At 60.0% G+C, this 56665-nt stretch carries 55 protein-coding genes and 3 tRNA genes (2 of these 58 cut by a window edge); 34 read left to right on the top strand and 24 right to left on the bottom strand.

Going from position 1 to position 56665, the window contains the following annotated elements; translation table 11 throughout:
• Positions 1-601: the 5' portion of an RlmE family RNA methyltransferase gene (locus SJY33_RS09580; RefSeq protein WP_379922533.1), read on the bottom strand. The gene continues 59 nt to the left of window position 1, outside the view; only the first 601 of its 660 coding nucleotides appear in the window; its start codon is at positions 599-601; its stop codon lies off the left edge, out of view.
• Complete coding sequence (locus SJY33_RS09575; protein ID WP_379922532.1) at positions 598-1878, bottom strand: Ppx/GppA phosphatase family protein; 1281 nt, start codon at positions 1876-1878, stop codon at positions 598-600. The genes SJY33_RS09580 and SJY33_RS09575 overlap by 4 nt, the downstream gene beginning before the upstream one ends.
• A 182-nt stretch (positions 1879-2060) precedes the next feature.
• On the opposite strand from SJY33_RS09575, the gene SJY33_RS09570 reads away from it, so the two are divergent.
• Positions 2061-2134: transfer RNA gene (locus tag SJY33_RS09570), tRNA-Gln, on the top strand.
• Between the two features lie 47 nt (positions 2135-2181).
• Here the strand turns inward: SJY33_RS09570 and SJY33_RS09565 are convergent.
• Positions 2182-3507, bottom strand: coding sequence for a DUF2254 family protein (locus tag SJY33_RS09565; protein ID WP_379922531.1), 1326 nt, complete (start codon positions 3505-3507; stop codon positions 2182-2184).
• Between the two features lie 122 nt (positions 3508-3629).
• Between SJY33_RS09565 and SJY33_RS09560 the strand changes: the two genes are divergently transcribed.
• The 4 genes from SJY33_RS09560 (at position 3630) to SJY33_RS09545 (ending at position 6325) form a co-directional block, all read left to right on the top strand.
• Positions 3630-3929 carry a hypothetical protein gene (locus SJY33_RS09560; protein WP_379922530.1) on the top strand — a complete coding sequence of 100 codons (300 nt, stop codon included), beginning with the start codon at positions 3630-3632 and terminating at the stop codon, positions 3927-3929.
• 27 nt (positions 3930-3956) lie between these two features.
• On the top strand, positions 3957-4553 hold the full coding sequence (locus SJY33_RS09555; protein ID WP_379923563.1) for a bacteriorhodopsin: 597 nt from the start codon (positions 3957-3959) through the stop codon (positions 4551-4553).
• Positions 4554-4567: 14 nt separating this feature from the next.
• Complete coding sequence (locus SJY33_RS09550; RefSeq protein WP_379922529.1) at positions 4568-5377, top strand: Brp/Blh family beta-carotene 15,15'-dioxygenase; 810 nt, start codon at positions 4568-4570, stop codon at positions 5375-5377.
• Between the two features lie 72 nt (positions 5378-5449).
• Complete coding sequence (locus SJY33_RS09545; protein WP_379922528.1) at positions 5450-6325, top strand: LOG family protein; 876 nt, start codon at positions 5450-5452, stop codon at positions 6323-6325.
• Here SJY33_RS09545 and thiD read toward each other — a convergent pair.
• The 4 genes from thiD to glmM all read right to left on the bottom strand — a co-directional run bounded on the left by thiD (position 6304) and on the right by glmM (position 10503).
• The gene (gene thiD / locus SJY33_RS09540) at positions 6304-7128 is read right to left on the bottom strand and encodes a bifunctional hydroxymethylpyrimidine kinase/phosphomethylpyrimidine kinase (RefSeq protein WP_379922527.1); all 825 of its coding nucleotides are present in this window, start codon (positions 7126-7128) and stop codon (positions 6304-6306) included. The genes SJY33_RS09545 and thiD overlap by 22 nt on opposite strands.
• Before the next feature lie 64 nt (positions 7129-7192).
• Positions 7193-8800, bottom strand: a complete 1608-nt coding sequence (locus tag SJY33_RS09535) for an FAD-NAD(P)-binding protein (RefSeq protein WP_379922526.1) — start codon at positions 8798-8800, stop codon at positions 7193-7195.
• Between the two features lie 129 nt (positions 8801-8929).
• A complete protein-coding gene (locus SJY33_RS09530) occupies positions 8930-9154 on the bottom strand; it encodes a DUF1272 domain-containing protein (protein WP_379922525.1) in 225 nt (74 codons plus the stop codon).
• Positions 9155-9165: 11 nt separating this feature from the next.
• On the bottom strand, positions 9166-10503 hold the full coding sequence (gene glmM / locus SJY33_RS09525; RefSeq protein ID WP_379922524.1) for a phosphoglucosamine mutase: 1338 nt from the start codon (positions 10501-10503) through the stop codon (positions 9166-9168).
• Between the two features lie 97 nt (positions 10504-10600).
• On the opposite strand from glmM, the gene SJY33_RS09520 reads away from it, so the two are divergent.
• Both SJY33_RS09520 and SJY33_RS09515 read left to right on the top strand, forming a co-directional pair.
• Positions 10601-11899, top strand: a complete 1299-nt coding sequence (locus SJY33_RS09520) for a dicarboxylate/amino acid:cation symporter (RefSeq protein ID WP_379922523.1) — start codon at positions 10601-10603, stop codon at positions 11897-11899.
• A 72-nt stretch (positions 11900-11971) separates the two neighbouring features.
• On the top strand, positions 11972-12580 hold the full coding sequence (locus SJY33_RS09515) for a superoxide dismutase (protein ID WP_379922522.1): 609 nt from the start codon (positions 11972-11974) through the stop codon (positions 12578-12580).
• Between the two features lie 69 nt (positions 12581-12649).
• Here SJY33_RS09515 and SJY33_RS09510 read toward each other — a convergent pair whose 3' ends face one another.
• Together SJY33_RS09510 and SJY33_RS09505 are read right to left on the bottom strand one after the other, a co-directional pair.
• Entirely contained in the window at positions 12650-13276 is a 627-nt protein-coding gene (locus tag SJY33_RS09510) for a sigma-70 family RNA polymerase sigma factor (RefSeq protein WP_379922521.1), read from the bottom strand.
• Positions 13273-13512, bottom strand: a complete 240-nt coding sequence (locus SJY33_RS09505) for a NepR family anti-sigma factor (protein WP_379922520.1) — start codon at positions 13510-13512, stop codon at positions 13273-13275. The genes SJY33_RS09510 and SJY33_RS09505 overlap by 4 nt, the downstream gene beginning before the upstream one ends.
• 128 nt (positions 13513-13640) lie before the next feature.
• Here SJY33_RS09505 and SJY33_RS09500 point away from each other — a divergent pair, with 128 nt between their 5' ends.
• Positions 13641-15422, top strand: a complete 1782-nt coding sequence (locus SJY33_RS09500; protein ID WP_379922519.1) for a CHASE domain-containing protein — start codon at positions 13641-13643, stop codon at positions 15420-15422.
• Positions 15423-15434: 12 nt separating this feature from the next.
• On the opposite strand, the gene SJY33_RS09495 is transcribed toward SJY33_RS09500, so the two are convergent.
• Positions 15435-16235 carry a response regulator gene (locus SJY33_RS09495; RefSeq protein WP_379922518.1) on the bottom strand — a complete coding sequence of 267 codons (801 nt, stop codon included), beginning with the start codon at positions 16233-16235 and terminating at the stop codon, positions 15435-15437.
• 325 nt (positions 16236-16560) lie between these two features.
• On the bottom strand, positions 16561-17766 hold the full coding sequence (locus tag SJY33_RS09490) for an N-acetyltransferase (RefSeq protein ID WP_379922517.1): 1206 nt from the start codon (positions 17764-17766) through the stop codon (positions 16561-16563).
• 115 nt (positions 17767-17881) lie between these two features.
• Here SJY33_RS09490 and SJY33_RS09485 point away from each other — a divergent pair, with 115 nt between their 5' ends.
• Complete coding sequence (locus tag SJY33_RS09485; protein ID WP_379922516.1) at positions 17882-18961, top strand: fatty acid desaturase family protein; 1080 nt, start codon at positions 17882-17884, stop codon at positions 18959-18961.
• Between the two features lie 12 nt (positions 18962-18973).
• Here the strand turns inward: SJY33_RS09485 and SJY33_RS09480 are convergent, their stop codons facing one another.
• The 6 genes from SJY33_RS09480 to SJY33_RS09455 form a co-directional block, all read right to left on the bottom strand.
• Complete coding sequence (locus SJY33_RS09480; RefSeq protein ID WP_379922515.1) at positions 18974-19489, bottom strand: GNAT family N-acetyltransferase; 516 nt, start codon at positions 19487-19489, stop codon at positions 18974-18976.
• A complete protein-coding gene (lptG, locus tag SJY33_RS09475) occupies positions 19486-20589 on the bottom strand; it encodes an LPS export ABC transporter permease LptG (RefSeq protein WP_379922514.1) in 1104 nt (367 codons plus the stop codon). The genes SJY33_RS09480 and lptG overlap by 4 nt, the downstream gene beginning before the upstream one ends.
• A 7-nt stretch (positions 20590-20596) precedes the next feature.
• Positions 20597-21841 (bottom strand): LptF/LptG family permease, encoded by a 1245-nt coding sequence (locus SJY33_RS09470; RefSeq protein ID WP_379923562.1) that lies wholly within the window; start codon positions 21839-21841, stop codon positions 20597-20599.
• 93 nt (positions 21842-21934) lie between these two features.
• Complete coding sequence (locus SJY33_RS09465) at positions 21935-22441, bottom strand: DUF427 domain-containing protein (RefSeq protein WP_379922513.1); 507 nt, start codon at positions 22439-22441, stop codon at positions 21935-21937.
• Positions 22442-22460: 19 nt separating this feature from the next.
• Complete coding sequence (gene clpS, locus SJY33_RS09460; protein WP_379922512.1) at positions 22461-22865, bottom strand: ATP-dependent Clp protease adapter ClpS; 405 nt, start codon at positions 22863-22865, stop codon at positions 22461-22463.
• A 190-nt stretch (positions 22866-23055) separates the two neighbouring features.
• Complete coding sequence (locus tag SJY33_RS09455; protein ID WP_379922511.1) at positions 23056-23496, bottom strand: phasin family protein; 441 nt, start codon at positions 23494-23496, stop codon at positions 23056-23058.
• Between SJY33_RS09455 and SJY33_RS09450 the strand changes: the two genes are divergently transcribed.
• Positions 23495-23956 carry a hypothetical protein gene (locus SJY33_RS09450; RefSeq protein WP_379922510.1) on the top strand — a complete coding sequence of 154 codons (462 nt, stop codon included), beginning with the start codon at positions 23495-23497 and terminating at the stop codon, positions 23954-23956. The genes SJY33_RS09455 and SJY33_RS09450 overlap by 2 nt on opposite strands.
• Before the next feature lie 58 nt (positions 23957-24014).
• On the opposite strand, the gene SJY33_RS09445 is transcribed toward SJY33_RS09450, so the two are convergent.
• Positions 24015-25919, bottom strand: a complete 1905-nt coding sequence (locus SJY33_RS09445) for a PHA/PHB synthase family protein (RefSeq protein WP_379922509.1) — start codon at positions 25917-25919, stop codon at positions 24015-24017.
• A 162-nt stretch (positions 25920-26081) separates the two neighbouring features.
• Here SJY33_RS09445 and SJY33_RS09440 point away from each other — a divergent pair, with 162 nt between their 5' ends.
• From SJY33_RS09440 to SJY33_RS09410, 7 genes are all read left to right on the top strand, one after another.
• On the top strand, positions 26082-27281 hold the full coding sequence (locus SJY33_RS09440; protein WP_379922508.1) for an LL-diaminopimelate aminotransferase: 1200 nt from the start codon (positions 26082-26084) through the stop codon (positions 27279-27281).
• 120 nt (positions 27282-27401) lie between these two features.
• A complete protein-coding gene (locus SJY33_RS09435; RefSeq protein ID WP_379922507.1) occupies positions 27402-28004 on the top strand; it encodes a hypothetical protein in 603 nt (200 codons plus the stop codon).
• 25 nt (positions 28005-28029) lie between these two features.
• The gene (locus tag SJY33_RS09430) at positions 28030-28380 is read left to right on the top strand and encodes a hypothetical protein (protein WP_379922506.1); all 351 of its coding nucleotides are present in this window, start codon (positions 28030-28032) and stop codon (positions 28378-28380) included.
• A gap of 4 nt (positions 28381-28384) precedes the next feature.
• Positions 28385-28891, top strand: coding sequence for a hypothetical protein (locus SJY33_RS09425; RefSeq protein ID WP_379922505.1), 507 nt, complete (start codon positions 28385-28387; stop codon positions 28889-28891).
• A gap of 60 nt (positions 28892-28951) precedes the next feature.
• Positions 28952-29380, top strand: coding sequence for a JAB domain-containing protein (locus tag SJY33_RS09420; protein WP_379922504.1), 429 nt, complete (start codon positions 28952-28954; stop codon positions 29378-29380).
• 5 nt (positions 29381-29385) lie between these two features.
• Complete coding sequence (locus tag SJY33_RS09415; RefSeq protein ID WP_379923561.1) at positions 29386-29748, top strand: helix-turn-helix domain-containing protein; 363 nt, start codon at positions 29386-29388, stop codon at positions 29746-29748.
• 97 nt (positions 29749-29845) lie between these two features.
• Positions 29846-30664, top strand: a complete 819-nt coding sequence (locus SJY33_RS09410; RefSeq protein WP_379922503.1) for a crotonase/enoyl-CoA hydratase family protein — start codon at positions 29846-29848, stop codon at positions 30662-30664.
• A 51-nt stretch (positions 30665-30715) separates the two neighbouring features.
• Here the strand turns inward: SJY33_RS09410 and SJY33_RS09405 are convergent, their stop codons facing one another.
• Positions 30716-31495: an acyl-CoA thioesterase gene (locus tag SJY33_RS09405; protein WP_379922502.1), complete on the bottom strand. Its 780-nt coding sequence runs from the start codon at positions 31493-31495 to the stop codon at positions 30716-30718.
• A 191-nt stretch (positions 31496-31686) separates the two neighbouring features.
• Here SJY33_RS09405 and SJY33_RS09400 point away from each other — a divergent pair.
• Positions 31687-31760, top strand: a tRNA-Cys gene (locus SJY33_RS09400).
• A gap of 50 nt (positions 31761-31810) precedes the next feature.
• Positions 31811-31886: transfer RNA gene (locus tag SJY33_RS09395), tRNA-Thr, on the top strand.
• Between the two features lie 146 nt (positions 31887-32032).
• On the opposite strand, the gene SJY33_RS09390 is transcribed toward SJY33_RS09395, so the two are convergent.
• The 4 genes from SJY33_RS09390 to SJY33_RS09375 form a co-directional block, all read right to left on the bottom strand.
• On the bottom strand, positions 32033-32977 hold the full coding sequence (locus SJY33_RS09390) for a hypothetical protein (protein ID WP_379922501.1): 945 nt from the start codon (positions 32975-32977) through the stop codon (positions 32033-32035).
• A complete protein-coding gene (locus SJY33_RS09385; protein ID WP_379922500.1) occupies positions 32974-35610 on the bottom strand; it encodes a hypothetical protein in 2637 nt (878 codons plus the stop codon). The genes SJY33_RS09390 and SJY33_RS09385 overlap by 4 nt, the downstream gene beginning before the upstream one ends.
• 48 nt (positions 35611-35658) lie before the next feature.
• Positions 35659-36375 (bottom strand): molecular chaperone, encoded by a 717-nt coding sequence (locus SJY33_RS09380; RefSeq protein ID WP_379922499.1) that lies wholly within the window; start codon positions 36373-36375, stop codon positions 35659-35661.
• A 135-nt stretch (positions 36376-36510) separates the two neighbouring features.
• Positions 36511-37026 (bottom strand): hypothetical protein, encoded by a 516-nt coding sequence (locus SJY33_RS09375; RefSeq protein WP_379922498.1) that lies wholly within the window; start codon positions 37024-37026, stop codon positions 36511-36513.
• A 729-nt stretch (positions 37027-37755) separates the two neighbouring features.
• Between SJY33_RS09375 and SJY33_RS09370 the strand changes: the two genes are divergently transcribed.
• Positions 37756-38466: a response regulator transcription factor gene (locus SJY33_RS09370; RefSeq protein ID WP_379922497.1), complete on the top strand. Its 711-nt coding sequence runs from the start codon at positions 37756-37758 to the stop codon at positions 38464-38466.
• 43 nt (positions 38467-38509) lie between these two features.
• On the opposite strand, the gene SJY33_RS09365 is transcribed toward SJY33_RS09370, so the two are convergent.
• Positions 38510-39340 carry a 23S rRNA (adenine(2030)-N(6))-methyltransferase RlmJ gene (locus tag SJY33_RS09365; protein ID WP_379922496.1) on the bottom strand — a complete coding sequence of 277 codons (831 nt, stop codon included), beginning with the start codon at positions 39338-39340 and terminating at the stop codon, positions 38510-38512.
• Positions 39341-39517: 177 nt separating this feature from the next.
• On the opposite strand from SJY33_RS09365, the gene SJY33_RS09360 reads away from it, so the two are divergent.
• The 14 genes from SJY33_RS09360 to SJY33_RS09295 form a co-directional block, all read left to right on the top strand.
• Positions 39518-40351: a Ku protein gene (locus SJY33_RS09360; protein WP_379922495.1), complete on the top strand. Its 834-nt coding sequence runs from the start codon at positions 39518-39520 to the stop codon at positions 40349-40351.
• A 3-nt stretch (positions 40352-40354) separates the two neighbouring features.
• Positions 40355-42871 carry a DNA ligase D gene (gene ligD / locus SJY33_RS09355; protein WP_379922494.1) on the top strand — a complete coding sequence of 839 codons (2517 nt, stop codon included), beginning with the start codon at positions 40355-40357 and terminating at the stop codon, positions 42869-42871.
• Between the two features lie 190 nt (positions 42872-43061).
• Positions 43062-44696 carry a TldD/PmbA family protein gene (locus SJY33_RS09350; RefSeq protein WP_379922493.1) on the top strand — a complete coding sequence of 545 codons (1635 nt, stop codon included), beginning with the start codon at positions 43062-43064 and terminating at the stop codon, positions 44694-44696.
• 22 nt (positions 44697-44718) lie between these two features.
• The gene (locus SJY33_RS09345; RefSeq protein WP_379922492.1) at positions 44719-46041 is read left to right on the top strand and encodes a TldD/PmbA family protein; all 1323 of its coding nucleotides are present in this window, start codon (positions 44719-44721) and stop codon (positions 46039-46041) included.
• 42 nt (positions 46042-46083) lie between these two features.
• Positions 46084-46806, top strand: a complete 723-nt coding sequence (locus SJY33_RS09340; protein ID WP_379922491.1) for a DUF4159 domain-containing protein — start codon at positions 46084-46086, stop codon at positions 46804-46806.
• A 27-nt stretch (positions 46807-46833) separates the two neighbouring features.
• The gene (locus SJY33_RS09335; protein ID WP_379922490.1) at positions 46834-47841 is read left to right on the top strand and encodes an AAA family ATPase; all 1008 of its coding nucleotides are present in this window, start codon (positions 46834-46836) and stop codon (positions 47839-47841) included.
• A gap of 4 nt (positions 47842-47845) precedes the next feature.
• Positions 47846-48742 (top strand): DUF58 domain-containing protein, encoded by an 897-nt coding sequence (locus tag SJY33_RS09330; RefSeq protein ID WP_379922489.1) that lies wholly within the window; start codon positions 47846-47848, stop codon positions 48740-48742.
• Entirely contained in the window at positions 48739-49884 is a 1146-nt protein-coding gene (locus SJY33_RS09325; RefSeq protein WP_379922488.1) for a BatA domain-containing protein, read from the top strand. The genes SJY33_RS09330 and SJY33_RS09325 overlap by 4 nt, the downstream gene beginning before the upstream one ends.
• Positions 49881-52004 carry a DUF4175 family protein gene (locus SJY33_RS09320; RefSeq protein WP_379922487.1) on the top strand — a complete coding sequence of 708 codons (2124 nt, stop codon included), beginning with the start codon at positions 49881-49883 and terminating at the stop codon, positions 52002-52004. Before SJY33_RS09325 ends, SJY33_RS09320 begins: the two co-directional genes overlap by 4 nt.
• Positions 52005-53813 carry a carboxypeptidase regulatory-like domain-containing protein gene (locus tag SJY33_RS09315; RefSeq protein WP_379922486.1) on the top strand — a complete coding sequence of 603 codons (1809 nt, stop codon included), beginning with the start codon at positions 52005-52007 and terminating at the stop codon, positions 53811-53813.
• A 219-nt stretch (positions 53814-54032) separates the two neighbouring features.
• A complete protein-coding gene (locus tag SJY33_RS09310; protein ID WP_379922485.1) occupies positions 54033-55025 on the top strand; it encodes a glycosyltransferase family 2 protein in 993 nt (330 codons plus the stop codon).
• Positions 55012-55701: a class I SAM-dependent methyltransferase gene (locus SJY33_RS09305; protein WP_379922484.1), complete on the top strand. Its 690-nt coding sequence runs from the start codon at positions 55012-55014 to the stop codon at positions 55699-55701. Before SJY33_RS09310 ends, SJY33_RS09305 begins: the two co-directional genes overlap by 14 nt.
• Entirely contained in the window at positions 55688-56089 is a 402-nt protein-coding gene (locus SJY33_RS09300) for a GtrA family protein (protein ID WP_379922483.1), read from the top strand. The genes SJY33_RS09305 and SJY33_RS09300 overlap by 14 nt, the downstream gene beginning before the upstream one ends.
• A protein-coding gene (locus SJY33_RS09295) for a hypothetical protein (RefSeq protein WP_379922482.1) crosses the window boundary here: on the top strand, positions 56086-56665 show its 5' end (the start). 971 nt of this gene lie beyond the right edge of the window; 580 of the gene's 1551 nt are visible here — the first part of the coding sequence; it begins with the start codon at positions 56086-56088; its stop codon lies beyond the right edge, outside the window. The genes SJY33_RS09300 and SJY33_RS09295 overlap by 4 nt, the downstream gene beginning before the upstream one ends.

Below are 56665 nucleotides of genomic sequence, written 5' to 3'. Positions count from 1 at the left end.
GAGGTTTGGCGTGCTTGACGGCGGTGAAATGCTTCTTGAGGAACGCCAGCAATTCGCTGTCGGTGCCGCCTGCCAGCACCTTGGCAACAAAGCCGCCGCCCGGCGCCAGATTTTCGGCCGCAAACCACGCCGCAGCCTCCACCAGTCCCATCGTGCGCAGGTGATCGGTCTGCTTGTGGCCCACCGTGTTGGCGGCCATGTCCGACAGGATCAGATCGGGCGCGCCGCCCAGTGCCTCGGACAGCTTTTGCGGCGCGTCATCGGCCATGAAGTCCATCTGGAAAATGGTGACGCCTTCCAGCGGTTCGACTTCGAGAAGGTCGATGCCCACCACTTCGGCCTTGGGTGATTTGGCGCGCACCACCTGGCTCCAGCCACCCGGCGCGATCCCGAGATCCACAACCCGCTGCGCGCCTTTCAGAAGGCCGAATTTTTCATCGAGTTCGATCAGCTTGTAAGCGGCGCGGCTGCGATAGCCGTCGGCCTTGGCGGCGCGCACATAAGGATCGTTGAGCTGACGCTCCAGCCAGCGCACCTGACTGGCGGTACGGCCTTTGGCGGTCTTGACGCGCTTGCTGGGAGCCTTGGTGCCGCGGGTCATTGTACAGGTCTTCCTGACGTCTGGCTGAAACGTTGCTTGTGCAGGGCCTTGAGCGATCGTTCCGATTCCCGCTCGGCTGCCATGATACTGCGCAGGATACCTTCGCGAATCCCGCGGTCTGCCACACCCAGCCTTCGTGCGGGCCACAGGTCGAGTATCGCCTCTAGAATGGCGCATCCTGCCACCACCAGTTCGGCGCGGTCCTGTCCGATGCAGGGCAGGGTGGAGCGTTCATAAGGGGTCATGACGGAAAGCCGCGCGCTGATGCCGCGCATTTCGCCGGAGGGCACGATCAGCCCATCCACCGCCTTGCGGTCATAACTGGGCAATTCCAGATACAGGCTGGCCAGCGTGGTCACCGTGCCGCTGGTTCCCAGCAGGCGAATATCGGTGTGCTGCGCTGCTGCGGCTACCCGGCTGGCAAACGGCGCGAAACTTTCGGCCACCATCGCCTTCATCCGGGCAAATCGTGCGACGCGGGCGGTTTCGCTGTCTTCGGCGCGCCCGACCGTATCGGTCAGCGAGACAACCCCCCACGGCACGCTTTGCCAATCAAGGATGCGCGGCACACGGCTGCCTTCGTCGCCCGCTTCGACCAGCACCAGTTCAGTCGATCCGCCGCCGATATCGAAAATCACCGCTGGGCCAGTGCCATCTTCCAACAGGATGTGGCACCCCAATACGGCAAGCCGCGCTTCTTCTTCGGCGCTGATGATGTCGAGCGCGATACCCGTTTCGCGGCGCACGCGTTCGATGAAGGCAAAACCGTTTTCGGCGCGGCGGCAGGCTTCGGTCGCGACCGATCGCGCCAGTCGGACATTGCGGCGCTGCAGCTTGTCGGCACAGATGTTGAGCGCGCCCAGCGTGCGGTCCATCGCCGCATCGGACAGGCGGCCACTGGTGGCAAGCCCTTCGCCAAGTTTCACCACCCGGCTAAAGGCATCGATCACCGTGAAATCGCGGCCCGAGGGGCGGGCGATCAACAGCCGGCAATTGTTGGTGCCCAGATCCAGCGCGGCGTAGGCTTCGCCGTGTCCCGCCGCGGCCTTGATGGCGCCAATGTCAGCAAGATCGGGGCTGGGCCGCCCACCATTATGCCCAGCGCGCACAGCGCGCCGCACGTCTCCATTGATATCCTTTGCGCGGGCCTCACGGCCACCGCTTCGGGCATCGGGCTGAGGGGGGCGCTTGTAGCGAAAATCGGCTACCTTGCCGGACTTGCCGCCCCGGTTCTTCCCAGCTCTTTTATTCTTGTCCGGCGGAAGTGTTGCCGCCATGATCACTGTACTTTCATATCACCATGCACGCCGCACCGGGCACATGGCACTTGGCGCCAAGCTAACCCAAGCATTCACCAAGAGCAAGCGATCCACGTGCAACAGACGCTTGACCTTGGCCCTGCACGAAACTAGGGAGCGCGCTCGTCAAGACCGCCGGACTGTGTCCGGCAGACGACTGATGCCCCGTCCTCTAATGGTAAGAGAGCGGACTCTGACTCCGTCAATCAAGGTTCGAATCCTTGCGGGGCATCCAATCACCCCCCTGACATGACCCGGCGTTTGACCAAGGCGACCTTGTGCTTAAGCTTTACGTTCGGGCGCAATTGTCATGCTGCGCTCCAGCGATGCCAGGCTTTCAGCGATGCTGTGGCGGTCGGCGTCATGTTGTGCGCGTGATATTGCATGGTCTGCCAGCAAGCGTGCTTGCGCTGCCAGCCAGGCGTTCCTGTGCGGTGATGCTTCCGTTGTCTGATCTTCCATCCCGATCAACCGCGCCAGATTGTCGATCATCCGGATCGATACCGACGGATAATCGCATGCCGCCTGCCGGAACGCGGCCAGCGGATCGCCGAAAAGGCTGGCAAAATCCTGACCGGGAAGCTCAAGGCGCGAATCCGGCGCCCAGCACGCGGTTCGATTGTCGTTGATCCACGTGCTGCGATGATCGCGCATGACCAGCATCAGGGCATCACTGCAGGTGAGCGCGGTGTAGAAATCGTTGATAGCCGGTGACAGCGCACGCGCGGCAATTTCCACAAGCAGCCGAATACGGAACACCGTGCCTTGTCCATCGCTGCGGAAATCGTCGACAGGCACTGCGCGCTCAAGTTTGCGAACTTCGATCCGGGCTGCGCGATCGTTTCCAGCAATGGCGATCAAGGGTTCGCCGCGCGCCACGTGCTGTCCGGGCGCAGCGCACACTCGGATGACGGCGGCAGCAGGCGCAGCTTGTGCGATTGCGCGGCAATCCACCCCTTCAACATAGCCATCGCGTTTGGCGACGATCACGACGGTCCATTCGCGCTGCGGGCTATCAAGCTGGGCGATCAGGTTGGCCGGGGGAACGGAAGCATCGCGGCGCAGCGCGGCGATGGCCCTGTCGACAAACATCGACCGTCCCAGATCATGCAGCGACACTGCAAGCATGGCGACGTTGACCAGCTGAAGCAAAAGCACCATGCCGGTGAGTGCAAGCGGGGTCTGCGGCAGGGGCGCTTCGGGATCGATCGCCAGCATCGCGCAAAGCGTGACCACGAGGCTGAACGACAGGCCTGCAATCGACACCCGAACCAAACGCTTGTCCAGCCACCGATCAATCAGGCGGACACCCAGATTGCTGGCTGCCAGCGACAGGACAATGAGCGTGATCGAAAAATACAGACTGATGAAGGCGGCGTTGACGCCGGCGGCGACGCCGGCGAAATCGCGTGCGGTGTCGGATGTCGCAACAGGCGCCAGATCGGCGTCGATCAGCCATGCCGTCAGGCCGGCCCTGTCAGCCGCCAGAATGCCGAGCGCAACCGGGACGCCAAGCACGACAGCCAGCACAGCAAGCGCCCAGTAATTGCCCAGCAATCGGCGCAGCTGCCAGCCCTTCTGGCCTTTTACCGGCAGTAGATGATCCATCCGAAGTTTTACCTTTGATTTGCTGGCAGCGACTGTGACTGGGGAACATAAGTCATTGAACGCGACTTTGTGCCGTGACCCTTCCAAGATCGCGAAGGTTTCTACTCAACAGGGAGTGAAAAATGGGCGTTGCACCTGCAGTGGGGGCGCTTGCCGCAGATCCCCGCGCTGAGCTCGGACTGGATCCGGGCGCTTTGGCGGACACGGTCGGCAATATCGAAAATCTTGTGGCGCTGACTTCGGGGCAATACACCATGGGGTCGCTGATTCTGATGGTCAGCTTCGGGGCGCATTTTGCCTTCTTGCTCTACTTCCTCATGACCAGCACGCAACTCGCGCCGCGCTATCGGTTGGTGCCGGTGATGTCGTCGATCGTAATGCTGAGCGCAGGGCTCAGCCTGATGCAGGAATTCAACCTGTGACGGGCCAGCTACGAATTTGTCGGTGGGATCTATCGCCCACTGGCCGATGGTGAGACGTTCACCAATGCCTATCGCTATGGCAACTGGACGATCACCGTTCCCATCCTTCTGACCCAGCTTGCCATCGCGTTTGCCTTGCCGCGTCCCGAACTGCACAAGCGGTCGCTGCGCATGATCGTGCCTGCATTGCTGATGATCTGGACCGGTCTTTACGGTCAGTTCGGGGAAACCGGCGATTTCATGCGGTTGAACATCTGGGGCGTCATTTCGACCCTGTTCTTCGTGTGGCTGATCATCGAAGTGCGCGGTGTCATCACTCGTGCGATTGCGCTGAGCCCGCGTGAACTGGTCGCATGGCCCAAGAACATCTGGTGGTATTTCCTCGCGACCTGGGGCTTGTACCCGATCGCCTATGCGTTGCCGCAGCTTGGCTTCAACGGCGATGTGGTTGTGGTGCGGCAGTTGCTGTACTCGATCGCCGACATTTCCTCGAAGCTGATCTACGGCGTGATCCTGAGCCGCTATGTGCTGCGTCGCAGCGCGCTGGAAGGTTATGCACCTTCGGCAGAGGCTCTGGAAATTTCGCCGCTGGGCGCATCGGTCGCCTCTTCGCGCGGCGATTGATGTTCGGCGGCGCAATGCCCGCTGTACTCCGATGGCCCCGGCACGTTGCCGGGGCCATCATCGTGCCGGCTGCCGCGCTTGCCGCAGCCGCGCAACTGACCAGTCACTCGGCAGCCGTGGCGCTGGGCGCAGCGTTCTTTCTGGCAGGACTGGCCCACGGGGCTGGGCAGGAAGATCAGCGCAGTCTCAAACGCTATGGGCTGGCAGAGGCTGCGGCCTATGTCGCACTTGCCGCGGCCTTTGCGGGACTTTTTCTGGCTGCCCCACTTGCTGGACTGGCGGCCTTTCTTGCACTTTCGGCCTGGCACTTTGCCCAGAACGCACCGGCACGCGGACGCGATGGCTGGGCGGATATCGCCTTGGCACTTGTCACGGTCGGGGCAGGCGCGCTGCTGTGGCCTCAGACCACCGGAGCCATTTTTGCAGAACTCATCGGTGCGCCGCTACCCGATTGGTTCATGATCGCGCTAGCCGTAGTTGGCGCGGCCGGTATTGCGCTTACCGCTGTGGCTGCGGCGACACGGATGCGCGGCTTCGCAGCGGCGGGCGCAGCGGTGCTTGCCGCTGCTGTGCTGCATCCGGTGCTTGCGGTAGGTTTCACCTTCTTTGCGTTTCACGCGTTGCCGGAAACCATGCGGCAGATCGATCGGTTCGGCCCCGGCGCCACGATCGCTGCCATCGCGCCGACAATGGCGCTTGCGCTGGTTGGCGCAAGCTTGATGGCCGCTCTTGTGGTTGCCGGACTGATTGCGCTGCCGATTGCGGCTGCGGCCGCGCTGGGGTTGACGGTGCCGCACATGCTGGCCGGCGATCTGCGCGAATGATGCATCATCCAGGAGGCGCTGGCCTGGCCCAAGCCTATTGCGGGGGCAATCGGGGTCTGGCAGGGGCGATGCATGACTGAAAAAGACCTGACCGACCGCAAGTTCTACCGCGCGGGCGAAGAAACCCAGTTCGCCGAAGAGGGCCCCGAACGCACGCCCCAGACGGCGCATCCTGCGTACAAGCTTGCGTTTCGCGATACCGATTTCCTGCTGCGCGACGAATTGCGCCCCGTGCGGTTTCAGCTGGAACTGCTGAAGCCCGAAATGCTGCTGGATGAAGCGCGGGTCGGATCGACGCTGGTGATGTATGGATCAGCCCGCATTCCGTCCCCGGCGCAGGCCGAAGCGCGGCTGGAGGCGGCGAAGGATGGTGAAGAATACGACCAGAAGGTCGCGCAGCGTCTGGCGGAAAAGGCAAAGTATTACGACGAAGCCTACAAGCTGGCGCGTTTGGTCAGCGAAAAGGGCATTATCGAAAACGGTTTGCGCCAGTTCGTTGTGACGACCGGTGGCGGTCCTTCGATCATGGAAGCGGGCAATCGCGGCGCGTCGGATGCGGGTAGCGAATCGATCGGGCTGAATATCGTGTTGCCGCACGAACAGGCGCCCAACCCCTATGTGACGCCCTATCTCAGCTTCCAGTTTCATTACTTTGCGCTGCGCAAGATGCACTTTTTGCTGCGTGCCCGCGCCGTGGCGGTGTTCCCCGGCGGGTTCGGGACGTTCGATGAATTCTTCGAACTGATAACCCTGATCCAGACCGGCAAGATGAAACCCATTCCGATCATTCTGTTCGGCAAGGATTTCTGGACCCGGGTCATCGATTTCGAAGCGCTGGCGGAAGAAGGCACGATTTCCAAGGCGGATCTCGACCTGTTCCAGTGGTGCGAAACGGCTGAAGAAGCGTGGGCCTGTATCAGCGACTTCTACGAGCTGCCCGCCACCTGATCGCGCCGCGCGGCAAAGTGATGGCCCAGGGGCCCGTGCCCGGCGCCAAAGCCGGGCGCGTTTTCAATCGCGCGCACGACAAATTGTCGCCCCAGCCTGACCGCATGTTCAAGCGGCTGCCCATGGCCGAGCAACGTGGCGATGGCGGCTGACAGGGTGCAGCCGGTGCCATGCGTGTGGCGGGTGTCGATCCGCGCATGGTCGAAAGCAACGGCCCGGGCGCCGGAGGCAAGGAGGACATCGACAATCCGGTCGCCTTCGCCATGTCCGCCCTTTGCAAGTACGGCGGCACCGCTGGCCAGGGCCAGTTCCTCCGCCGCTTCGGCCATGTCCTGTGCGCCTGACAGCGTTCGACCCGACAAGGCGCTCAGTTCGGGCAGGTTGGGGGTCAGCAGGGTCGCACGCGGGAACAGCATCTCACGCATTGCGGCGACCGCATCGGGTGCAATCAGCGCCGCGCCCGAGGATGCGATCATCACCGGATCAAGCACGATGGGCGCTGTCACGTCTTCCAGTGCAGCAGCGACTGCCGCGATCACGGCGGCATCGTGAAGCATCCCGATCTTGATGGCATCGATCCCGATATCGCTGAGGCAGGATGCAATCTGCTGCGAGACCATTGCGGGCGAAAGCGCTGCGATGCCCTGCACGCCAACGGTGTTTTGCGCGGTAACGGCAGTAATGGCGGTCATGGCATAACCGCCCAGCATGATGATCGTCTTGATATCCGCCTGAATCCCCGCGCCCCCAGAAGAATCGGAACCGGCGATGCTGAGGATACGGGGGGGCGTGCTGTTTGTCATGACCCCGTCATAGCAAGCGCGGGTGCGAGCGGGGATGCTTTTTGCGTTAATCAGGGGCGATCGATCAGAACACTGGCGCCAGCATTCTGCGACGCCGGGAGGGTGACGTGCTTGTCATGTCCGCCATCCGCGTGCCGATCTCCGCCCCTGCGGTAATGCCCTGAACAAATGGCTGGTCGTGCAGCAGGTAAGGCAAGGCGCCCAGTGCAATCCGCCCGCGGGCATTGGCCGGGGCATAAAGGCTGTAATCTTCGCATACCGATGGAATATCAAGACCCGCTGCGAGGAGTTGATCTCTCAGACGCGGGAAAGGCAGGTCTTTGGTTTCAAGCGGTTTTTGCCCGCGCGCATCAATAAAGATATCGAATTGATGCTCTGTCTCGCCAACCGAAATTGTTGTGCCGGAATCGGTGATATTCTTGTCGTAATCGGAACCCAGTTCCAGCAGCGTGAGGATTCCGGCGCGGTGCAGCGCCAGCATGCGGCGGATCGATTGCGAAGGGATGGCCGCGTAGTTGTCCATGAAAACGCGGCTCAGCCCGGAATCGAAGCGGTCGCGGTCTTCTTCGTCCAGCGCGGGCACGATATCCTGAAACACTTCGTGCATGCGAAGGATGGCATAGCGCCAGGCAACCGTAATCCGGTTGCGCTTGTTGTGTTCGACTTCGGAAAGATTGAATTGCGCCCAGCGGAACGGATCATGCGCGATGCGATCAGCAAAATAGGCATCGGCAAAATCATCGGCGGTGCGTTCATTCAGCGAAATGCGGGCCGCCCACCACGGGTCTGCCAACATAATTTCCTGAACAAAAAGAGCAAAGCACCTGCCCAGCAACCCGTCGCTGCCAGCGTCGATTTCGGCGGCGATGGCATCGGCGGTGGCGTGCGCCAGCGGTTCATAGGGGATCGGACAATAGAAATCCGCCTCGGGCAGAATGCCAGTGCGCGACATCAGCGTGATCGACAGACCGGCGCTGGCCTTATCGCAAGCGAATGTGACAGTTTCCGCATCGTTTTCGACAAAGCTGCCATGCTGCGACACCACCGCCATAGCCGCATCAATTGCGCTGAGCGACGTGCCCATGATACCGATGCGGCTGGGCGGTATCGGTGCATCAACGAGGCCCGACCACGGACTGGGGAAATAGGCTCTCGTCGCTTCATCGGCGTCAGGCCACACATGCCCTGTCGCAATCGCCACCCAATCGAAGATCACGGGTACTTCATCAGCATCGGTCCACAGCGCAACGCCATCGGCGCGGGCTTCAAGATCGCTTACCCGGCAGTTTTCGCGAATGTTGATCGCGATGCCGTGCGCTTGGCCCTGTTCCACAAGCCACAGCAGTTGATCGCGGAAATATTGGCCCAGCAACAGGCGAGGCAGAAATTGCCGATCGTGCAGCGTGTCCTTGTCGACCCCGTAACGCCGAAGCCAATCCGCCGACTGGCTGCGCAACCATTCAAGATAGGTTTGCCCGATCGGCGGAATTTCGATGCTGGCAATATTCGCCAGCATCAAACGGGTGTTGGAATCATCGTCATAGGGCATGCCCACCCCGGCACGGTCGCCCTGTTCAAACAGCGTGATTTCAATCGGAGCCGCTTTGGCGATCAATGCGGCAATGGTGTAGATACCCGTGGGGCCCGAACCGACTATCCCGATCTTGCGCATGTCCCGTAAGCCTTTCTGGCATGTCTCCATATGTAGAGGCAGCGCAGCATCGGTTTAGCGCCGAAGGACAACAGTTCGCAATCACCCTTCGCGCGGGGTGGGCGGCCAAGGGCAGAGCGCAGCGCAGTATCAGCCCTGATAGCGGCGCTGCGTGCTCGGCGGGAATTTGGCATGAAGCGCCTTGGCCCGCGTGGGGCGGTCCATCAGCTCGCCCTTGCAATTGGGGCAGCGGTCATCGAGATCTTCGGCGCATTCAGCACAAAAGGTGCATTCCATCGAGCAGATGAACGCGCCGGGTGCATCGGCGGGCAGGCCGATACCGCAGGTTTCGCAATCGGGACGCATTTCCAGCATTGATCGGCCTCCTAAACTGCCGCGTGCACCGCTTCGCAGATGGCATCGACCACCTGTTCGACCTGCTGCTGATCATCGCCTTCCGCCATCACCCGGATCACAGGTTCGGTGCCCGATGGGCGGATCACCAGCCGCCCCTTGCCCGACAGCGCGGCTTCGGCATCGGCGATCACAGCCTGAACGGCGGCGTTTTCCAGCGGCTTGCCCCCTTCATACCGCACGTTCTTCAAAAGCTGCGGCACCGGATCGAACACGTGTAGCAGTTCGCTGGCTGGTTTGCCCGATCGCACCAGGCTCGCCAACACGCGCAGCGCAGCAACCGTGCCATCACCCGTGGTGCCATGGTCGAGCATGATCATATGGCCCGATTGTTCGCCGCCGACATTGTAACCACCTGCCTTCATCGCTTCGAGCACGTAGCGATCGCCCACCCTCGCGCGTTCAAGCGTGAGCCCGCGACCTTCGAGATAGCGTTCCAGACCCAGATTGCTCATCACGGTGGCGACGATCCCGCCGCCGCGCAGGGAACCGCGATCCTGCATCCGACCGGCAATCAGGCCCATGATCTGATCGCCATCGACGGCGCGGCCTTTTTCATCGACCACGATCAGCCGGTCGGCATCCCCATCAAGCGCGATACCGATATCCGCGCCTTCTTCGACCACCCTCGCTTGCAGCGCGGAAATGGCGGTCGATCCGACGCCGTCGTTGATGTTGATGCCATTGGGCGAAACCCCCAGCGCCACCACATCTGCGCCCAATTCCCAGATTGCGGACGGCGTTACCTGATAGGCCGCGCCATTGGCGCAATCGACCACCACCTTCAGACCATCGAACCGGATTTCCGAGGCAACCGATTGCTTTACCGCGTGGATATAACGGCCCCGTGCGTCCTCGATCCGGCGTGCGCGGCCGATAAGTTCGGCAGGGGCCAGCGGAATGTCGGTTTCCATCAAACGCTCGATCTCACCTTCGGCGGCGTCGGACAGTTTGAAGCCATCGGGGCCGAACAGCTTGATGCCGTTATCGGCGAACAGGTTGTGGCTGGCCGAGATCATCACACCCAGGTCTGCGCGCATTTCGCGGGTCAGCAGCGCGATCGCGGGGGTGGGGAGAGGGCCGGTCATGATCACGTCGATCCCGACACTGGTGAAACCGGCCACCAGCGCGCTTTCCATCATATAGCCTGAAAGCCGTGTGTCCTTGCCGATCACCACGCGGTGCCGGTGCGCGCCGCGTACAAAGTGGCGTCCGGCCGCCTGCCCGACCTTCATCGCGGTGGCAGCGGTCATCACGCCAGCGTTGGTGCGGCCCCTGATCCCATCCGTGCCGAACAGCCTGCGTGCCATGAAAGTCCCGTCCTGTCGTGTCTGCAAAGTTGTCTCGCGCTTCTGGCGCGGTTATCGCCCAAAGGGAAGGGCATGACGCCCGTTAAAGGACAAGCCCTTGCTGGAAAGTGAAAACGCGACCGACGCCGCATCGGATGGCGCGTCAGGCAAATATGCGCTGGTATCGATCCGGCTGCCCGTGGCGCTTACCTTTGCTGCGCTTGTCGGGGGACTGCTGGCCGGTATCGTGGGTGCGGCTGCGGGCGCGCCCGGTGCCGTGACCGACGTGGCAGGCTTGATCGGCGGATTGTGGCTGCGGGCCTTGCAAATGACGATTATCCCGCTGGTGGCAGCGCTGCTGGTGCTGGGGCTTGTCCAGATGATCCTGGCTGCGCGCGTGGGCACGGTGGCGCGGCGGATGCTGCTGATCATGGTGGCGGTGCAACTGGCTGGCGCGGCCTTTGCTTCGGTTGCCATGCCTGCGCTGCTGACGGCGTTCCCGGTGCCGCCGGGCGCAAGCGCGTTTCTGGCGCAGACCCCTGCAAGCGTGGGTGAAGTGCCAGGCGTGCTGGATTTCATGGCATCGCTGGTGTCGCCCAACATCGTTGCCGCTGCTGCCGAAACCGCAATGCTGCCGCTGACGTTGTTCTTCGTGATGTTTGCAGTGGCAATCACGCGTCTGCCCGCCGATCAGAGCGAACGCCTGCTGGGCTTTTTCCACGCGCTGGGCAATGCGATGCTGTTGATCATCGGTTGGGTTCTGGCGATTGCGCCCGTGGGTGTATTTGCGCTCGCATATGGTGTCGGCGTGCAAAGCGGCGGCGGAGCATTCGCGGCACTGGGCCATTACGTGCTGACAGTGACGATGATGGGCACATTCATTCTGGTGCTGGCCTATGTCGTTGCGGCTGCAATGGGGCGCACCGGCCTGCTGCAATTTGCCAAAGCGGTGTTGCCCGCACAGGCGGTGGCGCTGTCAACACAAAGCTCGCTCGCCAGCCTTCCTGCTATGCTCGACAGTGCGGGGCGGTTGAACCTCAAACCCTCTACGGCCGAATTCGTGCTGCCGCTCGCCGTGGTGATTTTTCGCGCCACGAGCGCGGCAATGAATCTTGCGGTGGTGTACTACATCGCTGTCCTGGCAGGGGTGGACGTGCCGGTCAGCGTGGCGGTGGCGGGTATACTGATTGCCAGCGTCATCAGCCTTTCGGCCGTCAGCTTGCCCGGATCGATCAGCTTTGTCGTGTCGATCGGCCCGATCGCGCTGGCGATGGGTGTCCCGGTTGAGCCGCTGGCGTTGCTGGTAGCGGTCGAGATGTTGCCGGACCTGATGCGCACGCTTGCCAATGTCACGATGAATGTTGCGGTCACAAGCGCTGTCGACCGTACGGCGAGAACGGAACACGCCTCGACTTGAAGCGTGAACATTTCGCCCGCATCTGCGTTACCTGTTCAAGAACACCATTTCCCTAGCCCTTTGGAGGATACCATGGCTTTTCAACTTTCCCCGCTTCCCTATCCGGCTGACGCGCTTGATCCGGCCATTTCGGCCGAAACGCTGTCGTATCACCACGGCAAGCATCATCAGGCCTATGTCGACAAGACCAACGCGGCCATCGAAGGCACCGATCACGCGGACAAGTCGCTGGAAGATATCATCGCGGCGGCACGCGGCAGCGATCAGGGCCTTTTCAACAACGCCGCCCAGACCTGGAATCACGGGTTCTACTGGCATTCGATGGCCCCTTCGACCACCGAACCTTCGGACGACCTGCTGGCAAAGATCAACGACGCCTTCGGTTCGGTTGACGATCTCAAGCAAAAGCTCAAGGACCGCGGTGCGGGACACTTTGCATCGGGTTGGGTGTGGCTGGCAGAAAAGGGCGGTAAGCTGTCGGTCGAAGAAAGCCATGACGCCGATACGCTGGCCGATGGGGACATGAACCCGTTGATGGTGCTCGACGTGTGGGAACACGCCTATTACCTCGATCACCAGAACAAGCGCCCTGCCTATCTGGATGCTGTGGTCGAAAAGAAGCTGAACTGGGCTTTCGCCAGCGAAAACCTTGCACGCGGTACGCTGTGGACTTACGAATAATCACGCTGAAATGCGTTTAGGAAAACGGCTCGGAGCGAACAGCTCCGGGCCGTTTTTACGGGAGCCCGGTCAGATCCGCGAACTGCTGACGCCGTTTCCCGCTGCGACTGTATCCAGTTCTTCCAGAATGGCGCGGTGCGCGGTTTCATCCGCGCTCGACCGGCGTGGGATGGCGCCATTGGCAAGCATTTCAGTCAGCGACGCCCGGGCACGGCCCACACGGCTTTTGATCGTACCGACCGCGCAGCCGCAGATTTGCGCGGCTTCCTCGTAAGAAAACCCGCCCGCGCCGACCAGCAGCAGCGCTTCGCGCCGTTCGGCGGGCAATGTCAGCAAGGCGCGATGCAGATCGCTGAGATGGATAGGCTCTTCCTGTCCGGCGGGCGCGGTGAGAATGCGTTCGGCCACGCCTTCGTCATATTCTCCGCGAAACCGGTTGCGGCGCATATCGGTGAGATAGGCATTGCGCAGGATCACGAATGTCCATGCGCGCATTGACGTGCCTGGTTCAAACCTGTCCTGCGCCGCCCACGCCTTGAGCAGGGTTTCCTGCACCAGATCATCGGCCACATCCGGACGACCGCACAATCCGCGGGCAAATGCGCGCAAATGGGGTACGACTTGGGTGAGATTGCGTTTGAAATCGGACTTGTCCGATGCTGACAAGGTGCCGCCGGGCTGCTCACCTGCACTCATTGCGCGGTATTCCGGCTGCTCAGCGATGCACCGCCCCCACCGGAACGGCTTCCGGTGGTATCCATCGCATCGAGCCGGTCGAGCAAATCCTTGAAATTGTCGGGGAGCGCCTCTTCCACAACCGAATCATACAATTGTTTCAAACCATCAGCCCATTCGGGCGCACGGCGGCCATTGGCCCCGCCGCCGCTGCCTGCACTTTCATGGCTGTCACTTGGTCGTTGGTTGGAAGGCATAGTGGTTAAGCATGTCCTTGATCGCGTTGTCCCGGCCCTCCTGCAGGGCCGCTTTTGCCGACGCAGGGCCCCGACGCTGCCGCCATGACCATGCTGTCTGAGCGCTGAGTTTGGACGATTGGGGAACGATGCGCTACCAGTTTGGTTCCGCTTGCGACCTTAGCCCCTGCTTTGAGATACAGCTGGAACAGGAATTTTATACCATCGACCCGCTTGCGCTTCGTTCCGAAATTGATCCGGCATCTGCTCCGCCGCCGATATCGTCAGGCCGGGCGCGGCGCTGGCTTGTGCTCTATCCCAGGGCAATTCCGCTCGGAATATTCCTGGCCCTTGCCGCCATTACCGCGCTCAGTGTGTTTGCAATTGAAACCAATGCTCGCGCTCGCGAACGCGCGATCATGCGCGAATATGCGCAGGGCGTGGCGGCCGCGCTCGATCGCAGCGGGAGCGGTTTTGCATCCTATCTCAGGGCAGGTGCCGCATTGTTTTCCAGTCTAGAGGAAGTCAGCCCCGAAAACTTCGACAATTTCGTGCGAGCGCTGAAACTGAACACCGAATATTCCGGCGCCGAGGGGATTGGCTGGATACCCGTGATGGAAGCCCGCGATGGGCCTGCGTTTCTTGCGCAGACGCGGATCAGCCAGCCCGCCTATCCCGATATCTTTCCGCAGCCGGCCAGCAACACCGGACGGATCGCCCCGGTTGCGATGTTCGCACCTGCGAACCCGCAGAACCGCCGGGCGTTGGGGTACGATATGTATTCCGATCCCGCCCGCGCTGCGGCGATGGCCGAAGCCGAACTGACCTTGCGGCCCGCAGCGTCGGGACGGATCGTACTGGCCCGCGAAACCAGTGGCACAGCGCCTGCCTTTGCCATTTACATGCCGGCTGTGCGGCTGAGCCAGCAAGGCGACGGCCGGCTGACCGGTTTTGTGTACACCCCATTCAGAGCGCGCGAATTTCTTTATGCCGCGATCGATCGGCAAGGGCAGGGCCGTTTCGGCGTCCGTCTGTACGATGGTGAAGTGAGCACAGGGCACCTTCTGGTCGCCCAGCCTGCAGGGGTCGCGGCGCGCGAAACCGTTGAACAGGAAGTCACCATCGCCGACCGCAAACTGATGCTGGTGATCGAAAGCGGCGATGTTCCGGTGCTGTCGCTGCTGTCCATGGTCACAATGGTCTTCGGGCTCGCTCTGGCAAGTCTGCTGATGCTACTGGCGCGGTTGCTGACCCGGCAAGCTCTGGAAGATCAGACCCGACTGGCCTTCTTTGAAGAACAGCATTCGATCCGCAATTCGCTGACCCGCGAACTTAATCACAGGGTCAAGAACACGCTGGCCAATGTGCTGTCGATCCTGTCGCTCACCCGCCGCCGTGCGAGCGGGCTGGATGATTTTGCCGACAGTCTGGAAGGCCGGATCAGGGCGCTTTCGGCCACGCATGATCTGTTGACGGTAACAGACTGGGGCACAACGCCGATCCGGGCTGTGATCGAGGCCGAATTGCAGCACTTTCGCGAAGTGCTGGACGATGCCATCCTGCTTGACGGCCCCGATCTGGAACTGGCGCCCAATGATGCGCTGTCCTTCGGGCTCGCAGTGCATGAACTGGCGACCAATGCTGCCAAATATGGCGCGCTGAGCGTAGCAGACGGGCAAGTCACGATTCGCTGGCGCCGCGGCGAAGATCAGGGTGCCGAAGCGGCTTGGGCCGAAGTTGAATGGCAGGAAACGGGCGGTCCGCCGGTCGCTTCGCAGCGGCGGCGCGGATTTGGGACAGAGCTCATCGAAAAGGTTGTGGCCCACGAGCTACGGCAACCCGTCACGCTGGATTTCGCCCCCGATGGCGTGCGCTGCATCTTGCGTGTTCCCGTCCGCCGACCCACAGACTTTCGCATCCGCGACCGCTGATACGGGCCGAACCTACAACGGCCGCGTCGACCCGAAAAACAACGCTTGGCTGATCGCGGCACGGACGGTTGCTTCCTGAAACGGTTTTGTCACCAGATAGGTCGGTTCGGGCCGATCGCCTGTCAGCAGGCGTTCGGGATAGGCGGTGATGAAGATCACCGGCATTGATCCGACAGTGAGGATGTCGTCCACCGCATCGAGACCCGATGATCCGTCGGCAAGCTGAATGTCTGCCAGCACCAACCCCGGCATGGTTTGCGCCACGGCCTCGCGGGCCTGGGAGCGTGTGGCTGCTGTGCCGCTGACCGAATGCCCGATACTCGTCACCAGATCTTCCAGTTGCATTGCGATCAGTGGTTCGTCTTCGATGATAAGAACCGTCGTGGTCTGTTCGCGCTCGATGTCGGCGATGGCATCGGCGACCATCTGGCGGATATCCTCTGGCGTACAGCCAAGGATGGCGGCAGCTTCGCCAGCAGTGAAATCTTCCAGCGTGGTCAAAAGCAGGGCTTGGCGCGCGGGCGGAGTGATAGTCCCCAACCGTGCCTGTGCGCCTGCTTCATGTTCTCCGGCGACAAGTCCGGCGCCCGCGTCCAATGGCTCTGATACGGATGCGCTGGCCCAGAACGTGCTGAAGGCGCGGTATAGCGCCACGCGCCCGCCCCCGACTGTGGCGAGCAGCGCTTCATCGGAAAGCACGGCTTCCAGCATACCGCGCACAAAAGCGTCCCCGCTGGTTTGCGATCCGGCCAGCGCGCGGGCGTAACGACGCAGGAATGGAAGGTTGGCAGCGATCTGACTTCCGAGAGACATGTAACACCCCTTGCTGGTTCTGACGTGACAATTCACGCCAGGTCATAACGGTTCCCCGCCGCAACGTCGCCCCCCGCGCCGCAAACCGCTGGAATTAAGCAATATCCTTGGCGATAACCAGCCGGTGACAAAAATTTGGGTAAGCGCGGGAACCGGCTTGCAGAAGGATCATTATGTCTTTTGTCACCGCCGAGACCCCCCTCCCGTCCAAGCGGCTGGTGATACGATCCCGAAAGGCCTCCGCTTGACCGCGGAGGCCTTTTTTCATGTAAAACGCGTAACGCCGTCTCGTCGTGCGTCCGTGCAGAACAGCGGGCCGTCCCAATCAACCCAATGCCTTTTCATAGATCACATATTCGCGATTGACCTTGCTTTTGATCGTATCGGCGATGGCCACCATCCCCTGATTGTCTTCAAGCACCCAACCCAGTTCGCCGCGAGTGGATTCAAACTTGCCGATCGCCTCTACCCGGATCGCTTCGATCATCATGAAGGCCAGTTGCCCCGCCATCCGTGTGCCGTGTAATTCTTTCAGCACACCCATAAGCGGCACGCGCATCCCCGCGCCGCGCGGATGGCGAAGCCAGCGCAGCATATGCACCCAGCCGAACGGGAACAGCTTGCCCCGGATTTTGGCCAAGGCATCATTCACATCGGGCCATGTCAGCATGAAGGCCACGGGCCGACCATCGATCTCGACGATGACGTTCAGTTCTTCGTGGATGATCGCGCGCAGTTTCTTGCCGGCATAGGCGACTTCGGCCGGGGTGAACGGGACAAAGCCCCAATTGTCCGACCAGGCATCGTTGAGGATCGCCAGAATGATCGCGACCTCTTCATCCCAGCGGCTTTTGTCGACCCGGCGCAGACGGATACGCGAATTGCGCTGGCCTGCCTGAACCAGCCGTTCGACAAGCGGGCCAAACCCGTGTGTGATGTCGAGATCGTAGGTGTACAGCGTCTTGGCGCGGACAAAGCCGGCCGCTTCGATCCACCCGGCATAATGCGCCGGATGATGGCCCATCATCATCATCGGCTTATGACCCTGGCCGCGAACCAGCAGACCGGGCTCTTCCCAAATCGACAGCGAGATCGGGCCAAGCATCCGCATCATGCCTTCACCTGCCAGCCAGGCTTCGGCGGCAGAAAGCAGCGCACGCGCCACGGTTGCATCTTCGGCATCGAAATAGCCGAAAAACCCGGTGCCGGGGCCAAACCCCTGACTGGCCGGCATCGCGAGCGCCAGTTCGTCGATATGCGCGGAAATCCGCCCGACCGGGACGCCTGCGCGTGTGGCGATAAACAACTGCACCCGCGCATGACCAAAGAAAGGGTTCTTGGCCGGGTCTATCAGTTCGATCTGTTCAGACCGGATCTGGGGAACGAAATGCTCCAGCCGATCAGAAAAAGCGCGGCCCAGATCGACGAAAGCCGCCCGTCCGCGCTTGTCGGTGACTGGCTCGATCTCTATCTCTGCCTTGCGGCGCGCCACATCCGTCACGGGGCCATCCTCGTATTTGTGATAAATCAAGGTGTCTGTGTCGCGCCGAAGCCATTGACGCAAGGCTATCGATCACTGTCACCAACAACCCGCGTTTGGCGCAGCTCTCAAATTGCAGTAGAGCGAGCCTCAGGATTTGCCGATTATGACCATGCATCAGACCATTCCCCCTCGGCCGCAAAAGGCCACTCGCGCGCAGTTCATGTCTGCCGACGATAAGGCGATGTTGCGCGCCGCACGCGATCTGACCAAGGGGTTGGGTGTAGCAAAGCCTGCGATTTACTGGGCCGATATGCTGGTATCGGCGGGTATTGGCTATGTAGGGATTGCGACTGCGATCCTTTCAACCAACCTTGCCGTGCAGGTTGTGGCCGGGCTCATTGCGGCGTTGGCGATGTACCGCGCGCTGATGTTCATTCACGAACTGACCCATATTCATCGTGACGCGCTGCCCGGTTTTCGCACGGGGTGGAACCTGTTGGTCGGCATTCCGCTGTTGACGCCCAGTTTCATGTACGAAGGCGTCCATACCATTCATCACAAGCGTACGCAGTATGGTACGGTGGAAGACCCCGAATATCTGCCGCTGGCCCTGATGAAGCCGTGGAGCCTGCCGCTGTTCGTGCTGGTCGCACTGCTGGCACCCGTGGCGCTGCTTGTGCGGTTTGGCGTACTGTACCCACTCGGGCTGATTATCCCGGCCGTCCGCACCTTCACGTGGGAGCGGTTCTCCGCCCTGTCGATCAACCCTGTGTTCCGCCGCAAGGCCCCCGAAGGCGAGTTCATCGGACGGGTGCGCTGGCAGCAGGCAGGTGCAAGCCTGTGGGCGGTCATGCTGATCGGAAGCATTTTCGTGATCGGCTGGAAGCCGCTGGCGACGGCGCTTGCCGTGCTATCGCTGACAGCCTTGCTCAACCAGCTGCGCACACTGGTGGCTCACCTGTGGGAGAACGAAGGCGAAGCGATGACGGTGACGGCGCAGTTCCTTGATTCGGTCAACGTGCCGCCGCCGGGTCTGGTGGCAGAAATCTGGGCGCCGGTTGGTTTGCGTTACCATGCGCTGCACCATTTGATGCCGTCGATGCCCTATCATGATCTTCCCGAAGCGCACCGCAGGCTGGCACGCGAACTGGGTGTGGGATCGACCTATGAAGGCGCAAACCACCCGGGTTTGATGGTGCTGGTCGGCCGGATCGCGCGCAGCACGATGGGCCGGCGTGCCTGAGACTGTCCCCGGCTAACCTAGAAACCGGATCATCGCGCATCGGCCAATTGGTGGCGGGCCTCCATCGGCTGCGTATGCCATTTCCGCTGCCAAGTGCGGATGAGCATCGGATTCTGAAAGTTTCTCAAAACCCAGCCGGGTAAAAAAGGGCGTATTTCCGTTCAAATTCCGCAGCGTGGTCAGGGTGAGCGCTCTGAACCCGGTGTTGCGCGCATCGATCATCGCGGCGCGCATCAGTCCGGCTCCGATCCCACGTTGCTGGAACGCGGGGACGACTGATATATTGCAGATATGAAGTTCGCGGCGATAGGGTTCGGCCACCAGGAATCCGGCCATCACCTCATCCACATGCGCGGCGAGGCTGTGACCCCTTCGGATCAAACGGGCATAGTCAGGCAGCGTACCGATCTGACGGCCTGCGATGCCGAATTCGCCCGCAACCCCTGCTATCGCTGCCCGGTGAATGTCGGGCATGTTTTCGGCATCGGTGGGCCGTGCGAGACGTAGCGACCACGCACCCCGGCTCATTCCTCTGTCCGTACCAGAACGGTTTCACCCAGCAGCAGGAACAGGAAGAAGGGCGCCCACGCAGCGAGGAACGGGGGGTAGCCGCCAAAACTGCCCATTGCCAAAGCCGCATTATCGACCACGAAATAAGCAAAGCCCAGCGCCATGCCGATGATGGCGCGCACGAACAATTGTCCTGACCGTGCAAGACCGAAAGCTGCAATCGAACCCAGCAACGGCATCAACAGCGCCGAAAGCGGGCCTGACAGACGGTGCCACCATTTGGCGCGCATTTCATCGGTATTCCGGCCCGCAGCAGCATAGGCATCGATACTGTCACTTAGCTCCCAGAAACTCTGTGCATCCGGATCGATTGATTGCAGCATGATGCGATCAGGGGTCAGGCCCTGACCCACCACCAGCGAAGCGGGGCGGTCTGTCATGGCACCTGCCACATCGAAACGTTCGGGGTTCTCAAGCTGCCAGCCGGGCCCAGCATATGTCGCTTGCCGGCTGCGGATCTGTTCGCGAATGATCCCACCGGGTGCCCGGGCATACCAGGTGACGCCGCGCAGCACGATGCTCTCCCCCGTACCTGTCAATGTTGATGCGGTGAGGATGTCGTTTCCATCCGTTAGATACAGGCTAGAACGCATCCCGCCTGTTTCGGGTGGGGGGATCGGGCCATATTCGGCAGCTTCCCACGCCTTCAAGGTTGCATTGGCCCGCGTAACGACCCGCTCGTTGAAGGCGAAACTGCCCGCAGCGACCAGCGCGGCGGTCAGCAGCAACGGCGCAAGCACTTGATGGGCCGAAAGCCCTGCGGCCTTCATTGCCACGACTTCGCTGTTCTGATTGAGCGTCACCAGCGTAATGAGCGTCGCCAGCAGTACCGAATAGGGCAGGAAGCGCGACGCCAGCTGCGGCAGACGAAGCCCGGCATATTGCAGAATTTCCCCCTGACCATTGCCCGGAACCGCCAGGATACTGCCTGTCGCCGACAGCAGATCGAGCGCCAGCAAGACCAGCACCAGCATGACGAGCACCGCAAGGATGCGCACCACGAACATCTTGGCCAGGTACACCGTCAACGTGCGCGAAGGGAAGAAGTCGAACTGCATGTCCTGGCTACACCGCCGCAGCAGGCGCAGGGCCAGAGGCAAGCGGGCGGCGCCTTTTGAACAGGCTGCCAATTCGTTTGGATATTTTGGCGAACGCCATTTCCAACGCCCCGATGGCCTGTCCGCCAGGGACGTAGGCGACCCGGTAATACATCCACAAGATAAGACCGGCAAACAACACAAAGGGCAACCAGAACGCGAAGATAGGGTCAAGCCGGCCAAGAGAGGCGACATCTTCGCCGTATTGGTTGATCTTGTGATAGGCCACCACCATCACGATCGACACAAAGACACCCAAGGCACTGGTTGACCGCTTGGGCGGTATGGCAAGGGCCACCGCCAGCAACGGCATCAGAAACATCATCAGGATTTCCACCAGCCGGAAGTTGAAGCTGGCAACGCTGGCATCGCGCTCGTTGGGTTCACTGTCCCGGCTCCAACCCATTCTGAGAAGTTCGGGCAGGATATATTCGCGCGTCGCATCTCCGCGTGCGCGGAATTGTTCGATTGCGGGCAAATCGATCGGCAGATCGTGGCGGCTGAAGCTGAGCACCCGCGGGGTCTGACCATCTCCGGTTTTCATGCCCGTATCCTGGATGATTGTGCCTTCGGTCAGCCGCAGGATAATCGTATCCGGATTATCGCTGGTGGACAGGAACGAGCCTTCGCGTGCCGAAATTGACAGCACCTGCCCTTTGGCGTTGGCGACGCGGGCGAAGATTCCGATCAGGCGGCGCCCTTCATCCTCGCTCTCCTCGATGCGCAAGGCCATGCGGTCTGCAATCGTGGTGAATTCGCCAACCTTGATCGACGCGCCGAGCGCGCCCGAGCGAAGGTCATATTCCATCTGTTCGTAATAATAGCGGCTGATCGGCTGAATGTAGAACACCAGCGCGATATTAAGCGCGACCATCACCAGCGTAATCAGATAGGGCATTCTGAGCAGGCGGTTGTACGACAGCCCGACCGCGCGCATCGTATCGAGTTCCGACGATGTCGCAAGCTTGCGAAACGCCAGCAGCACACCCAGCAAAAGGCCCAGCGGAATCGCAAGGCTGGCATATTCGGGTATGAGCGCGCCCAGCATCTTGAACACTACGTCAACCGGCCCGCCTTCGACCGCGACGAAATCGAACAATCGCAACATTTTGTCGAGCGTCAGCAGCGATGCTGCCAGCGCGAACACGCCCAGCATCGGCACGATAACCAGCCGCAGGATGTAGCGGTCAATGCTGGGGATCAGGTTGAACAAGAGAGGCTTTCTGACGTTTGTTGCAAGGCCATAGCGCCCCCACGCCGCTGCGTCATGCCCCCAATTGGGCAAGGCCTGACGCCAGAGGAAGTTTTACCAGAAACGGCTTCCCGGAACGCCCTTGAACGGCCCGGCTTCGCGCGATGTGATCCATCCGCCGTAAAATCCGCCGGGCTGTGGTATGATCTGTTCACCGTCGATGGTCACGCGATCAAAATGCGTGGCGTAAAAGGCGATGTGGTTCTTGATCCCTGCAAAGTTCGGCTTTGGCGAAGGATAACTCCAGCCTGCCGCAGCCAGGGTTTCGTTCCCCACCACTACATCCCAATAGACCGCCTGTCCTTTCCATTCGCAGATGGTGCGGCCCGGATGCGGCGCAAGATGGCCCATCGCGATGTCGGATTGCGGAATGTGATAGGTCGGAGGGTGGCTCGTTTCCAGCGTACGCCAAGCCAAGCGGGTGTCCGCCAGTACCACATCCCTGTGGACGATGCGGATATGGCGGTCAGTTAGTTCGGCAGTTGGCGGGCGCGGGTAATCCCAGACGCTTTCCTGACCGGGGCCAATTGGATCGGGTTCAGGATGATGCGGCTGACGCATTAACGTCCCGACCGCTTCATTATGCCTTTTCCAGCGTGCATTGCAGCGGATGCTGGTTCTGGCGAGCGAAGTCCATCACTTGATTGACTTTGGTTTCGGCGACTTCGTAGGTGAAGATCCCGCATACCCCGACTCCGCGTTGATGAACGTGCAGCATCACTCGGGTGGCCTGCTCCAGATCCATGCTGAAAAACCGTTTCAGGACGAGCACCACGAATTCCATCGGGGTGTAATCATCGTTCAGCATCAGCACTTTGTACTGGCTCGGTTTCTTGGGCTTTGCGCGGGTTTTGGTGGCAATGCCGACCTGACCCTGATCATCGGAATCCTTGCCATCATTATCATCGGCTGCGCGCACAGCGCGAACAAGCGGATCGGGCAGCTCGTCCGAAGCGGCGAGGGGATGGGATGGCGCATGCGGCATGTCCCTTCATTATGGGAAAGCAGCGTACGTGTGCAAGCGGTTGGTGCGATTCATTTGCTGCAAAACATGCTGGCTTGCATGCACAGAAAAGGCCGAGCAAGCGGTGCTTGCTCGGCCCGGCGCCTTTCGGCGCGCTTTCGTGAACCGGGTTTGGGAGAGAGAGGAGAGGCCCGGCTCAGAAACTGGCTGCTTACGCGGCGGTCTTGATCTTTTCTGCGGCAACGCTGACGCGGTTCGAAATCGGCGCAAAGGCTTCGTTGTACAGCTTGACCCATGCTTCGGTGCGCTTGGAGCCGTAGGACACCATCGCATCGAAATTGCGACGGACGATATCGCCCTGGAGCTGCATCAGTTCGGTGGGCGACTTCACAGCTGCAACCTTGCGGGCGTCTTCAGTCACGGTTTCAAGCACGGTCTTGCCGGTTTCGATATTGTCCTTGAGCAGTTCCTGCGCACCGGCAAAGAAAATCTTGCCGCTTTCGACAACAGCTTCGACATTGGCCTTGGTGAATTCGGTGGCTTCCGAAGCCAGTACGGTGCCCTTGGCAGCGACGGTCTTGGCGCGGGTCTGAACGTCAGACATCACGTCCTTGGCGGTATCGGCGAATTCGGTGTTGTTGGCAGTGGCCATGATGGTGTCCTTGAGTTTGATGATGGGGTTGGTCTTCGGTGCGGCGGAAGGCATTCCCGACATCGGTTCAGCTTCCGGCGCCAGTGCCGTCTTCTTCGCAGCGGCCGCCTTCTTGGCGGGCTTGGCAACAATCTTTTTCGCGTCCGCCGATTTGATGTCGGAGGACGCCTTATTGGCTGCGACGAATGCCTTCGGAGCCGAAGCCATCTTCACACCCGGAGAAGCGGGGGTCATGCCCTGCGTAGCCGCGATCTGCGCTTTGGGCGCTTCGATCACTTTTGCAGCTGCATCAGCAATCGCCTTTTTGGCGGCGGCATCGATCTTGGAGACCGGTGCCTTCGATGATGCGGCGTTGTTGTCGGCTTCAGACATGATGACCTCGTTTCATGTTGCACTGCACAAAATAGGCAAAGTCAATCTGAAGTCAAGGACTTTTGTGCACTGCACAAAAATATCATGATGTGCAATTTCCGCAGGTTGCAGAGAGGTGTCCGGTGCGCTTGCAGTGCAAAAAGGAGTCAGCGGGTTTTCACATAACGTCCCGGTGCATCTTCAATCACAGGGTCGCCCGCAGCGCCCGGCACACGTTTCCCGGTAGCGGGCACGCGCAAATCTGACTGCCGGTGAAGCCATTCGATCCAATGCGGCCACCAGCTCCCCGGATGCTCCACTGCGCTTTCTACAAAAGCCTTGAGAGAGGGGGCGTGACTGTCACCTACCCAATATTGGTACTTGCCCGCCGCCGGTGGATTGACGACGCCCGCGATATGTCCTGAACCTGCCAGCAGGAATTCCATCGGTCCGGTAAAGTGCCGGGTTATGCGCCACACGCTTTCGGCGGGTGCAATATGATCTTCGCGGCCAGCCTGCACGAAGCTGGGCGTTGAAACTTTGGTCAGATCGATCGGCGTGCCATCTGCTTCCAGCGCATCGGGCACCACCAGTTTGTTGTCGCGGTACAGATCGCGAAGGTAGGCGTTGTGCCATTTGGAAGGCAGGTTGGTGACATCCCCATTCCAGTGGAGCAGATCGAACGCAGGGTAATCTTCGCCCATCATGTAGTTGTTGACCACATAGTTCCAGATCAGATCGCGGCCACGCAGCGCATTGAATGCCGCTGCCAGATAGCGCCCGTCTAGGTAGCCATGCGGCGACAACTGCCCGATCATTTCCATCTGACCATCATCGATGAAATTCTTCAGATCGCCGCTCTTTTCGAAATCGACCTGCGCGGTGAAGAAAGTCGCGCTCTTCACCTTGTCGGCTTCGCCCCGGCGGCTCAGGATCGCAAGCGTCGCAGCAAGCGTCGTACCGGCGACGCAATAGCCGATCGTATGGACCGCGGGCACTTCCAGGCGGTCGCGAACATGGTCAATCGCTTGCATCTGCGCCCGAATGTAATCGTCCCAGACCACGTCGGCCATGTTTTCATCAGCCGACTTCCAACTGACTACGAAGACCGTAAGCCCCTGATCCACCGCCCATTTGATGAAGCTTTTCTTCGGCGTCAGGTCGAGGATATAGAATCGATTGATCCACGGCGGGAAGATGATCAACGGCACCTCCAGCACATCCTCGGTCGATGGGCTGTACTGGATCAGCTGGAAGATCGGCGTTTCGTGAACCACCTTGCCGGGCGTTGCTGCAAGGTTTTCGCCAAGCCGGAAAGCGTCGGGATCGGTGTGAGTCAGCTGTCCGCGCTTCATGTCGTTGACCAGATGCTGCATCCCGCGCACCAGATTGGCGCCCTTGGTCTCTATCGTGCGCTTCATCACCACAGGATTGAGCGCGATGAAATTGTCGGGGCTCATCGCTTCAGCCAGCGCGCTTACAGCAAATTCAAGCTGTTGGCGCTTGACCCGGTCAAGCCCTTCCATCTGCCGCACGCTTGACCGGAAATAATCAGCCAGCATCAAGTAGGTCTGATGCAGCAGGATGAAGGCCGGATGTTCGCGCCAGGCCGGATCGGCAAAGCGCCGGTCGTTTCTGGGCAGATCGGCAGCCTGCGGCACTTCGGCCATCTTGCCGCCGCTCGCACCCGACGCGAAGCTTTGCATCATGCCGGACCACAGTTGCATCTGATCCTGCGCCATCTTCGCCGAGGCCTCGAACATGCCCTTGGGCATCTGTCCCAGCATCGATTGCGAAATCATCATCCATTGTGCCGGGTCAAGCATCAGGCTGCCCTTGGCGGCTTTTTCAGCGGCGCCGTGTGCCTGATGGCTCGCAAAATCGAGCCACAATTGCTGGAGCTGGGTTGCGGTCGCGCTCCATTCCGCCAGGTCGCCCGCGTCCATTCCCTTCATCGGCAGGGATTCAAAACCCTTGCCCGACAGCATTTCGCGCATGGCCTCGTTCTGCATGTCGAAAAAGCCTTTCAGCCCTTCGCCTGCCGCCGCCATCAGGTCGGTATCCTGTGCCATCGCTTCAAACTGTCCTTTTGCTAACGCACTGTCATACCAGCGTCGTCCATCTGTCCAAGCTGCAAATCACCGAAAACGCCTTTCCACCATCCGCGGCTTTGTCCTAGGGAGGGGGCGCGGCGGGTATCTTCAGAGTTGCCGAAGACAGGGTGATGACACACGATGAATGACCAGTTTTATCGCATGAAGCGGATGCCGCCGTACGTGATCGCGGAAGTGAACGCCATGCGTCATGCGGCCCGGCTGGGCGGACAGGACATCATCGACCTCGGCATGGGCAATCCCGATCAGCCCCCGCCCAAGCACGTCATCGACAAATTGTGCGAAGTGGCCGCCAAGCCCGATGCGCACGGTTATTCGCAATCCAAGGGCATCCCGGGCCTGCGCCGAGCTCAGGCAGCCTATTACGCCCGACGTTTCGGGGTCGACCTTGATCCCGATACCGAAGTAGTGGTGACGATGGGATCGAAGGAGGGACTGTCTAGTCTTGCCACCGCGATCATCGCGCCGGGGGATGTGGTGTTGGCGCCAAACCCCAGTTACCCGATTCATACCTTTGGCTTCATCATTGCAGGCGCCACGATCCGTTCGGTGCCTGTGACGCCTGATGCGTATTACTGGGAATCGCTGGACCGGGCGATGAACTTTACCGTGCCGCGACCCAGCGTTCTCGTAGTGAGCTACCCTTCCAACCCCACATCGGAGATCGTTGATCTTGCTTTTTACGAAAAGCTGGTTGCGTGGGCGAAGGATAATCAGGTCTGGGTGATCAGCGACCTTGCCTATTCCGAACTCTATTTTGACGGCAAGCCGACCCCTTCGATCATGCAAGTGCCCGGGGCAAAGGATGTTGCGATTGAATTTACGTCCATGTCCAAGACCTATTCGATGGCAGGCTGGCGGATGGGCTTTGCGGTGGGCAACAAGCAGTTGATCGCAGCACTGACACGGGTGAAATCCTATCTCGATTATGGCGCCTTTACGCCTGTGCAGGCCGCCGCCTGCGCGGCGCTGAATGGACCGCAGGATATCATCGAAACCAACCGCGCCCTGTATCACAAACGGCGCGACGTGATGGTCGAAGCATTCGGGCGCGCCGGCTGGGACATCCCCGCGCCGCCCGCGTCAATGTTTGCTTGGGCACCGCTTCCACCCGCGCTCAAGTCCATGGGCAGTCTTGAATTTTCCAAGCAACTGCTGACCGAAGCGCAGGTCGCGGTCGCGCCCGGCGTTGGCTATGGCGAAAACGGTGAAGGTTTCGTGCGGATAGCGATGGTAGAAAACGAGCAACGGCTGCGGCAAGCAGCGCGGAACATCAAACGTTATTTGCAATCAAAAGGCGTCAACAGCCCCGCGGCGTGACACGAACACGAACCGAATGCTTGCTCACTTTCAAAGCTTTTTCCTCCAAAATGGAAGAAATTTTGTCCGAATTGCGATAGTTTATGTGCAAAATGCACCGGATAGCTGAAGGAGAGACAGATGACGTCCGGAGCCGCACGGCGGCTGACCGACAGGCAGCGGGCCGTAATGGAACGCATCGACCGGCGCGTACCGATCAAGGTGATCGCGCAGGATCTCGGGGTGTCGGAAACCCGCATCAACCAACATATTCGCGCGCTGAAGGACTTTTACGAAGCTGGTAGCCTTGGCGACCTGGTCGATAACTATCGGGCTACGCTCACCCCGGAAGCCGCTGAAGCAGCGGTAGAAAACGACATCGGTATGTCTGCGGATGCAGATTTGCTGAAGCCCTTCAGCGAAACTGCATACAGTATTTCTCAGATTAACGGTTCGGCTGATCCCGGCGATCTCGGGCCTCGGGATGACCCGGGACAGCTTGTCCTCAGCGATGCGATGCCCCTGATCGAACAGGCGCCGTGGTTGAGACAAGGTGAACCCCGTGTTGTCCCCGGAGTGCTTGATGGGGAGCATGCCGTCTTGTTTCGCATGGGTGCGATCTTCGGAATTGCATCGGGTATCCTGGCTGCCGTCACCCTTGCGGTCGTGGCGGCGACGACGCTGAGCGAAGCGACAGATGGCAAGGCGAACTACTCCGCGGACCAAGGAGCAGAAGTCGGTTGAGCGCCGCCTTCACTGGAGACAACAAATGGAAGATCGTATTCTCGCCGATGCTTACAACCTCAAGAAGCTGATCCGCGAAGCCGAAGCGCTGGCGGATGAAGCAATCATCGCCATGGCACGCCTGAAACAGGCCATGCTTGCGGCCCGGCAGAACCCGGTCATCGAAGTCCACACCGGCCAGCGCGCGCTGGTGCGGCTGACCGAGGCGGAAAGCCAGGCCTTGTCGATGTCCACCAGCCTGCTGCGCGTTCATGATGAACTGAGCAAGGTTGCACACATCCACGCATCCGGCGATTCTGGCGTGCCGACCACCATTCCACCAGCCAATCTCGCCATGACGCCTTCCGAAGCCAAACGGGAGCGGCTTAGCGCCTGATCGCATGACCGACCTGATCGATCTGCTGAACACCTATCGGACCTTCGCCCAGCACCTGATAAGCATCGTTTTGGCGATAGCGATCTGGCGCTGGGGCGGGGGGCCCGAACGGTGGCTGATCGGCATCTTTCTCACCACGATGATGCTGCCGATGTATGTTGCCTGGGCGCTGGATCTGGGGGCCGTTGAAAGCGGGCCTTATGCGCCTGCCATCTTCATGCTCGATGTGTTGGCCGCGGTGCTTTATGTTGCGATCGCGCTGCACGCCAACCGGAACTATCCCATGTGGATCGCCGGTTTTCAGGTCGTGTCGGTCGTGGCTCATCTGGTCAAAGCGTTGGTGGCGGGCGTTTCCCCGCTGGCCTTTGCAATCCTTGTGATTGGCCCATCATACGGCGCTCTTGTGGTCTTGTTGATCGGATTTGTGCGCCACCGTGTACGCGAAAATCGGTTCGGCCCCTATCGCGAATGGCGTCTGACTTCGCCCAACCTGGGCTGGTTGCGTTTTTAATTTACGGGATGCAATCCTGATGCCCGACACCGCTATCCTTCGATCCGCGATCCCTGCAACGTGTCGATCCTGACCTTTGCCCGTCCGTTTCGCGGTGAGGTCCAGCCATCCAGCGGCCAGCGTGCAGCGACGATGATTGCGCACCTTCGCGGCAGCGTGCTTGCTCCACCGCTGTGCCACGAGCGCGCCCATGCAATCTTTGTCGATGCCGACCGCGTACAAATTGGCGATCAATCCTGCGGCATTGGCACAATCAACACATTGACTTTGCGGATGCGGACGCTGCTGGCAGAGGCGCTGCGGCGCGATGCCGCGGGCATCATCCTGGCTCATAGCCATCCGTCAGGCCATTGCCGCCCGAGCCGATCTGATATTGCCGCTACGCGCCGGCTGGCCGAGGTTGCGCGCGCGCTTGATATTGCGCTCATCGACCATCTGATCTTTACGCATGAAGCCGTCTATTCGATGCGCGCAGGAGGGTTCCTGTGAGCGCCATGTCCATCCGCACCCAGTATCCCGGTGGCGAGGCGGTTCCGGTGCGTTTTCGGGAAGCAGGCGATGTTACGCTGGATCTGGCGCATCACGATGGCCGGGTGGATGATTGCTGGCTGGGGCTTAACACTCATGAGTTTACGCTGTTGTGGCGGCTTGCGGAACAGCCCGGCGCCTGCATTTCGCGTCAGCTTTTGCTGCCCGATGTGTGGCGGTTGCCTTGTGCGACTGACCACAGAACACTGAGCGACCATGTCGATCAGATGCGCGACAGGCTGAAGCCATTTGGTCTGGATAACCTGATTGCCGCAGACCGCGATGGGGGATATTTTCTCAATCTGCGTTTCATGACAGGCGTGCGATAGAAGGCCTGGGATTGCGCTCGATAGGCCGACTCTGGACAGGGCACAGCCGATCGGTCAATCTTGCTGCCAGATTCCACGTTTTCAAGGATACCCCTCCATGTCCGCTACTGCCACTTCGATCGCCAATGATCGCGTCGCTATCGATCTGGGGGAAGATGGTGTTGCCGATGTCCGGCTGGTGCGGGGCGACAAGATGAACGCGCTCGATCCGCAGATGTTTCAAGCTATCATCGAGGCTGGCAGCACGCTGCAACGCATGAAAGGGCTGCGCGCGGTTGTGCTTTCAGGCGAAGGCCGGGCATTTTGCGCAGGCCTCGATCTGTCGAACTTTGCACGCAAGGTTCCAGAAGACGAACCCAGCTTGACTGAACGTACCTATGGCAATGCCAACAAGTTTCAGCAGGTGTCGATGCAGTGGCGCAAGCTGCCGGTGCCGGTGATCGCGGCGCTGCACGGGGTGTGCTTTGGCGGCGGGCTTGCCATTGCGAGCGGCGCGGATATCCGCATCGCGCACCCGGAAACCCGCATGTCGATCATGGAAATGCGCTGGGGACTGGTACCGGATATGGGCGGCTATGCACTGTGGCGTGGACTGGTGCGCGATGATGTGCTTCGCGAACTGATCTACACCAACCGCGAATTTTCGGGAACCGAAGCGCAGACGTTGGGCCTTGCGACGTACGTCGACGACAATCCGCGCGATCGCGCCTTCGCCATTGCACGGACCATTGCGCTTAAAAACCCGCACGCGATCCGCGCAGCCAAGCGATTGCAGGCTGGCATGATGGAACGGGAAACCGATGCCATTCTGCTGGAAGAAAGTATCGAACAGCACGGGATCATGCGCAGCCGCAACCAGATGGAAGCAGTGATGGCAGAAATGGAACGGCGCCCGCCCAGCTTCGAAGACGTGTGAACACACCGGCCGCTTTCCGAAGGGCCGACGGACGGTCGGGCAATCAGACTGTCAGCCGAACACCGCGACGCATTGGATGCCATCAAGCACCTGCTTCCCATCAGCATCCCACATCCGCAGACGCTCCGATGAATAACCCGCCGCGGCATGCTGGCTTGCGTTTTCCGCCAGATACCAGCCATCGCGTGAACGGTTTTCCGGATCGAGTATATTAAACGACCAGTTGATGGAACTGATCGGACCCGTGCGCTGCATTATCCGCATGGCACCCGGGGGCATCACGTCGCCCATCAGCACCATCCGGGCGACCGGATCAAGATCATTATCTTCGGTCAGCCGCGCCCAGCGGCGAACGGTCGCCCCGGTATCGGCACCTTTCGGATGACTGCGGCGCAATTCGAAATTGTTCTGGATGAATTGCGGAGCGAACTGATGGGTTACGGTGTCATGATCTTCGGGCGGGCCGGGCCAATCGTCAGGGCTCGCTGCCGGGCGCAAAGCGTTCGCGTCGCGTCCTTCGGCAAACAACCAGAACGCACTCAGCGCTATCTTGCCGTCACTGATGATTTCGCTGCGGACCTGCGTAACGTTGCGGCCCTGTCGGATGATTTCGGCTGTCAGCGAAACGTCTTCGCCCACTGGCGCGACAAAGGCAATCTGCCCGGCACGCAAGGGTGGCAGGCCGGTGAAGGCCCGCGTTGCCATGGTATAGGCCACCAAAGCCGAAGCGCCGCCATACAGCGTTCGCCCCTGCATCCAGGCTGCGGCGTGGGCAAGGTGGGCCGGTCCGGGTTGTCCGGTGATAGGTTCGAGTAAGCTGGCGATCGTCATGGTGCCCAGCTTTGCCGCGAGATTGCTGCGCGGTCCAGACTGCCATTGCGGAAAAGTCCTGCTCTTTCTCCCGTACCTGCGTCAGGGATGAAACAGCTGATCGTCGTGGTTGGGTCGAAACATTCATTGCCAAGTTGCCGACGAATCGCTAGGGCGCCGCTTCCGTCCGGAGCAACTGCTCCGGGTGGCTCGGCCCGATGGCGGAGTGGTTACGCAGAGGACTGCAAATCCTTGCACGCCGGTTCGATTCCGGCTCGGGCCTCCACCTTTGCATTGCGCTGGCGCGCCCTCGTTATTAGGGCCGCAAGCGGGGATGCCGCTTTAGCTCAGTCGGTAGAGCACATCATTCGTAATGATGGGGTCACAGGTTCGAATCCTGTAAGCGGCACCACCTTTTTTCCGGAAACCTTTCGGATTGACCGGTATTCGGGCTTCTGGTCGCGAGCTTGGTCTGACCTGTCTTGGACCGTGTTCCTGCCGTCATAAACGTGTTGCCAAAACGCGATACTCACCCCGCGCCCTTGCTGGCATGGTTTATTATGGATCGGCGGTGAAAATGACGGTGATACTGTCGGTGTAACGGCCCGCTGCCAGCGCCGACGATTGCGGCGGCACCGATATCTCGATCTGCGCGTCCCTGCTTCCGTCCAAGGCCAACATATCGAGCCTTTGCCGCGCTGTTCCGGCCAGCGACAATGCCGCGCCGTTCAACCGCAGATCGTATGCCACCCCGGGCGCGCCATTCTGATGTTTCAGCATGCCGTTGTTTTCAGAGACGAAGCTGACTTCGATGGTGGCATTGCTGATAAGGTTGAAATCGATCGCATGGCGGGATGGCTGCGAGATGTCTCCCAAATCGATGCGGATTTCCTGTGATCCTCCGGTGAAATCGTCGGATCGTACCTGAAGGATCGCGGGCACCGGCGCAATCAGCGCGATTGGTAGTTCTGACACGAGTTCTGGGGCGCTGTTGTTGAGACGAAACAGCCGCAGCAGCGCCTGGCCGTTATATTGCCCGCCCCGAACGAACTGGCCAGCCGGGATCGTAAAATACAGGGTGAGCGGTTGCGCCCCGCTGCCTTGTGCGAACCGGCCTAGCAATTGCCGGTCCTGATTGCCGAAAAAGTCACTGCTGACGATCGAGCCTCCGCTTGGTTGGCTTAAAATATCCCAGAAAAGCCGATCGCCAGCCCCCAATAGGACATTTTCGCCCCCGGCATTTGATGTGGCGACGAGGATGTATTCGCACGCGTCGCCTTGGTGGCGGATCGTCACAGATATTGTTTCAAAATCGCTTTCGAATCCTGTCACTTCATAGCCGCGGCCATAAAGCCCGCGCCATTCGACGCTGCTATCACCGGTGAGATCCAACTGGCACGGTCCGTCGGGGGCAAGGATATCAATTTGTGCGTGAGCCTTGGGGCTGCACAATACCAGAACGGCCGCCAGCGATGCGAGGCGTGTTTTTCTAATTCCAGTCATGACCCATTCTCCTGTCTGGTTGCATTGGGCACGTCGATGTCGAGCGCGCGCGGTTCTTCCAGATCGTAAATGCCATTGATCCCTTCTGGGACGTCGATCGTCGTGACGACTTGCTGACCTGCAATCGTCAACGTCACGCGGTAGCTTTTGCCTGCCTGCACGCCTTCGACAAAGAACCTGCCGCTAGCATTGGTGAAGACAGGCACAGACCCGGTCGCGGTTGCCGGGTCAATTTCTTCGACCGAGCCTGCTGCATAGGTGACAGGATCGCCGTCCCGATCCACAAAATTGCCGACGATCGAAACATTGCGTTCGTTCCCAATGGGCAGATAGAACCCGGCGCGGTATCCGGGACGAACCGCGAAAACCTGTCCGCCAACCGAAATGCCCGCTGGTGCGTCGGGCGCATCAACCTGCAAGGTGCGATTAAGATAGGCTGGCAATTGCGGAACGACAGCCGGGCCAAGCTCACCGCTTTTGGCAGAATAACTGGTTTCGTTCGAACCGAATCCCGTTCGCGGCTCCACCGCGATATCGTAATCGGCGATCCCGCGCCGTGGGGCAAAGATGGCAAAGGCGTTGCGCACCGGGCGAGATAGGGCGAAATGGCCATCGGCCATTACGATCGCCGACCCGAAGGTGAATTCGGTTCGCAAATCGCGGCGTGCGCGGTTGCTGAACACGTTGTCGGAACGCTGACCGATTGTCCCTTCAAAGCGATTGCCGATATAACTGGCCTGTACAAGCTGCCGGTCAGATCCATCGCGGCGTTCCGCACTGGCACGCAATCCGACAGCGCCGACACCGGGCGCGGCAAAGCGGTTATATTCGATCCGCGCAGTGTTGCCTTCGCTTGAAACGCTTCCGTTAAGAGACCCACGACCGAGTGGAATCGAAAACGCTGCATTGACGACGATACCCTTGCGGTCGGGCAGTTCGCGGTACTCCGCAACGGCTGAGAAAGAGCCGAACCGGAAATTCTGCGTCACATTGGCACCGGCAAACCAGCTATCACCCGTCACGCCGCGTACGCGTTCGTAACCGGCGAAGGCTTGAACGGCAGAATTCGGCCCGAAGTTCTGACCCACGCGAAGCCGCGCCTGGCGGGCGATAAAGCTGCCTGACGACAGCTGGTCGAGCGTGCGGAAATCCCGACCTGTCAGATTGATCAGCGCATCGATTGTCCTGTTGCGCAGACTATCAGTGTCGCGCCACCGGTACTGCAAGGTCAGTTGGCTGCTATCTTGGCCAGGATTGCGAATGTCTGTGGCCGCATTGATACCGAAAGTGCCGAATGCAGATGCCCAGACAATGTCGGCGCCAACCTGATCAAAAGTCTGATCGCCCTGCCAGTTCAGTCCCGCGGTCAGGGTGTTGCTGATCCCGTACCTGGCGTAGCCTATCCCATTGTAATTGCTGTCGTCGTAAACGCGACGGCCATCACGGGTCTGATAGGGAAGCCCGAAATTGATTGCAAAATCGAGCAATCCAGGCGCCAACAGATCAAGATCGAAAAATGCGGGGAACGATACCACCCTGACCCCGCCACTGGCGTCGGTAATGCGCAGTTCAATGTCGTTCGCGGCAGATGGAACAAGGGGAAAATCGCGAAGGCTGAACCGGCCTGACGGCAGATCAAAGGTGCGCGAAGGAACGCCGTTGATGAGCACTTCGACGCGGGCAGCTTCTTCCAGCTCGAAAAACTGATCGGGGACAGGGCGCACATTTCGGTAAGGATCGATGCCATAGTTCCGGAAGGCGCCAATGCCGCCAATGCGCGGCGACGATTGGAATGGCCGGCGACCAATCGAAAGATCGCCCGCTTCAAGCCGGACGAGCTGATCGAGCAGGTCATAGGTGAACCGGGTATCGCCCCGCGTCCAAGGGCTATCGCGGCGTTCGTCATAGCGCAGATCACTTTCCAGAACGAGACCGTGCACGTTCATGGCAAAATCGAAATCGGTTACCAATCGGTCGAACCCGGCCCCGGTCAGGGCGGAATCCTCGACCAATCCGACGCCGGCTCTGACCGAAAGATAGGCAGAGACTTTGGCTTGCTCGACAAATTCGATGTTGCTGCGTGAGCGCAGGCCACGAAGGTTCAGCGTTCGTATGCCCCGTGCTGAAAGGGGAATTTCGACGATGAGCGCAAGATTGTTGGCATCGAACCGGGCGGTAATCCCGGTTTCCGCCAATTGTGCAAACGTCACATCTTGCTGCTTGCCCAATGTTTCGAGCGTCTGGCGTGTCTCGTCTGTAGTCAGCGGCGCCAGGATGTTCGTGACAAATTCGACGTCGATCGCGCCGTCTTGCGTATCGTTGTCCGGCCTTACGCGATATTCGCCGACGTTGATGCTATCGATGAGAACCGGATAAATGTCCTGCACCGGCGCCGGACGGTCCCTGCCAAACACGTTTCGGTAAATTTCATCGACGGACGGCGTTTGCGACTGAGCGGGTGGCTTGGAGGCTGAGCTTTCTGCCTCGGATGCGGTTGCCGCAACGGCAAATGATGTCGCTGGCCCAGCGGTCTGCTGAGCCAGCGGATAGCTATCGATTATGCCGTCAAGATCATAGGCAATCGTCTCGGCTGCCAGCGCCGGCTCGGCAGATCCGAGCAGAACCACAAGCATCGCTTGTTGAATGCCATGGGGGCGCATCGGTGTGCTCGCCCGGCGCGATCACTGCAACACGATGTATTGCGCTCGCAGTTCGGCCTGAACAGGGCCGACGTTGACGTTTTCGGGCCACGGAATACGAACTGTGCGACGGCTGCCAACCAGCGTTACAAGTTGGTTGAGCTTGGATACTGCCTCACCTTCTAAAGTCACACTTGAACCGCCCCCTTCCGGAGTCACCACCACAGTCGGTTTGTCCAATGATGCACGCCGCGTGCCTTCGCTGACAATATCCAGCTCTAGCATTTGCATGCCGTCCTCGCCCATCACCGGAGCAGCGCGCTCAATCCGGGCCTGCGGCACCGCGTTGCGCGGTGTTACGTAAAGTGCCGTTTCATACCGGTAATTGACGGACACATTTGCCGTGAAATTGTCGCGCTTTTCGGTGGCGAGGTTGATCGGCAATTGTTCTGTGATCAAACGAAAGGCAAGCTCGCGTGGGGGATTGGGATCGCCCACCCAGCGAACCCGTACCGCCTGACTGGATCCCGGAGCGATCACAAGTTGCGGCGGCGTGATGATCAGATCGTTGTCTTCAGGCTCACGTTTCTCGCTACCATCGGGGTTCTGGATCCGGTGAAAGGCGCGCACCTCGATTGCGATCGGTTCCTGGTGGTTGTTTGTAATGATAACCGATTGTGTCGATCCCGCACCTTCCGGCGCCAATTGAATGACAATCGGCCGTACGTCATAGGGATGCGCTGCGGTACCTTGCAGCACCGCAACCAAGGATGTGCAAAAAGCTAATCATTTGACGATAATGCCCATGGTCGTCCCCCACGTAAAACTCTGGACAAAAGGCGGCCGCGGACCTTCTAAAGTCCCCAGCCGCATTTTCACGATGTGCTTTTTACATCAGATTCCGACGGCAGCCAGAGTGATGGTCAGCGTGTCGCTGTAGGTGCCAGCGACAGCATATTCAGCCAGGGTGTCAAAGCTGAGGTCGAGGTTGCCCGAACGCACGCCGCCGTTCGTCAGGATATTGGCCCAGTCAGCTTCCGTCGCAATCGCCACAGGCCCAGCTTGGGCGCCAACCGAATTGACGGTGGTGAAAGCGCCGAAGGTGGCTTCGATGTCATAATCGATATTCACCGTGCCGCCGCTTTCCTGGTGTGCCATGCCACCGTTAGCCGACGAGAGGGTCACTTCGTATGGTGAATTGCAGGAGAAGGCGGCAACCAGGAAATTCTGATTGCCGGTATCCAGCATGTCAACGGTCGAGGTGGTCGAACCTTCTGGCGTCATTTCGCAATTGCTGGCGACTGAACCTTGATCGTTAATGGCATAGGACTCGGTATCACCCGCCATAGCAGGTGCCGCGAAAAGCATCGCACCAGCGGCAACAGCGGAAAGTTTTGCAAGTGTCGTCATATCAATTTCATCAGTAAATGCATGACGAAATGAGAGAATTGGTGCACATTGTTACATACGCTATCAGAGTTTTCGACTGAGCTTCGGGGGCAGCGCCCAGCCGAAAAGCCTTGTCTCTTGCTCGTAGGTTTTTGATGCGCCCCAACTCTCTCGGCGCCGAATATACGGATATGCCGAACAACCGCGACTGGCGGAAAGGGTCCGTTAACCTGTTATTCAGGTTCCGGTTCGCGATCTTTTGACGCGGTGACACGCATTATTGACTAAGGAACGCACTTTTTCTGGCCGACTTATCAAAAGTGTCCAAAGATTATCTAAAGTTTCTTTGCTGCAAACTTTCGATACCTTATGTGACACTTTTAATTTGTTCTGTTCGACCGGTTACAAACGCGATTCGGAATGATTCGCAGGCCAGAGTTAGGGCTGTAAACCACAGTGCCCGTTTTTCCGCGCATCAAACTGCGACAAATCGCCAACCGTCCTTCGCGATAGCAAGGCTCTGATTTTACCATTTATTTCAGCGAAATTTGTTCGCACTGTGCGGCACTCTGACGCTGTGAATGAGCTGCATTTCATAAAAAATGTGCGGCCTTGCGATTTTTGCGCTATCGGTCCGCCGGACGACAGCTGGACCTGTCGCAAACAGACTGGAAGTTAAGGGCCACCGGATAGAGCCATAACAAAGTCGCTTCGGGCAAAACTTGGCACGCCAATCAGATGGGGGGCGATGTGCATAAAGTGCGCGAGGGATTCCGCGATCGTAAAGACTGGCAAGATCGGTACGAGTACCAGAACGTTCATCGTCTTGCGGATGATGCAGAGGAACGTGAAGACGTCTCCGTGATGGTCATTTGCCGGGAAGGCTTCATGCGTGAGGCGATTGGAACGTCGCTTCACAATGCCGGCATAACGCATGTGGACGGCGTTGGCACCATTTCGGATCTTGTAGCCAATGACACGGAATGTCAGACTTTCCTATGCATTGTCCCGTCCGAAGCTGACGCGTGCGGCGATGATGAACTGGTGCAACTCGAACGCCTTCAGGACCGCAACTGGATCGTGATGAGCCATGCGTGCCATTGCCCGATTTTCAGCAAACTGCACCAATTGGGCGCCAATGTTTCGGCTGTGCCCTTTGACATTTCCGGACGCGATCTTGCCCACCTGGCCCGGCTATCTGCCAATCGCCACCGGGTTCTGGTCGACAAGTTCTGCGAACCGAACCTGTCCTTTGCACCGCGTCTCGAGATTGGGAAACTGAACGAGGATCAGACACGGCTGCTACGGCAGATCGCGCGCGGAGATTCCAACAAGCTGATCGCCATGAACGAGAACTGGTCGGAAACGAAGGTGAAGATGCAGGTGCGGGCACTGCTGAAAAAGCTCGACGTCACAAACAGAACGCAAGCGGCTGTCCTGGCGATCCGTTCCGGTTTGTAAAAGCGGCGCGCGTGTCAGCTGCGGCGGATTCACGCCAAAAACGCTACATGATCAACCAATCGGCGGTCATATGTCCTTTATGCCCTTCGGGCGCCAGCGCGGCGCGCAACGCTTCGAGGAGCGGCGGCAGTTCCTGCGTGAAGGCATAGGGCGGGTTCACAATGAAAAGACCTGAGCCATTGAAGATGCCCGGCTGTTCATCGTCGTAGAGCCAGTGTTCCACACACAGAAATTTGACGATGCCGATCTTGCGCAACTGGTCTTTCCAGCGCCGGTGTGCAGCGCGGTCTTTCAGCGGATACCAGATGACCGTGACGCCATGCGCCCATTTGCGACTAGCGGCAGCAAGCGTGGAGGTGATCCGCGCGCGTTCATCGGTTTTTTCATAGGGAGGATCAACCACCACCACGCCGCGCGGCGTCCGGGGAGGTATCATGGCCAACCAAAGTTCGTAGGCATCGCGTTCGTGAATGGCGCTTGGCATGCCGCGCATGACGCTGCGCAGGGTATAGGCATCCTCGGGATGCTTTTCGTTGAGGATCAAGTTATCCTGCGGCCGCACAAGTTGCGCCAGAACCCGCGGCGAGCCCGGGTAAATATGCGGTGTGTCTCCGTCATTCACCGCCATCACCGCAGCGCGGTAGTCGTTCAGCAAAGGGCTTGTATCGGCAATAGCCCGCATCACACCTTGCGCCGCTTCGCCGGTACGCCGCGCCTCATCGGCGAAGAGGTTGTACAATCCACATCCGGCGTGGGTATCTATCAGCGTAAGCGCGCTGTCCTTCTGCTGCAAGGCGCGCACAAGCGCGATCAAAAGGCTGTGTTTCACGACATCGGCGTTGTTGCCAGCATGGAAGGAATGGCGATAATTCATCGTGATGCGAAACTCTGGCGGGATAGGTTAAAAGGCTGTGCCGACCCGCAAAGACGGGCAAGAACGACAAGTGCTATAGGTGGGCGGGCTATTGGCAGATTACGCCATATCAGGCGACCGAAACAAATTCCTCGCCCGATCGCTTGATTGGCTGACGATAACACAAGGGGTGAGACGATGGCAGCGCGCGCGTATTGGCAGGGGCAGATCAGGCTCGCCCTCGTTTCGATTCCCGTTGAAATTTACACCGCCACGAAAACCGGTGCCAAGATCAGCTTCAACCAGATCCATGAACCAAGTGGAAAGCGCATTTCCTACGAGAAAGTCGTGCCAGGGGTCGGCCCCGTCGATCGTGACGAAATCATTCGCGGTTACGAGGTGTCCAAGGGGAACTACGTCTTGCTTGAGGATGAGGAGATCGAAGCGGTCAAGATCGAAAGCAAACGCACGCTTGAACTGGTTCAGTTCGTCGACAGCTCCGAAATCGACCCGCTCTATTATGAAAGGCCCTATTACGTCGCGCCACAGGACGAACTGGCTGAGGAAGCGTTTGTGGTCCTGCGCGAGGCGCTGCGCAAATCAAAGAAGGTGGCGTTAGGTCAATTGTCGATACGCGGGAGCGAAAAGCTGGTCGCGATCAAACCTTGTGGCAAGGGCTTGCTCTTGGAAACGCTGCGATATGCCGATGAAGTGCGAAGCGGCCAGTCGTTCTTTTCCGATATAGATGACACGAAGCCGAAAAAGGAACTGCTCGATCTGGCGACCACGTTGATCGAACAAAAGAGCGCCCCTTTCGATGCCAGCGTGTTCGAAGACCGCTATGTCGAAGCGCTTCGCAAACTGATCGACAAGAAGGCCAAATCGAAAAGCAAGACCGCCATCATCGAAGACGCCGATCAGCATGGCGATGCACCCAAGTCCAACGTGATCGACCTGATGGCCGCGTTGAAAAAATCGGTCGATGGCGATGCGCGCAAGAAAACGACCGCAAAGCCCAAGAAATCAGCCTAGGCCATGGCCGAGCCGAAGGATCCTCTGGCAGCATACAATGCCAAACGCGATTTCGGCAAAACGCCCGAGCCGCCCGGTACTGCGCAAGACAGTGATACTGGCAACATCTTTATCGTGCAGAAGCACGATGCCACACGGCTGCACTGGGATTTGCGCCTACAAATAGGTGGCGTGCTCAAAAGCTGGGCGGTTACGAAAGGGCCCAGCGCTGATCCCGATATCAAAAGGCTTGCGGTCCGGACCGAAGATCATCCCCTGTCCTATGCTGCGTTTGAGGGCACGATCCCCAAAGGCGAGTATGGGGGCGGCACCATCATGCTGTGGGACCGCGGCACCTGGTCCCCGATCGAAGGCAAGTCGGCCGAGGATATGGAAAAGGGGCATTTGCATTTCACGCTCAAAGGAGAGCGGATGAAGGGAGAATGGCTGTTGATAAGGCTGAAGACAAAGCCGGGAGAAAAGCGGGAAAACTGGCTGCTTCGCAAGTTGGAAGATGCCCATACCGAACATGGCGACACGCTGGTCGCGCGTGCGTTGACCAGCGTACTGACTGGCCGATCAATGGCGGAAATCGACGCAGATACGCAGGGTGAATATTCGCTCGCCGGGAAGGCGGACGGTGCGTTTCTGGCGCAGATGGAAAAGGCTTTTTCGCGCAACTCTAAAATCGCAAAACCGACAAAGCGCGATTCTGCGCCGCTGCCCTCGTTCCGCAAACCGCAGCTTGCCACGCTTGTCAGCGATTTCCCTGCCGGAAATGGCTGGATGCACGAGATCAAGTTCGATGGCTATCGTGCGATGGTCGCTGCGAAGGGAAACAAAGTCAGGGTCTATACCCGCAACGGACACGACTGGACTGACAAGTTCGGGCCTTTGGTCAAAGCATTCGCAGCGCTCGACCTGCCCGCCTGCCTGATCGACGGTGAGATCGTGGCGACAGATGCGAAAGGAAATCCCGATTTTTCCGCTTTGCAAGCTGTGCTCAAACGGGGGCACGGCGCACAGGGGCGCAGCGATGCGCTCCAGTTCCATGCCTTCGATCTGATCGAATTGGCTGGCGATGATCTCAAACCACTGCCCAATATCGAACGAAAGGAACGACTGGAGGCGGTTCTTGCGACGGCCGCTTCGCCCATCTTCCTGGCCGATCATGTCATCGGCGCGGGCGAGAAGCTTTACGAAACGATGTGCGCCGCAGGGCAGGAAGGGATCATTTCCAAGAAAATGGATGCGCCCTATCGCCATGCGCGCAGCACGGCGTGGGTGAAGGTGAAATGCTCTCGCCGTCAGGAATTCGTGATCGTGGGCTGGAAAGCCTCTTCGGCAAGGGGGCGACCATTTGCCTCGCTGCTTATGGCGCAGCACGATGGGGGCAAACTGGTGTACAAGGGCAATGTCGGGACCGGCTTTGCCGGCGGTGATTTCGACGAGCTTGGCCCCAAGCTGGCCCGGATCGAACGCATGACCCCGCCTGTCGAAGTCGCAAAGAGCATTACGCGGGACGTGACCTGGGTGACACCGAAGCTGGTTGCCGAGGTCGCCTTTGCCGAATTTACCACCGACGGAAATATTCGCCATGGCAGCTATCTCGGCTTGCGGGGCGACAAGCCTGCCAGCGCAGTCGTACAGGAAAGGGCGGCTGCGGCGCCCTCTGCGGATACAGACGTCACCATTTCCAGCCGTGACCGCGTGGTATTTCCCGAAAGTGGCCAGACCAAGGGCGACCTTGCCGATTACTACGCCGTCGTTGCGCCCATCATGTTACCCTTCGCTGGACAAAGGCCGCTCAGCCTGGTCCGCTGTCCGCAAGGCCGCGCCCGCAAGTGCTTCTTTCAGAAGCACGATAGCGGGGCTTTTGGCGACGCGGTGCACCATGTTCCGATCAGGGAAAAGGACGGCGGGAGCGAGGATTATCTGTACATCGAAGACGGGCGCGGAATTCTTCAATGCATTCAGATGGGCACGATCGAATTCCACGCCTGGGCTTCGCGCAGCGATGCGGTTGAAAAACCCGACCGGATGATCTTCGACCTCGATCCGGACGAAGGACTGGGTTTCGATGCCGTGAAAGGCGCGGCCTTAGATATTCGGGATCGGCTTGCGGATCTGGGGCTAGTCAGCTTTGCCATGCTTTCCGGCGGGAAGGGCGTGCATGTTATTGTGCCGCTGACGCCGGGTCATGACTGGGACGTACACAAGGATTTTGCCCGAAGGTTCGCCGAAGCGCTGTCCTTGACCGAGCCCGAACGGTTTACCGCCACCATGAGCAAGGCCAAGCGAAAGGGCCGCATCTTCATCGACTGGCTGCGCAATCAGCGGGGTAGCACCGCTGTTGTTCCATATTCGGCGCGGGCGCGTAGCGGCGCGCCAATTGCAGTCCCGATCACCTGGAACGAGCTTAAAGCGATGCCGGACGCTCAGCCATACAGCATCAATGATGCAAAGGCGCTGATCGATCGTAGCGCCTCAAAATCGCTCGCCGGATGGGGCTATGCCGCGCAGGAATTGCCGCACATTTAGACAAGCCACGGGCGCGGCGCTTGTCATGGCGGCTGAGCATGAGGCGAACCGGCGCAAGTTTCTGCTGCGAACGCAAACGGTTTGACCATCGTCCTGCCAGTGGGCATTAAACGTCTCCTACGGAACGCAAATGCCGGGCAGCCTGCCATTTGATGGACGGGGCTCAACGGGCGAATAGGGGAGTATTCACTTGGACAGACGCGATTTTCTGGCGCTCAGCACTTTTTTTACAGGTGCTGCGTTAACCCCTTCGCTTTTCGGCACGGCTATCGCTGCCGAACAGTTGCAAAATGGCATCGAAACCGCAGTCAAGAAAAGGCTTGCCGATGCCGCTCTGGCCGCAGCGACGGCCGCGGGCGCCAGTTACTGCGATGTCCGCGTTGGCCGCTATTTGCGTCAGTTCGTGATCACGCGTGAACGAAACGTCGAAAACATCGTCAATACTGAATCCACCGGAACCGGCGTGCGTGTGATTGCCGATGGGTCATGGGGCTTTGCCGCCACTAATGAGATGACCGAAGATGCCGTGGCTGCCGCCGCGCGTCAGGCGACTGCAATCGCGAAAGCCAACGCGCGCATCCAGACTGCGCCGGTGCAGCTTGCACCAACCCCGGGCGTGGGTGAGGTAAGCTGGCGCACTCCGATCAAGAAAAACGCAATGGACGTGCCGATCGCCGACAAGGTCGATCTGCTGATGTCGGTCAATGATGCCGCGTTGGGAGCAGGGGCCAGCTTCGTCAATTCGTTGCTCTTCCTTGTCAACGAACAGAAGTATTTCGCTTCGACTGACGGGTCCTATATCGATCAGGATGTCCACCGCATCTGGGCGCCGCTGACCGTCACCGCAGTTGACCAGTCGACCGGCAAGTTCCGTTCGCGCGAAGGGCTATCCGCGCCGATGGGGCTTGGCTGGGAATACATGGACGGCGCGACCGAGGACAAGTTCGTATTGTCCAACGGGCTGACGACCTACGGCAAATCCTACGACATGAAGGAAGACGCCATCGCCGCAGCGCAGGATGCGCAGGCCAAGCTGAAGGCGCCTTCGGTCAAACCGGGCAAATACGACCTCGTGCTTGATCCCAATCACCTTGGCCTTACGATCCATGAATCGGTCGGCCACCCGCTCGAACTCGATCGCGTGCTGGGGTACGAAGCCAACTACGCCGGGACGAGCTTCGCCAGCGTGGAAAAGCGGAACGAAAACTTCAAATACGGCAGCGACATCGTCAACATCTTCGCCGACAAGACACAGCCCGGATCGCTGGGCGCGGTCGGATATGACGACGAAGGCGTGCAGACCAAACGCTGGGATCTCATCAAGGACGGCACGCTGGTCGATTTCCAGACCATTCGCGATCAGGCGCATATTGTCGGGAAGGATGCTTCGGATGGCTGCTGCTACGCCGACAGCTGGTCGAGCGTTCAGTTCCAACGCATGGCGAACGTCAGTCTTGCACCAGGAAAAACCAAGATGTCGCCGGCCGACATGATCGCCGGGGTAGACAACGGCATCTACATTTCCGGACGCGGTTCCTTCTCGATCGACCAGCAGCGTTACAATGCGCAATTTGGCGGGACGGTCTTCTATGAAATCAAGAACGGCCAGCTTGGCCCCATGATCGAGGATGTCGCCTATCAGATGCGGACACCCGAATTCTGGGGCGCTTGTTCGGCGATATGTGATGAAAGCGATTATCGGATGTTTGGATCATTCTTCGATGGCAAGGGCCAGCCCAGTCAGGTTTCGGCGGTGAGCCATGGTTCGTCGACCACCCGTTTCGACGGGATCAACGTCATCAACACCGCCCGGTCGCTGGGCTAAACGGCGCGCAGGAGAAGCATTCATGAGCATTCTTTCAGAAGCGCAGGCCAAGGCGATCCTCGACAAGGTCATCGCCTTGTCGACTGCGGATGAAACCATCGCACAGCTGGGCGGCGGCATCAGCGGCAATGTCCGTTTTGCGCGCAACGATATTTCGACATCAGGTATCGTCGATGAGACATCGCTGGGCGTTCAGGTGTCCTTCGGCAAGCGGATCGGCACAGCGACCATCAATCAGTTCGATGACGACTCGCTTGCGCGGGTGGTGCGGCGTGCTGAAGATCTGGCAAAGCTGGCGCCGGAAAATCCTGAGTTCATGCCCGCTGTCGGGCCGCAAACCTACCGCGCCAGCGATACGTTCAGTGAAGCGACCGCTGCGCTGACCGCAGAAGCGCGTGCGAAAATTGCCGAGGATTCGATCCTTCCATGCCGGGAACGAAATCTGATTGCAGCAGGCTTCCTCGAAGATGGGCAGAGCTTTTTTGCTCATGCCAATTCCAACGGCAATTTCGGATACCAGCGTTCGACAGTGGCAGATTACACCTGCACCGTTCGCACTGAAGATGGCCGGGGATCAGGCTGGGTCGCAAGCAATGTTCAGGATGTTGCTGATCTTGACGCTTCGAGGGATATTCAGATCGCCATGCGCAAGGCCGCCGCTTCGGCGGATGCGCAGGCGCTCGAACCGGGCAAGTACACGGTTATCCTTGAACCGGCTGCCGCATCGGGCCTCATCAGTTTCATGATGAACTTCTTTGATGCGCGATCAGCAGATGAAGGTCGCAGCTTCCTGAGCAAGCAGGGCGGCGGCAACAAGATCGGCGAGCAAATCATGGACCCGCGCGTCAATATCTACACCGATCCATGGGATTCGCAGGTGCCGGTACTTCCGTGGGACGCTGAAGGGCTGCCCCGCGACCGGGTGAAGATCATCGACGGGGGCAAAGTCGCCAACCTTGACTACTCACGGTACTGGGCCGCCAAACAGGGCAAGCCTGAAACCGCCAGTTGGGGCAACACGATCATGGAGGGCGGCACCAAGTCGACCGCTGAACTGATCGCAGGAACCGAACGCGGCATTCTGGTTACCCGCACCTGGTACATCCGTATGGTCGATCCCCAGACCGTGCTGCTGACGGGTCTGACCCGGGACGGCACTTTCTACATCGAAAACGGCCAGCTGATGTATCCGATCAAGAACTTCCGCTTCAACGAAAGCCCGGTCATCATGCTCAACAACATCGAAGAGCTTGGTCGGTCTGTGCGGGTGGAAGGCGGTTCGATCAAGGTTCCACCGATGAAGGTACGCGATTTCACCTTCACCTCGCTTTCGGACGCTGTTTGAACCGATGGCAGATTGGCGCGGGTTCAGGGACACAGGATCGTCATGACCCGCGCCGAGTTTCTGAGATTGCTAAGAGCGGGACTTGCCAGCGCGGCCATCCCGACCGCCCTGTCCGCTGCCGCGCAGCGGCCGGGCGGCGCAGCCACCGGCGGTTACGATTTCTGGTTCACCCGGCTTCGCTACAATTCGGGCGACTGGGACGTGGACCAGCGCATGCCCGCCAATCTGCTGACATCGCTGATCGACTACACCACGCTGCGCGTCGATCCTGTCGAGCGTCTCATCGATCTGGCCGATCCGCGGATGCTGTCGGCACCATTCTGTTACCTTGCCGGGCACAAGGCGGTTGAATTTTCGGATGCCGAACGGCGCAATTTCGAACGCTACGTCCGCAATGGCGGCTTTGTTTTCGTCGATGATTGTAACCACGACATCGATGGATTGTTTGCCAAATCTTTTGAATCGCAGATGGCGCGTATCTTCGGGGCCGAAGCCTTGCGCAAGCTGCCCAATACGCATCCGGTCTATTCCAGCTTCTTCAAGTTCCCCGCGCCGCCGGCAACCAGTTTTGAATTGAACGGGTGGGGTGATGACATCGTTCACGATTACCTGAAAGGCATCACCATCAACGATCGGCTCGGCCTGCTTTACAGCAACAAGGACTACGGGTGCGAGTGGGACTACGACTGGCGCAACAAGCGCTTCCTGGCCGAAGACAACACTCGCTTCGGGGTCAATATCGTGATGTATGCGCTCACCAATTGACGCGCCCTTAATGAAGGATTTTGGTAAGTGTCACAGCAGGTTCCGGTAGACGCAGCGGATCTTGAGCAGCGGATCGGGCGGCTTGCCAATCTGAAGCGCGCCATTGCCACAGCCATCGTGGGGCAGGCCGATGTGGTCGATCAATTGCTGATAGGGCTTCTGGCCGGCGGGCATTGCCTACTGGAAGGCGTGCCGGGTCTTGGAAAGACGTTGCTGGTGCGCACTTTGGGGGAAGCGCTGGAGATGGACTTCAGGCGCGTTCAGTTTACGCCTGATCTGATGCCAAGCGACATTCTCGGCACGGAGTTGCTCGAAGAAGATCATGGCACCGGCCATCGCAGCTTTCGGTTCCAGAAAGGTCCGGTCTTTACCAACCTTCTGCTGGCTGACGAATTGAACCGTACCCCGCCCAAGACACAGGCCGCCCTGCTTGAAGCCATGCAGGAAAAAACCGTTAGTTACGGCGGGCAGACATACCAGTTGCCCCAACCGTTCTTCGTGCTGGCAACGCAGAACCCGCTGGAACAGGCGGGAACCTATCCTTTGCCCGAAGCGCAGCTTGATCGGTTTCTGCTGCAAGTTCGGGTGGGTTATCCCACCGCGATTGAGGAGCGCGATATTCTTGCCCTGACCACCGGGAGCGCAGCGCAAGCAGTGCCGCGTGTGATGTCGGCGGCCGATGTAGTGCGTTTGCAGCGCGATGTGCGCGACGTCTATCTTAGCGATGATCTGCTGGGTTGGATCACCGCTTTGGTTCGCGCCACACGTCCCGGCGATCTTTCGGCACCAGCCGAAGTGGAAAGCTACGTCCGCTGGGGCGCAGGGCCGCGGGCCGGACAGGCGCTCGTCCTATGCGCCAAGGCGCGCGCCTTGTTAAGCGGGCGGCTTGCCGCCACGCGCGAGGATATCGCTGCGCTCGCAGCGCCGGTCATGCGCCACCGCCTGCTGTTGTCCTTCGCCGCCGAAGCTGAAGGCAAAAGCGCAGATGACGTTGTGGCCGCTCTGCTTTCGCACATGCCGCCGCCCGCAGCGTGATGGAATGATCCGTGCGCCGCTGACAATTCCGCCCGAGATCCGGGCCCGGTTGAAGCGGCTATCGCTCGCCACCCGGCGTCGTTCGGCACTCTACAGCTTTGGCGTTCAAGCCAGTCGCAACAAGGGTACAGGTCTCGAATTTGCCCAGTACCGCGCTTACGAGCCGGGAGACGAGCCGCGCCGGATCGACTGGAAGCTGTTTGCTCGCTCTGACAGGTTTTTTGTGCGCGAAGCTGAAGCGGAAAGCCCGGTCGCGGTATGGATCTTGTTGGATGCCACCGCATCGATGGCTCAGGCTGATCGGGCCCGGCCAGACTGGTCGCGGTTCGATGCGGCGCGGCTGCTCAGCTTGTGCGTGGCCGAGCTGGCGACGGCGCAGGGGGACAGGTTCGGCTGGGCAGTGCTTGCAGAAGCGGCCTTCAGCGTGGCTGATCCTCGGTCTGGCCGGGCGCAGGCCGGACGGATGCAGGTTGAATTCAGCCGACTGGTTCCAGGCGGCGGATTTCCTGACCACGCAATTATCGCCCCCTTATGGCACCGGATCGGCCCGCATGATCTGGTTGTATTTATCAGCGATTGTTTCGATGATCGCGGCATCGCGGTGATCGAACGTCTGGCCAAAGCGGGCCGCGAAGTTCTGGCGATTCAGGTGCTCACCGCCGAGGAGCGCGACTTTCCTTTCCACGGCGGTTTCCGGTTCCGCGACCAGGAAACCGGCAACGAATTGGTAAGCGACGGCGCTGCCATGCGGGAAAGCTTTCTTGCGCATTTTGCCGCGGCGCGTGCCGCGCTTCACGAACGTCTCGAACATGCTGGCATTCGCCACGCCACGCTGTTCATTGACGAAGCGATTGACCGGCCTTTGCACGCACTGTTCGGACATGGGGCTGGCGCGGCGTGACTCTGACCTTGCTGGCCCCTTTTGGTCTTGCTGCCTTGGCAGCGCTAATTGTGCCGCTGTTGATACACCTGCACCGGCGCACCGAAGAAGTCCCGGTGGATTTTGCCGCACTGCGCTGGCTTTCCGCACGTCCCCGGCCGCGCAGCAAGCTGCGGTTTGATGAACTGCTGTTGCTTGCGCTCAGGCTGCTTTTGATTGCCTTGCTGGCCCTCTTGCTGGCTCGTCCGGCGCTGATGGGGCAGGCGGATGACAGCGCGGTTGTTCTTGTTGCTCCTGAAATTGCCCCCGCCGCTGCCCGCGCCGCGAAATCGCCCGATGCCGACATGCGCTGGATCGCACCCGGATTTCCTTCAATCGACACAGCGCCGCCAGCAGCGCACACCGTCCAGTTTTCAAGCCTGCTCCGGCAGTTTGATTCCGAATTGGCACCGGATCGGTCGCTGACTGTTCTGGTGCCCCCGGTTCTGAGCGGGGTCGATGCCGATCGGCTGACGCTTACCCGCAAGGTATCATGGCAAGTGATCGAGCGTCCGAGCCGCGATGACATGCCGACCGTACCCGATCTTCGCGCCATCGCCATTCGCTATGCCAATGATGGGGCGGGGGCGGTGCGATATTTTCGTGCGGCGGCATCGGCATGGAGCGAAAATCCTCGTTTTGATGCCCGCATGGATGATACCTTGCCCCCGCGCGATCACGTACTTGTCTGGCTTGTGCCCGGCCGGGTTCCTGCATCTGTGATGGATTGGGTCGGCGTAGGCGGCACCGCGCTGCTTGGCGTGTCTGCTACCGTCGCGATGCCCGATACCGCAGCACCGGTGTGGAGAGACGCTGTGGGCGAACCAATTGTGGAGGGCGGGCCTTCAGGGGCCGGGCGCCTGCTGCGCTTTACCCGGCCTCTATCGCCGTCTGCCATGCCCGCCCTTGTCGATGCCGACTTTGCAGCGCGGCTACGGGATCTGGTTTCGCCAGCCGTGCGGCCACCTGGTCGCGTCATGGCCGCCGCATTCGCGCCGAACCCGGGTGCAGCGCCCTATCGGCAAGTGCCTTTCGACATGTCATCATGGCTGGGCGTCGCGATCGCCCTGCTTTTTGCCCTGGAACGGATCGTTGCGACCAGGCGCGGCAGGTTTGCACCGTGAGCTACGCGCTGAATTCAGCCGATTGGATCGCTCCGGCACGGCGGCGCACGGCTGCCGATCGGCTTTTGACATGGGCGCCGCTTATCTCCGTCATGGCTGCGTTGTCATGGCGGCTGGCCGGCCCTGGATGGGCCACAGGCGTGCTGCTGTTCAGCGCGGCTGTCGCCATAGGGGCTGCATACCGCATCGCTGTCCGCCTTGACGAAAGCTGGCTGATCCTGCGCCTGAACGCGCGCAAGGCGGAATTGGAAGATAGTGCTGCATTGGCGTTCAACAGGAAGAATCTGGCACCGATTCAGCAATTGCAGGCCGATAGAATTGCAGCGCGGGTGGACAGGATCGATCCTGCGACGCTGGCGGATGACTGGTCGCATCGCAGGATCATCGCGGCTTGGGTGGTTGGTGCAGCCGTATTGATGACAGTAGTCTTCTGGCCCGCCCAATCCCGCGTACCGCCGCTTGCTCCATCTGCGGCATACACCGGCGCAGCACCGACCCACCCGCGTCTGTCCGGCCAGCGCGTCAGAATTGTTCCGCCCGCCTATACTGGCTTGCCAGCACGTTACAGTCCCAGCCTTGATGTCCGTGCACCGATGGGCTCCCGGATCGAATGGACACTTGCGTTTTCTCCCGTCGCCCAATCAGCTGCCTTGCAGCTGGTCGGCGGGCAAACGGTGGCATTGTCACAGCAGACAGAAGGCTGGGAGGGTTCGCTGCGGCTAGATATTCCGTCGCTCTACTATGTCACAGCCCAAGGCTATCGTATGTCATCGGCGACGCATCGGCTCGAACCGATCGTGGACGAACCGCCCCAAGTGCAGGTGGTGGAGCCTGCATCGGGTTTGCTAACGCTGCGACCGGGACAACGCATCTGGCGGATCGTTTTTGAGGCGAATGACGATTACGCGGTCGATCCTATCGGCCGCCTCACGCTCACCACAGCAATCGGACAGGGCGAAAACGTTCGCTTTACCGAACGGATGCGCACGGTGTCCGGGCAGGGCGATCGCAGGCGCAAAAGGTTTGCAATCGATCTGGATCTTGCCGCTTTCGGACTGCAGGAAGGCAGCGATCTTGTGGCGCAGCTGACTGTGGCCGATACCCGGACGCCCAGTCCGCAGGTTGTGCGTGGTCCCGGAGTAATCCTGCGGTGGCCCGCGCCCGTCCCGGCGGCGGCTGACGGACTTGAGCTGATGGCCAAGCAGACCATGCCTGCCTATTTCCGCAGCCAGCGTCAGGTCATCATAGATACCGAAGCATTGATCCGCGAGCGTCGCACGCTGGACCCTGAAGCCTTTATGATCCGATCAGACACAATCGGGGTCGATCAGCGATTGCTGCGGCTACGATACGGCGAATTTGTGGGGATGGAGGCAGAAGAAACACCCCGCCGGCCCCCCATGCCCACAGCCGACAAGGATACGGCAGATGCCCAGCCCGAAGATCAAATTGATCATCATGATGGTGATGGTCACGATCATGGCGCTGCGCCGGAATCGCCCGTTTTTGGGGGTCTGGGCAACATCACCGCCGAATTTGGACATGTCCATGATGAAAGCGAGGCGGCAACCTTGCTGGACCCCGATACGCGCGCGCTATTGAAAAGTGCGCTCGATGCCATGTGGGAGGCAGAACTTCGACTACGTTCGGGTCAGCCGGAACAGGCGTTGCCGTTCGAACTGAAGGCGCTGGATTTCATCAAGCGCGTTCAGCAGGCCAGCCGCATTTACCTGCCTCGTATCGGATCAACGCAGCCTCCGATCGATGAGACACGCCGTATGGCGGGCAAACGCGAAGGGATCGTTGGGGGCGGGGCCACGCTTACGCCGTTTGTCATCGATGATGCCGTGCCTGCAACCGCATGGCGCGCGCTTTCTTCCCCACAGGCGGTCGATCTTGGGGGTCTTAACCAATGGGTGCGGGCCAACAGCGGGCGCATTCGCGATCCGCTATCGGTGCTTGCCGCAATCGATGCCCTGCGAAACGATCCGACCTCGCCGGTGCTGCGGAACAGGCTGAAAGGCCAGCTGTGGACTGTGCTGACACGCCCACCCGTTCATGTTCGCCGGCGGCACGATGGCGGCGCGGTAGGCCGCCGCTACACGCAAGGTCTGCGTTAAGTGGTTGAACCGGAAACCTTGGCAGCGGCGTTAATCACAGCGGGCGCGCTTGCGGGAGCGGGGCGGTTGGTGTGGCGCCGACGCGATGGGCGCGCCATGCTGCTGGCGGGTATGATGCTGGTCAGCGGCGCGCTGCTCTATCTCACCCTGTTTCCGCCGCACATGCCTATTGGTGGCGAGACGCTTGTCGTGCTTACCGCAGAAGCGCCTGCAAAAGTCGATCTGGCCCCAAATGAACGGCTGGTCGCGCTGCCCGAAGCGCCCGATGATCCCCGTGCTGAACGCGTGCCCGATCTGGCAACGGCGTTGCGCCGTCATACGCAGGTCAACCGGATCAGGATCGTGGGCCGGGGCCTGACACAGCGCGACCGGGATTTCGATGCGGGCTTGCCAGCCGCGTTCACGCCTATGCCGCGTCCCCGCGGTCTGGTGCGGCTGGGCCCGCCGGTGGATACGCCCGCCGGGTCGGTGTTTACAGTCGCAGGCGAAACGAACGGACTGGCTGGTGGGACGGCAGAGCTGCTCGACCCGGCGGGTCGCAGGGTCGATCGCCGGGTGATCGGCGCAGATGGCAGCTTTACGATGGGGGGCACCACACGCGCGCCGGGCCTTGCGACATTCACGCTGCGGCTGCGCGGGGCGGACAACAAAACTCTGCCTGACACGCCGATCCCGCTGCGCACGATCGCACAACCGCCGCTGCGTGCCTTGTTGATCGGATCGCCCTCGCCCGAGGTCAAATATCTGCGCCGTTGGGCCGAAGATTCGCAGCTGGCTTTGCAGAGCCGCTTGGAAGCGGGCGGCGGCGTTAATCTGGGCAGCGACCCTGTGAGGCTTGATTCAGCGAACCTGCGAAATGCTGACGTGGTCATCATTGATGACACTGCGCTGGCGGCGCTTGGCGGGGGATCGCGTAACGCCCTTGCGCGGGCAATCACCGAAGGTCTCGGCGTGGTGATCAGGATGACTGCGCCGGCCACCGGCAGCACCCGCAATTCTTGGCGAGCGCTTGGTCTGTCGGTCGAGGGCGGCAGCGAGGTGCTGGCCGTATCGCTGCCTCCGCTTGCGACTGATTCCGATATGCTGGCATCGCAGCGGGGGCTTGGGTCAGAAGACGTGCCCGCGCTTATCAACACGGCCGATGATCCCGCGCCGGATCTGGGCCGGTGGGATGTGCAGGCAGGTGCAGCGTTCGTGCCAGCGGTGGTGGATGCGGATGGTGGCATTGTGTCCGGCTGGCAGCAGCGTCAGCAGGGCCGGGTCGCGTTGTGGACCGCAGCCAACAGTTATGCGCTCGTCCTTAACGGACAGGCCGACCGCTATTATCAATGGTGGAGCGATACGGTGAGCGCAGTATCCCGCCCTGATCGCACCTTTCGCCCCCGTGTTTCCGATCTTCCGCGAGCAGGAGAACGGATGACGATTTGCGGTATTGGCCCGTCGGCCCGCGTGACTGCGCCGGATGGGGCGAAGACCGCGCTGGTCATCGATCCGCTCGCCGGGGCTGAAGGATGCGCGGCATACTGGCCCGGCGGCGAAGGGGTTCACACCATCACGCAAGATGGGCAGACGGGGACGCAGAGCTTCGACATGGCTGTTGCAGCGCGCAGTGCGTTTGCGGGCGTGGTTGCCGCGCAAATCGGTGAAGCGACGGATCGCTGGGCCGCCTCGCAACGCACGCCTTCAACCCGACTGCCGACTGATCGGCGGGGGGCCGCATGGCCGTATCTTGCGGCATGGCTGCTTCTTGCAGGCATAATGTGGTGGAGCGAGCGGCGCTGGTTGAAGCCGAAGCCCCCGGGTACCTGATCCAGCGTCCTGCTGCGTAGCAATCTTGAATTTTGACGGCTGATGATCAATACAGCGGCGCCCACTGGCATGCGTACAGCCTCGTCTGGCGATAGTGGTTCCTGACCGATTTTACCGTCGCCTTGCAACGCATGGGGTCGCGGCGTCGGCGAAGTTGGTATGGAGAGGTCGGCAAACGTGCAGGTTTCGTGTCCAGATTCGGGCTTTTGTGACCTATCCGTGGTCGTTCCTGTCTACAACGAGGAGGCAGGGCTCGATGCGTTGGTTGCCCGCATTGTGTCTGCCAGCCAAGCGATCTTCGCCGACCGGTTCGAGCTTATTCTGGTCAATGACGGATCAACGGATGAGAGTTGGTCGGCAATTTGCCGTCAGGCTGATCGTGATCCGCGCATTGTTGCCATCGATCTGTCGCGCAATCACGGGCACCAACTGGCGCTGACTGCGGGTTTGCACCACGTCCGCGGCGATCTGGTGTTTGTGCTGGATGCGGATCTGCAGGATCCACCCGAACTTTTGGGGCCGATGCTCGATCAGCTTCGTCAGGGGTATGACGTCGTCTATGGCCAGCGCATCAAACGCAACGGCGAGACCGCGTTCAAACGCGGCTCGGCGTCGCTGTTCTACCGCATGCTTGGTGGCATGGTTGACACCCACATACCGCGCGACACCGGTGATTTCCGCCTGATTACCCGCCGGGTGGTCGACCAGCTCAACGCCATGCCTGAACGCTACCGCTTTATCCGTGGCCTGGTCAGCTTTGTCGGCTTCAACCAGATCGCCTTCCCGTATGAGCGCGATGCCCGGTTTGCAGGCGAAACCAACTATCCGCTTTCGAAAATGATTGCGCTGGCGGCTGATGCCGTAACCAGTTTCTCGGTCGTGCCGCTGCGTTTTGCCTCGCACCTTGGCATGCTCTTCGGGCTTGCCGGGCTTGTTTCGATCATGGGCATTGTCTGGATATGGATGCGCGGCGGCACAGTGGAAGGCTGGGCGAGCCTTGCAGCGCTAATCCTCATCATGGGCAGCGTTCAGTTGCTGGTGCTGGGCGTCTTCGGCGAGTATCTGGGCCGCATGTATATGGAATCCAAACGCCGACCGCTGTTCATCGTGGCCGAGGTCCGTCGCCGGGCGAGCAAATATGAAACGCCGCGCGGTATCCCGACCCCTCCGGCAGCGGACGAACCGCGGGAGAATATCCATGTTACAGGCTGAATTTGACGCCTATGTTGACGAATATGACGCACAGCACGCTGCATCAGTAAGGCTAAGCGGGGAAGATCCCGATTTCTTCGCGGCGTACAAAGCGGTGGAGGCCGCAAGGGCCATGGCGCAGGCGCGTGTTTCGCCGGCGCGCATTTTGGATTTTGGGGCAGGGCGGGGCAACTGTATCGCGCATTTGCAGCGCGAATTTCCGCAGTCTCATGTGACGGCGCTGGATGTGTCGTCACGCTCGCTCAGCCATTGCGAAGCGCGGGCAATTCGGCCGATCGATGCGGTGTGTTATGATGGGAATACCCTGCCGTTTGATACAGGGACATTCGATCTGGCGTTCACGGCCTGTGTGTTTCACCACATCCCCGCCGCCGATCACATCCGGCTTTTGGCCGACATCCGACGTACGCTGAGCCCGCAAGGGCGTTTCGTTCTGTTTGAACACAATCCCTGGAACCCGGCGACACGCCATGCCGTGTCAAACTGTCCGTTTGATGCGAATGCCGTGTTGATTTCGGCGCCCGAAATGCAACGCCGGTTCAAGGCGGCTGGTTTTACCGAAATAAGCATGCGCTGGACGTTGTTCTTCCCAGCCTTTCTGGCGCCGCTGCGCCCATTGGAAAGGTTGCTGGGTTGGCTGCCACTTGGCGCGCAATACGTTCTTGTCGCCCGCTGACGGCACAATGCAGCGTCTTGGCCGCTTTCTGCTGACCGGCATCGCCAATTCGATCGCGGGCTGGGCGGTGATCTTTGGCGGATTGTGGGCAGGATGGAGCGGTGTGGCCGCCAATGCCGCAGGGTACAGCGTCGGCCTGATCCTGTCGTTTACGTTGAACCGCCGCTTTGTGTTCGGTGTAAGCGGCGCCATTTCGGCAGGTGAAGTGGCTCGTTTTCTGGCCGCATTCGCAGCCGCGTATGGGGTGAACCTTGTCGTATTGCTGGCCGCCCAGTCGGTGCTTGGCGCCGACACGGTGCTGGCGCAATTGCCTGCAATTGCCTGTTATATCGTGATCTTCTACGTCCTGTCGCATTGGTTCGTATTCAAACCTGCGAGTGGCGAATGAACTTTGCAAACCCCGATCCGTCGCTGAACTGGCAGGATCGCTGGCCCATGATCCTTCTGATCTGTCTTGCCGCGATAATCCCGCTGCTGATGGTGAATTTCCCGCCTTTGGTCGATCTGTATGGCCATCTGGGTCGCTATGCCGTCCAGACCGATTTGGCCAACAGGCCCGAGCTTCAGCCGTTCTATTCTTATCGCTGGCAACTGATCGGCAATTTGGGGGCCGATCTGCTGGTGCAATTGCTCCACGGCGTTCTGGGCCTGGAAGGAGCGGTGCGCTTCACCGTGATACTCACGCAGCTACTGGGCGCGCTCGGCCTCCTGCTCATCGCGCGCGAAGTGCATGGCCGCATCACGCCCTTTGCTGTTGCCGCCATTCCCCTGCTTTACGGCTATCCGTTCAACTATGGATTCATCAATTATGCGCTGAGCATGGCGCTGGCGATGCTGGCATTTGTCGTCTGGTTGCGGCTTCGCCGGACGAATCGCATGACTGGTGCGCTGATATGGCTTGGCGCATCGGGCGCAGGAATATGGATCTGTCACACCTATGGGTGGGCCTTCTTTGGCCTGCTGT

Source organism: Erythrobacter sp. R86502 (assembly GCF_042466465.1).
Taxonomy (GTDB): domain Bacteria; phylum Pseudomonadota; class Alphaproteobacteria; order Sphingomonadales; family Sphingomonadaceae; genus Erythrobacter.
Note: the sequence above shows the minus strand (reverse complement) of the source record. Positions and strands in the feature narration are given on the sequence as shown.

Excerpts from the sequence above, each read along its gene's own strand:
- SJY33_RS09430 (WP_379922506.1), top strand. The coding sequence starts at position 28,030 with ATGGAAGATCGTATTCTCGCCGATGCTTACAACCTCAAGAAGCTGATC.
- SJY33_RS09560 (WP_379922530.1), top strand. The coding sequence starts at position 3,630 with ATGGGCGTTGCACCTGCAGTGGGGGCGCTTGCCGCAGATCCCCGCGCT.
- SJY33_RS09505 (WP_379922520.1), bottom strand. The coding sequence starts at position 13,512 with ATGCCTTCCAACCAACGACCAAGTGACAGCCATGAAAGTGCAGGCAGC.
- SJY33_RS09465 (WP_379922513.1), bottom strand. The coding sequence starts at position 22,441 with ATGCGTCAGCCGCATCATCCTGAACCCGATCCAATTGGCCCCGGTCAG.
- thiD (WP_379922527.1), bottom strand. The coding sequence starts at position 7,128 with ATGACAAACAGCACGCCCCCCCGTATCCTCAGCATCGCCGGTTCCGAT.
- SJY33_RS09485 (WP_379922516.1), top strand. The coding sequence starts at position 17,882 with ATGACCATGCATCAGACCATTCCCCCTCGGCCGCAAAAGGCCACTCGC.
- clpS (WP_379922512.1), bottom strand. The coding sequence starts at position 22,865 with ATGCCGCATGCGCCATCCCATCCCCTCGCCGCTTCGGACGAGCTGCCC.
- SJY33_RS09480 (WP_379922515.1), bottom strand. The coding sequence starts at position 19,489 with ATGAGCCGGGGTGCGTGGTCGCTACGTCTCGCACGGCCCACCGATGCC.
- SJY33_RS09440 (WP_379922508.1), top strand. The coding sequence starts at position 26,082 with ATGAATGACCAGTTTTATCGCATGAAGCGGATGCCGCCGTACGTGATC.
- SJY33_RS09500 (WP_379922519.1), top strand. The coding sequence starts at position 13,641 with ATGCGCTACCAGTTTGGTTCCGCTTGCGACCTTAGCCCCTGCTTTGAG.
- SJY33_RS09415 (WP_379923561.1), top strand. The coding sequence starts at position 29,386 with ATGTCCATCCGCACCCAGTATCCCGGTGGCGAGGCGGTTCCGGTGCGT.
- ligD (WP_379922494.1), top strand. The coding sequence starts at position 40,355 with ATGGCCGAGCCGAAGGATCCTCTGGCAGCATACAATGCCAAACGCGAT.
- SJY33_RS09495 (WP_379922518.1), bottom strand. The coding sequence starts at position 16,235 with ATGTCTCTCGGAAGTCAGATCGCTGCCAACCTTCCATTCCTGCGTCGT.
- SJY33_RS09345 (WP_379922492.1), top strand. The coding sequence starts at position 44,719 with ATGAGCATTCTTTCAGAAGCGCAGGCCAAGGCGATCCTCGACAAGGTC.
- SJY33_RS09445 (WP_379922509.1), bottom strand. The coding sequence starts at position 25,919 with ATGGCACAGGATACCGACCTGATGGCGGCGGCAGGCGAAGGGCTGAAA.
- SJY33_RS09535 (WP_379922526.1), bottom strand. The coding sequence starts at position 8,800 with ATGCGCAAGATCGGGATAGTCGGTTCGGGCCCCACGGGTATCTACACC.
- lptG (WP_379922514.1), bottom strand. The coding sequence starts at position 20,589 with ATGCAGTTCGACTTCTTCCCTTCGCGCACGTTGACGGTGTACCTGGCC.
- SJY33_RS09455 (WP_379922511.1), bottom strand. The coding sequence starts at position 23,496 with ATGGCCACTGCCAACAACACCGAATTCGCCGATACCGCCAAGGACGTG.
- SJY33_RS09450 (WP_379922510.1), top strand. The coding sequence starts at position 23,495 with ATGATGGTGTCCTTGAGTTTGATGATGGGGTTGGTCTTCGGTGCGGCG.
- SJY33_RS09375 (WP_379922498.1), bottom strand. The coding sequence starts at position 37,026 with ATGACGACACTTGCAAAACTTTCCGCTGTTGCCGCTGGTGCGATGCTT.
- SJY33_RS09405 (WP_379922502.1), bottom strand. The coding sequence starts at position 31,495 with ATGACGATCGCCAGCTTACTCGAACCTATCACCGGACAACCCGGACCG.
- SJY33_RS09305 (WP_379922484.1), top strand. The coding sequence starts at position 55,012 with ATGTTACAGGCTGAATTTGACGCCTATGTTGACGAATATGACGCACAG.
- glmM (WP_379922524.1), bottom strand. The coding sequence starts at position 10,503 with ATGGCACGCAGGCTGTTCGGCACGGATGGGATCAGGGGCCGCACCAAC.
- SJY33_RS09360 (WP_379922495.1), top strand. The coding sequence starts at position 39,518 with ATGGCAGCGCGCGCGTATTGGCAGGGGCAGATCAGGCTCGCCCTCGTT.
- SJY33_RS09410 (WP_379922503.1), top strand. The coding sequence starts at position 29,846 with ATGTCCGCTACTGCCACTTCGATCGCCAATGATCGCGTCGCTATCGAT.
- SJY33_RS09330 (WP_379922489.1), top strand. The coding sequence starts at position 47,846 with ATGATCCGTGCGCCGCTGACAATTCCGCCCGAGATCCGGGCCCGGTTG.
- SJY33_RS09565 (WP_379922531.1), bottom strand. The coding sequence starts at position 3,507 with ATGGATCATCTACTGCCGGTAAAAGGCCAGAAGGGCTGGCAGCTGCGC.
- SJY33_RS09365 (WP_379922496.1), bottom strand. The coding sequence starts at position 39,340 with ATGAATTATCGCCATTCCTTCCATGCTGGCAACAACGCCGATGTCGTG.
- SJY33_RS09550 (WP_379922529.1), top strand. The coding sequence starts at position 4,568 with ATGCCCGCTGTACTCCGATGGCCCCGGCACGTTGCCGGGGCCATCATC.
- SJY33_RS09515 (WP_379922522.1), top strand. The coding sequence starts at position 11,972 with ATGGCTTTTCAACTTTCCCCGCTTCCCTATCCGGCTGACGCGCTTGAT.
- SJY33_RS09385 (WP_379922500.1), bottom strand. The coding sequence starts at position 35,610 with ATGCTTGTGGTTCTGCTCGGATCTGCCGAGCCGGCGCTGGCAGCCGAG.
- SJY33_RS09510 (WP_379922521.1), bottom strand. The coding sequence starts at position 13,276 with ATGAGTGCAGGTGAGCAGCCCGGCGGCACCTTGTCAGCATCGGACAAG.
- SJY33_RS09530 (WP_379922525.1), bottom strand. The coding sequence starts at position 9,154 with ATGCTGGAAATGCGTCCCGATTGCGAAACCTGCGGTATCGGCCTGCCC.
- SJY33_RS09435 (WP_379922507.1), top strand. The coding sequence starts at position 27,402 with ATGACGTCCGGAGCCGCACGGCGGCTGACCGACAGGCAGCGGGCCGTA.
- SJY33_RS09340 (WP_379922491.1), top strand. The coding sequence starts at position 46,084 with ATGACCCGCGCCGAGTTTCTGAGATTGCTAAGAGCGGGACTTGCCAGC.
- SJY33_RS09575 (WP_379922532.1), bottom strand. The coding sequence starts at position 1,878 with ATGGCGGCAACACTTCCGCCGGACAAGAATAAAAGAGCTGGGAAGAAC.
- SJY33_RS09425 (WP_379922505.1), top strand. The coding sequence starts at position 28,385 with ATGACCGACCTGATCGATCTGCTGAACACCTATCGGACCTTCGCCCAG.
- SJY33_RS09390 (WP_379922501.1), bottom strand. The coding sequence starts at position 32,977 with ATGACTGGAATTAGAAAAACACGCCTCGCATCGCTGGCGGCCGTTCTG.
- SJY33_RS09545 (WP_379922528.1), top strand. The coding sequence starts at position 5,450 with ATGACTGAAAAAGACCTGACCGACCGCAAGTTCTACCGCGCGGGCGAA.